The sequence below is a fragment of the Fervidobacterium sp. genome, from assembly GCA_026419195.1.
Taxonomy (GTDB): Bacteria; Thermotogota; Thermotogae; order Thermotogales; family Fervidobacteriaceae; genus Fervidobacterium.
Window position 1 is genome coordinate 57,672 of record JANZZV010000005.1, and the last position, 57,671, is coordinate 115,342.

64 protein-coding genes, 1 tRNA gene and 1 pseudogene (2 of these 66 cut by a window edge) are annotated in these 57,671 nt (G+C 36.7%); 43 read left to right on the forward strand and 23 right to left on the reverse strand.

Translation table 11 applies throughout. The annotated features are described in order from the left end of the window. The 22 genes and pseudogenes from rplF to N2Z58_05185 form a co-directional block, all read left to right on the forward strand. Positions 1 to 283: the 3' portion of a 50S ribosomal protein L6 gene (gene rplF, locus N2Z58_05080; protein MCX7654028.1), read on the forward strand. Its footprint begins 272 nt before the window's first position; 283 of the gene's 555 nt are visible here — the last part of the coding sequence; the start codon falls outside the window, past its left edge; the stop codon is at positions 281 to 283. A gap of 13 nt (positions 284 to 296) precedes the next feature. Next, the gene (rplR, locus tag N2Z58_05085) at positions 297 to 665 is read left to right on the forward strand and encodes a 50S ribosomal protein L18 (protein ID MCX7654029.1); all 369 of its coding nucleotides are present in this window, start codon (positions 297 to 299) and stop codon (positions 663 to 665) included. 23 nt (positions 666 to 688) lie between these two features. Next, the gene (gene rpsE / locus N2Z58_05090) at positions 689 to 1,219 is read left to right on the forward strand and encodes a 30S ribosomal protein S5 (protein MCX7654030.1); all 531 of its coding nucleotides are present in this window, start codon (positions 689 to 691) and stop codon (positions 1,217 to 1,219) included. A 3-nt stretch (positions 1,220 to 1,222) separates the two neighbouring features. Further along, positions 1,223 to 1,408 carry a 50S ribosomal protein L30 gene (gene rpmD, locus N2Z58_05095; protein MCX7654031.1) on the forward strand — a complete coding sequence of 62 codons (186 nt, stop codon included), beginning with the start codon at positions 1,223 to 1,225 and terminating at the stop codon, positions 1,406 to 1,408. Between the two features lie 16 nt (positions 1,409 to 1,424). Next, positions 1,425 to 1,868, forward strand: coding sequence for a 50S ribosomal protein L15 (gene rplO / locus N2Z58_05100; protein MCX7654032.1), 444 nt, complete (start codon positions 1,425 to 1,427; stop codon positions 1,866 to 1,868). A 2-nt stretch (positions 1,869 to 1,870) separates the two neighbouring features. Beyond that, positions 1,871 to 3,157 carry a preprotein translocase subunit SecY gene (gene secY, locus N2Z58_05105; GenBank protein MCX7654033.1) on the forward strand — a complete coding sequence of 429 codons (1,287 nt, stop codon included), beginning with the start codon at positions 1,871 to 1,873 and terminating at the stop codon, positions 3,155 to 3,157. Positions 3,158 to 3,174: 17 nt separating this feature from the next. Beyond that, positions 3,175 to 3,831 (forward strand): adenylate kinase, encoded by a 657-nt coding sequence (locus N2Z58_05110; protein MCX7654034.1) that lies wholly within the window; start codon positions 3,175 to 3,177, stop codon positions 3,829 to 3,831. Continuing rightward, positions 3,828 to 4,601, forward strand: a complete 774-nt coding sequence (gene map, locus N2Z58_05115; GenBank protein ID MCX7654035.1) for a type I methionyl aminopeptidase — start codon at positions 3,828 to 3,830, stop codon at positions 4,599 to 4,601. The genes N2Z58_05110 and map overlap by 4 nt, the downstream gene beginning before the upstream one ends. 17 nt (positions 4,602 to 4,618) lie before the next feature. Continuing rightward, positions 4,619 to 4,882 carry a translation initiation factor IF-1 gene (infA, locus tag N2Z58_05120; protein ID MCX7654036.1) on the forward strand — a complete coding sequence of 88 codons (264 nt, stop codon included), beginning with the start codon at positions 4,619 to 4,621 and terminating at the stop codon, positions 4,880 to 4,882. Positions 4,883 to 4,919: 37 nt separating this feature from the next. Further along, entirely contained in the window at positions 4,920 to 5,036 is a 117-nt protein-coding gene (gene rpmJ / locus N2Z58_05125) for a 50S ribosomal protein L36 (GenBank protein ID MCX7654037.1), read from the forward strand. 21 nt (positions 5,037 to 5,057) lie between these two features. Beyond that, complete coding sequence (gene rpsM / locus N2Z58_05130) at positions 5,058 to 5,429, forward strand: 30S ribosomal protein S13 (GenBank protein ID MCX7654038.1); 372 nt, start codon at positions 5,058 to 5,060, stop codon at positions 5,427 to 5,429. 63 nt (positions 5,430 to 5,492) lie between these two features. Then, positions 5,493 to 5,882 (forward strand): 30S ribosomal protein S11, encoded by a 390-nt coding sequence (gene rpsK / locus N2Z58_05135; protein MCX7654039.1) that lies wholly within the window; start codon positions 5,493 to 5,495, stop codon positions 5,880 to 5,882. A gap of 52 nt (positions 5,883 to 5,934) precedes the next feature. Further along, positions 5,935 to 6,564 (forward strand): 30S ribosomal protein S4, encoded by a 630-nt coding sequence (gene rpsD, locus N2Z58_05140; GenBank protein MCX7654040.1) that lies wholly within the window; start codon positions 5,935 to 5,937, stop codon positions 6,562 to 6,564. 5 nt (positions 6,565 to 6,569) lie between these two features. After that, the gene (locus N2Z58_05145; protein MCX7654041.1) at positions 6,570 to 7,556 is read left to right on the forward strand and encodes a DNA-directed RNA polymerase subunit alpha; all 987 of its coding nucleotides are present in this window, start codon (positions 6,570 to 6,572) and stop codon (positions 7,554 to 7,556) included. Position 7,557: 1 nt separating this feature from the next. Next, on the forward strand, positions 7,558 to 7,941 hold the full coding sequence (rplQ, locus tag N2Z58_05150; GenBank protein ID MCX7654042.1) for a 50S ribosomal protein L17: 384 nt from the start codon (positions 7,558 to 7,560) through the stop codon (positions 7,939 to 7,941). An 85-nt stretch (positions 7,942 to 8,026) separates the two neighbouring features. Next, entirely contained in the window at positions 8,027 to 9,319 is a 1,293-nt protein-coding gene (locus N2Z58_05155) for a trigger factor (GenBank protein MCX7654043.1), read from the forward strand. 48 nt (positions 9,320 to 9,367) lie between these two features. Then, positions 9,368 to 9,976 (forward strand): ATP-dependent Clp endopeptidase proteolytic subunit ClpP, encoded by a 609-nt coding sequence (gene clpP, locus N2Z58_05160; GenBank protein ID MCX7654044.1) that lies wholly within the window; start codon positions 9,368 to 9,370, stop codon positions 9,974 to 9,976. A gap of 70 nt (positions 9,977 to 10,046) precedes the next feature. Beyond that, positions 10,047 to 10,805: a YebC/PmpR family DNA-binding transcriptional regulator gene (locus N2Z58_05165; GenBank protein MCX7654045.1), complete on the forward strand. Its 759-nt coding sequence runs from the start codon at positions 10,047 to 10,049 to the stop codon at positions 10,803 to 10,805. 43 nt (positions 10,806 to 10,848) lie between these two features. Beyond that, positions 10,849 to 11,631 carry a hypothetical protein gene (locus N2Z58_05170; protein ID MCX7654046.1) on the forward strand — a complete coding sequence of 261 codons (783 nt, stop codon included), beginning with the start codon at positions 10,849 to 10,851 and terminating at the stop codon, positions 11,629 to 11,631. Beyond that, positions 11,570 to 12,421, forward strand: coding sequence for a protein-glutamate O-methyltransferase CheR (locus tag N2Z58_05175; protein MCX7654047.1), 852 nt, complete (start codon positions 11,570 to 11,572; stop codon positions 12,419 to 12,421). The genes N2Z58_05170 and N2Z58_05175 overlap by 62 nt, the downstream gene beginning before the upstream one ends. 25 nt (positions 12,422 to 12,446) lie before the next feature. After that, positions 12,447 to 12,848: pseudogene (gene lspA / locus N2Z58_05180) on the forward strand (signal peptidase II). A gap of 115 nt (positions 12,849 to 12,963) precedes the next feature. Beyond that, positions 12,964 to 13,854: an RluA family pseudouridine synthase gene (locus N2Z58_05185; protein ID MCX7654048.1), complete on the forward strand. Its 891-nt coding sequence runs from the start codon at positions 12,964 to 12,966 to the stop codon at positions 13,852 to 13,854. Here N2Z58_05185 and N2Z58_05190 read toward each other — a convergent pair. Further along, positions 13,844 to 15,214: an HD domain-containing protein gene (locus N2Z58_05190; protein MCX7654049.1), complete on the reverse strand. Its 1,371-nt coding sequence runs from the start codon at positions 15,212 to 15,214 to the stop codon at positions 13,844 to 13,846. The two genes, N2Z58_05185 and N2Z58_05190, sit on opposite strands and share 11 nt — an antisense overlap. Before the next feature lie 200 nt (positions 15,215 to 15,414). Between N2Z58_05190 and N2Z58_05195 the strand changes: the two genes are divergently transcribed. The 3 genes from N2Z58_05195 to N2Z58_05205 all read left to right on the forward strand — a co-directional run bounded on the left by N2Z58_05195 (position 15,415) and on the right by N2Z58_05205 (position 18,789). After that, positions 15,415 to 15,491: transfer RNA gene (locus N2Z58_05195), tRNA-Pro, on the forward strand. A gap of 127 nt (positions 15,492 to 15,618) precedes the next feature. Continuing rightward, a complete protein-coding gene (locus N2Z58_05200) occupies positions 15,619 to 17,010 on the forward strand; it encodes a methyl-accepting chemotaxis protein (GenBank protein ID MCX7654050.1) in 1,392 nt (463 codons plus the stop codon). Between the two features lie 75 nt (positions 17,011 to 17,085). Beyond that, complete coding sequence (locus N2Z58_05205; GenBank protein ID MCX7654051.1) at positions 17,086 to 18,789, forward strand: HD domain-containing protein; 1,704 nt, start codon at positions 17,086 to 17,088, stop codon at positions 18,787 to 18,789. A gap of 118 nt (positions 18,790 to 18,907) precedes the next feature. Here N2Z58_05205 and N2Z58_05210 read toward each other — a convergent pair whose 3' ends face one another. From N2Z58_05210 to N2Z58_05300, 19 genes are all read right to left on the reverse strand, one after another. Then, entirely contained in the window at positions 18,908 to 20,050 is a 1,143-nt protein-coding gene (locus N2Z58_05210) for a hypothetical protein (protein ID MCX7654052.1), read from the reverse strand. Positions 20,051 to 20,210: 160 nt separating this feature from the next. Further along, the gene (gene purL / locus N2Z58_05215; protein MCX7654053.1) at positions 20,211 to 22,010 is read right to left on the reverse strand and encodes a phosphoribosylformylglycinamidine synthase subunit PurL; all 1,800 of its coding nucleotides are present in this window, start codon (positions 22,008 to 22,010) and stop codon (positions 20,211 to 20,213) included. Further along, positions 22,007 to 22,705 carry a phosphoribosylformylglycinamidine synthase subunit PurQ gene (purQ, locus tag N2Z58_05220; protein MCX7654054.1) on the reverse strand — a complete coding sequence of 233 codons (699 nt, stop codon included), beginning with the start codon at positions 22,703 to 22,705 and terminating at the stop codon, positions 22,007 to 22,009. Before purQ ends, purL begins: the two co-directional genes overlap by 4 nt. Further along, positions 22,702 to 22,950: a phosphoribosylformylglycinamidine synthase subunit PurS gene (gene purS, locus N2Z58_05225; protein MCX7654055.1), complete on the reverse strand. Its 249-nt coding sequence runs from the start codon at positions 22,948 to 22,950 to the stop codon at positions 22,702 to 22,704. Before purS ends, purQ begins: the two co-directional genes overlap by 4 nt. Then, positions 22,929 to 23,624, reverse strand: coding sequence for a phosphoribosylaminoimidazolesuccinocarboxamide synthase (locus N2Z58_05230; protein MCX7654056.1), 696 nt, complete (start codon positions 23,622 to 23,624; stop codon positions 22,929 to 22,931). Before N2Z58_05230 ends, purS begins: the two co-directional genes overlap by 22 nt. A 19-nt stretch (positions 23,625 to 23,643) precedes the next feature. Continuing rightward, on the reverse strand, positions 23,644 to 24,177 hold the full coding sequence (gene purE / locus N2Z58_05235) for a 5-(carboxyamino)imidazole ribonucleotide mutase (GenBank protein ID MCX7654057.1): 534 nt from the start codon (positions 24,175 to 24,177) through the stop codon (positions 23,644 to 23,646). A gap of 12 nt (positions 24,178 to 24,189) precedes the next feature. Next, entirely contained in the window at positions 24,190 to 25,368 is a 1,179-nt protein-coding gene (locus N2Z58_05240; protein MCX7654058.1) for a 5-(carboxyamino)imidazole ribonucleotide synthase, read from the reverse strand. 43 nt (positions 25,369 to 25,411) lie between these two features. Continuing rightward, positions 25,412 to 26,659: an NCS2 family nucleobase:cation symporter gene (locus N2Z58_05245; protein MCX7654059.1), complete on the reverse strand. Its 1,248-nt coding sequence runs from the start codon at positions 26,657 to 26,659 to the stop codon at positions 25,412 to 25,414. 127 nt (positions 26,660 to 26,786) lie between these two features. Beyond that, positions 26,787 to 27,563, reverse strand: a complete 777-nt coding sequence (locus N2Z58_05250) for an ABC transporter ATP-binding protein (protein ID MCX7654060.1) — start codon at positions 27,561 to 27,563, stop codon at positions 26,787 to 26,789. A gap of 48 nt (positions 27,564 to 27,611) precedes the next feature. Continuing rightward, a complete protein-coding gene (locus tag N2Z58_05255; GenBank protein MCX7654061.1) occupies positions 27,612 to 28,238 on the reverse strand; it encodes a transglycosylase SLT domain-containing protein in 627 nt (208 codons plus the stop codon). A gap of 38 nt (positions 28,239 to 28,276) precedes the next feature. Then, on the reverse strand, positions 28,277 to 28,639 hold the full coding sequence (locus N2Z58_05260) for a divergent PAP2 family protein (protein MCX7654062.1): 363 nt from the start codon (positions 28,637 to 28,639) through the stop codon (positions 28,277 to 28,279). A 37-nt stretch (positions 28,640 to 28,676) separates the two neighbouring features. Further along, entirely contained in the window at positions 28,677 to 29,102 is a 426-nt protein-coding gene (locus tag N2Z58_05265; protein ID MCX7654063.1) for an ATP-binding protein, read from the reverse strand. Between the two features lie 46 nt (positions 29,103 to 29,148). After that, positions 29,149 to 29,916, reverse strand: a complete 768-nt coding sequence (locus tag N2Z58_05270) for a DUF4940 domain-containing protein (protein ID MCX7654064.1) — start codon at positions 29,914 to 29,916, stop codon at positions 29,149 to 29,151. Then, positions 29,917 to 30,513, reverse strand: a complete 597-nt coding sequence (locus N2Z58_05275) for an epoxyqueuosine reductase QueH (GenBank protein MCX7654065.1) — start codon at positions 30,511 to 30,513, stop codon at positions 29,917 to 29,919. 5 nt (positions 30,514 to 30,518) lie between these two features. Further along, positions 30,519 to 30,968, reverse strand: a complete 450-nt coding sequence (gene dtd / locus N2Z58_05280) for a D-aminoacyl-tRNA deacylase (GenBank protein MCX7654066.1) — start codon at positions 30,966 to 30,968, stop codon at positions 30,519 to 30,521. Next, positions 30,968 to 33,157, reverse strand: coding sequence for a bifunctional (p)ppGpp synthetase/guanosine-3',5'-bis(diphosphate) 3'-pyrophosphohydrolase (locus N2Z58_05285; protein MCX7654067.1), 2,190 nt, complete (start codon positions 33,155 to 33,157; stop codon positions 30,968 to 30,970). The genes dtd and N2Z58_05285 overlap by 1 nt, the downstream gene beginning before the upstream one ends. A 32-nt stretch (positions 33,158 to 33,189) precedes the next feature. Then, the gene (locus N2Z58_05290; GenBank protein ID MCX7654068.1) at positions 33,190 to 34,029 is read right to left on the reverse strand and encodes a tyrosine-type recombinase/integrase; all 840 of its coding nucleotides are present in this window, start codon (positions 34,027 to 34,029) and stop codon (positions 33,190 to 33,192) included. Between the two features lie 26 nt (positions 34,030 to 34,055). Continuing rightward, a complete protein-coding gene (rnc, locus tag N2Z58_05295) occupies positions 34,056 to 34,784 on the reverse strand; it encodes a ribonuclease III (protein MCX7654069.1) in 729 nt (242 codons plus the stop codon). Beyond that, complete coding sequence (locus N2Z58_05300; protein MCX7654070.1) at positions 34,667 to 35,731, reverse strand: 7-cyano-7-deazaguanine synthase; 1,065 nt, start codon at positions 35,729 to 35,731, stop codon at positions 34,667 to 34,669. The genes rnc and N2Z58_05300 overlap by 118 nt, the downstream gene beginning before the upstream one ends. Before the next feature lie 206 nt (positions 35,732 to 35,937). On the opposite strand from N2Z58_05300, the gene N2Z58_05305 reads away from it, so the two are divergent. The 7 genes from N2Z58_05305 (at position 35,938) to N2Z58_05335 (ending at position 43,430) form a co-directional block, all read left to right on the forward strand. Beyond that, entirely contained in the window at positions 35,938 to 37,596 is a 1,659-nt protein-coding gene (locus N2Z58_05305; protein MCX7654071.1) for a formate--tetrahydrofolate ligase, read from the forward strand. Positions 37,597 to 37,816: 220 nt separating this feature from the next. Continuing rightward, positions 37,817 to 39,100 carry a Glu/Leu/Phe/Val dehydrogenase gene (locus N2Z58_05310; GenBank protein ID MCX7654072.1) on the forward strand — a complete coding sequence of 428 codons (1,284 nt, stop codon included), beginning with the start codon at positions 37,817 to 37,819 and terminating at the stop codon, positions 39,098 to 39,100. Positions 39,101 to 39,275: 175 nt separating this feature from the next. Further along, entirely contained in the window at positions 39,276 to 41,003 is a 1,728-nt protein-coding gene (locus N2Z58_05315; protein MCX7654073.1) for an ABC transporter ATP-binding protein/permease, read from the forward strand. 37 nt (positions 41,004 to 41,040) lie between these two features. Continuing rightward, positions 41,041 to 42,498 carry a GGDEF domain-containing protein gene (locus tag N2Z58_05320; GenBank protein ID MCX7654074.1) on the forward strand — a complete coding sequence of 486 codons (1,458 nt, stop codon included), beginning with the start codon at positions 41,041 to 41,043 and terminating at the stop codon, positions 42,496 to 42,498. A 292-nt stretch (positions 42,499 to 42,790) separates the two neighbouring features. Continuing rightward, positions 42,791 to 42,991: a DUF1659 domain-containing protein gene (locus tag N2Z58_05325; protein ID MCX7654075.1), complete on the forward strand. Its 201-nt coding sequence runs from the start codon at positions 42,791 to 42,793 to the stop codon at positions 42,989 to 42,991. Continuing rightward, on the forward strand, positions 42,988 to 43,206 hold the full coding sequence (locus N2Z58_05330; protein ID MCX7654076.1) for a DUF2922 family protein: 219 nt from the start codon (positions 42,988 to 42,990) through the stop codon (positions 43,204 to 43,206). Before N2Z58_05325 ends, N2Z58_05330 begins: the two co-directional genes overlap by 4 nt. A 29-nt stretch (positions 43,207 to 43,235) precedes the next feature. Then, entirely contained in the window at positions 43,236 to 43,430 is a 195-nt protein-coding gene (locus tag N2Z58_05335; GenBank protein ID MCX7654077.1) for a hypothetical protein, read from the forward strand. 54 nt (positions 43,431 to 43,484) lie between these two features. Here the strand turns inward: N2Z58_05335 and N2Z58_05340 are convergent, their stop codons facing one another. The 3 genes from N2Z58_05340 to N2Z58_05350 form a co-directional block, all read right to left on the reverse strand. After that, positions 43,485 to 44,435 carry a radical SAM protein gene (locus N2Z58_05340; GenBank protein MCX7654078.1) on the reverse strand — a complete coding sequence of 317 codons (951 nt, stop codon included), beginning with the start codon at positions 44,433 to 44,435 and terminating at the stop codon, positions 43,485 to 43,487. 320 nt (positions 44,436 to 44,755) lie between these two features. Continuing rightward, positions 44,756 to 45,553: an NAD(P)/FAD-dependent oxidoreductase gene (locus tag N2Z58_05345; protein ID MCX7654079.1), complete on the reverse strand. Its 798-nt coding sequence runs from the start codon at positions 45,551 to 45,553 to the stop codon at positions 44,756 to 44,758. 50 nt (positions 45,554 to 45,603) lie between these two features. Next, positions 45,604 to 47,799, reverse strand: a complete 2,196-nt coding sequence (locus N2Z58_05350; protein ID MCX7654080.1) for a fibronectin type III domain-containing protein — start codon at positions 47,797 to 47,799, stop codon at positions 45,604 to 45,606. Between the two features lie 354 nt (positions 47,800 to 48,153). Between N2Z58_05350 and atoD the strand changes: the two genes are divergently transcribed. The 11 genes from atoD to N2Z58_05405 form a co-directional block, all read left to right on the forward strand. Continuing rightward, a complete protein-coding gene (gene atoD / locus N2Z58_05355; protein ID MCX7654081.1) occupies positions 48,154 to 48,807 on the forward strand; it encodes an acetate CoA-transferase subunit alpha in 654 nt (217 codons plus the stop codon). Position 48,808: 1 nt separating this feature from the next. Further along, complete coding sequence (locus N2Z58_05360; GenBank protein ID MCX7654082.1) at positions 48,809 to 49,459, forward strand: 3-oxoacid CoA-transferase subunit B; 651 nt, start codon at positions 48,809 to 48,811, stop codon at positions 49,457 to 49,459. 29 nt (positions 49,460 to 49,488) lie between these two features. Beyond that, positions 49,489 to 49,911, forward strand: coding sequence for a 3-aminobutyryl-CoA ammonia lyase (locus tag N2Z58_05365; GenBank protein ID MCX7654083.1), 423 nt, complete (start codon positions 49,489 to 49,491; stop codon positions 49,909 to 49,911). An 89-nt stretch (positions 49,912 to 50,000) separates the two neighbouring features. Beyond that, positions 50,001 to 50,828, forward strand: coding sequence for a 3-keto-5-aminohexanoate cleavage protein (locus N2Z58_05370; GenBank protein MCX7654084.1), 828 nt, complete (start codon positions 50,001 to 50,003; stop codon positions 50,826 to 50,828). Then, complete coding sequence (locus N2Z58_05375) at positions 50,825 to 51,862, forward strand: L-erythro-3,5-diaminohexanoate dehydrogenase (protein ID MCX7654085.1); 1,038 nt, start codon at positions 50,825 to 50,827, stop codon at positions 51,860 to 51,862. Before N2Z58_05370 ends, N2Z58_05375 begins: the two co-directional genes overlap by 4 nt. Before the next feature lie 63 nt (positions 51,863 to 51,925). Then, positions 51,926 to 53,200 carry a lysine 2,3-aminomutase gene (gene ablA, locus N2Z58_05380; protein MCX7654086.1) on the forward strand — a complete coding sequence of 425 codons (1,275 nt, stop codon included), beginning with the start codon at positions 51,926 to 51,928 and terminating at the stop codon, positions 53,198 to 53,200. Positions 53,201 to 53,203: 3 nt separating this feature from the next. Continuing rightward, positions 53,204 to 53,611 carry a MaoC family dehydratase gene (locus N2Z58_05385; GenBank protein ID MCX7654087.1) on the forward strand — a complete coding sequence of 136 codons (408 nt, stop codon included), beginning with the start codon at positions 53,204 to 53,206 and terminating at the stop codon, positions 53,609 to 53,611. Between the two features lie 5 nt (positions 53,612 to 53,616). Next, positions 53,617 to 54,588, forward strand: a complete 972-nt coding sequence (locus N2Z58_05390; GenBank protein ID MCX7654088.1) for a hypothetical protein — start codon at positions 53,617 to 53,619, stop codon at positions 54,586 to 54,588. Between the two features lie 5 nt (positions 54,589 to 54,593). Further along, positions 54,594 to 56,054 carry a DNA mismatch repair protein MutS gene (locus N2Z58_05395; GenBank protein MCX7654089.1) on the forward strand — a complete coding sequence of 487 codons (1,461 nt, stop codon included), beginning with the start codon at positions 54,594 to 54,596 and terminating at the stop codon, positions 56,052 to 56,054. Continuing rightward, positions 56,047 to 57,618, forward strand: a complete 1,572-nt coding sequence (locus N2Z58_05400; GenBank protein MCX7654090.1) for a lysine 5,6-aminomutase subunit alpha — start codon at positions 56,047 to 56,049, stop codon at positions 57,616 to 57,618. Before N2Z58_05395 ends, N2Z58_05400 begins: the two co-directional genes overlap by 8 nt. A 26-nt stretch (positions 57,619 to 57,644) precedes the next feature. Continuing rightward, positions 57,645 to 57,671, forward strand: partial view of a cobalamin-dependent protein gene (locus N2Z58_05405; protein MCX7654091.1) — the start only. It continues 765 nt past the right edge of the window; only the first 27 of its 792 coding nucleotides appear in the window; its start codon is at positions 57,645 to 57,647; its stop codon lies off the right edge, out of view.

Genomic DNA, 57,671 nt, shown 5'->3' on the forward strand with positions numbered 1-57,671 from the left:
GAAAGAGCTTGAAATTGTTGGCGTCGGTTACAGGGCACAGTTGCAGGGTAACAAACTCTTAATGAACCTTGGATATGCTCACCAAGTTGAGTTTGAAATACCCTCCGATGTAAAGGTGGAAGTACCTGCACCAAATAAGATAATAGTCAGCGGTATAGACAAGCAAAGAGTAGGACAAGTTGCTGCAGATATACGCAGATGGAGAGAACCAAATCCATACAGTGGCAAAGGTATTAAGTACGTAGACGAAGTAATCAAACTCAAAGAAGGAAAGAAAGCATAAGGGGGTATAAGACGTGATTAAGAGAGAAGATCGCAGGAAATTAAGACTTGTAAGACATAAGAGAATAAGAAAGAAACTGTCAGGTACTCCTGAAAGGCCAAGACTTTCAGTTTTTAGAAGTGAAAAACACATTTATGCGCAAATAATAGATGACACGAAAGGCGTTACTCTTGTTGCAGCTTCTACTGTAGAAAAGGCAGTACGAGAGAAACTTAAGAAAACTTGGAACGTAGTAGCTGCAAAAGAAATAGGGAAATTGATTGCAGAAAGAGCATTAGCAAAAGGTATAAAAGAAGTAGTATTCGATAGAGGTGGATTCAAATACCATGGTAGAGTTAAAGCCCTTGCAGATTCGGCAAGGGAAGCTGGATTGAAATTTTAAGATTTTGTTAGGAGGTGCTCACAGTGTCAGAAATAGCTGAAAAGATAAAACAAGCTGGTGAAACTTTTGAGGAAAGGATAATAGAAATCAGAAGAACTACAAAGGTTACAAAAGGTGGTAAAAATTTATCGTTCAGAGTACTAGCTGTTGTAGGAAATAGGAATGGAAAAGTAGGTATCGGCGTTGGGAAGGCAAGGGAAGTGCCAGATGCAATAAGAAAAGCACTTGTTAGTGCAAGAAGAAATATGATGGAAATACCTGTTGTAAAAGGTACAATACCACATGAAGTAGTTGGAAAACAGGATTCTGCAAGAATTCTTATGAAACCTGCTGCTCCTGGTACTGGTATAATTGCTAATGGTACGGTTCGTGCAATACTTGAACTCGCTGGTGTGCAAAATGTACTTACAAAAGCTATGGGTTCTACAAATCCTGTTGTTATTGCTCAAGCCACGGTTGATGGAATAAAGAACCTTTTCTCCATTGAAAAGATAGCAGCTCTCAGAGACATAACCCCCGCTCAAGTAGTTCGCGGTGTTAAAAAGGAGGGTTAATGTATGAAAAAACTTAAGATAACTCTTGTAAGAAGTCCAATAGGTTACAAATACGATCAAAAGGATACAGTAAGAAGGTTGGGATTAAGAAAAATGCACCATAGTGTCATCAAAGAAGATACCCCTCAAATAAGAGGCATGATAGAAAAAGTAAAACATCTTCTCAAAGTAGAAGAAGTGGAAGAATAAGGAGGGAAATCAAATGATTACCATAGAAGATCTTAAACCAACACCAGGTTCAAATAAGAAATACAAAAGACTTGGTAGAGGGCAAGGTTCTGGTAAGGGTAAAACAGCAGGAAGAGGTCACAAAGGTCAAAAATCAAGAGGTACTGGAAAAGTAAGAGCTTGGATGGAAGGTGGTCAAACACCACTTCACAGAAGACTTCCAAAATTCGGGTTTAAGAACTTTGCTAAGAAGGTTTACGCAATAGTTAATCTTGAAACACTCGAAGAACGCTTTGAAAGCAATGATACAGTTACTCCTGAATTGCTTCTTGAAAAAGGTATTATCAATAAAATACACGATGGTGTTAAGATATTGGCAAGGGGAGAGATTACAAAACCACTTGTGGTTAAAGCTCATAAATTCAGTGAAAAGGCAAAGGAGAAGATAGAAAAAGTCGGTGGAAAAATAGAGGTGATCTGAAAATGTGGAAAGCGCTACGAAACGCAATGAAAATTCCGGAGGTAAGGGATAGGGTTATATTTACATTTCTTATGTTACTTGTTTTTAGGCTTGGTATTTACGTTCCCGTTCCAGGTGTAAATATTAAAGCCTGGGGGGAAGCGCTTTCCAAACAGGGCACCGGCCTTGCCGGTGGTGTTCTTAGTTTCTATGACGTTTTTACCGGTGGAGCGTTTAGTAGGTTTTCAGTTTTTTCAATGAGTGTTACACCGTACATTAACGCATCGATTATCATGCAGCTTCTGGCTTCTATTATTCCTTCTTTGAAAGAGCTTCTTAAGGAAGGAGAAGAAGGTAGAAAAAAATTCCAACATTATACAAAAAATCTTACACTTGGTCTTGCAGCACTTCAATCTTTCGTAGTATCTTTTGGATTGGCAAGAAGTTATCAAGGAATAATAGCTATAAACACTTGGCTGTTTGCTTTTGTATCAACAGTTTCGCTCGTTGCTGGTACAATGTTCTTACTTTGGATTGGCGATAGAATAACAGAAAAAGGTATTGGTAACGGTGTGAGTATAATGATATTTGCTGGTATAGTTTCCAGATATCCTGCTTACTTTAGAACAGCCGTTCTCGGGAATCTCAATATATTTGGATGGATTTTCCTCGTTGCAATAGCTATATTCATGATCGTTGCAATTATATATGTACAACAAGCAGAAAGAAGAATTAAGATAGAATACGCAACAAGGATGGTAGGAAGAAGAATTTATGGTGGAACAAGCACATATCTTCCTATAAAAGTCAATCACTCAGGAGTTATTCCAATAATCTTTGCATGGGCTATAGTAAGTATTCCTGAAGCAATTGCCCAGATTACTGGCGCGCAGTGGGCAATAAAATTATTCAGCATGCAAAGTCCGTTTATGATAATACTTTACGCACTCTTGATATTTTTCTTTACGTATTTCTACAGTGTTGTTGTTATAGATCCGAAAGATATCTCTGAAAATATCAAAAGATATGGTGGGTTTATACCTGGTATAAGAGCAGGTAAGCCAACAGAAGAGTATATCACTTACGTTTTAAACAGAGTAACTTTTATAGGTGCCATATTCCTTGTAGGTATATCACTGTTGCCATATCTGGTGGAGGGTATAACCAGAGTTAACATATGGCTCGGCGGTACGAGTGCACTTATTGCTGTTGGTGTTGCTCTTGATATAGCCCAACAAATAGAAGCTCATTTGATTATGAGAAATTATGAAGGATTTGTGAAAAGAGGAAAAATTGCTGGCAGAAGGTAATCAAGAAGGTGAAAAATATGAATTTGATATTCCTTGGACCTCCCGGTGCTGGTAAAGGAACTTATGCCAAAAGAATTGTTGAAAAATATAGTATCCCACATATATCAACGGGTGATATTTTTAGAGAAGCCATAGCAAAAGGTACTGAACTTGGCAAAAAGGTACAAGACATAGTTAATTCTGGCAATCTTGTTCCTGATGAATTAACAAATGCATTAGTGGAGGAAAGATTAAAACAACCAGATTGCGAAAATGGATTCATACTTGATGGTTATCCAAGAACCATTAATCAAGCACAAGCTCTGGATATTATGCTTAAGAACATGAAAAAGGAACTTGATGGTGCGGTGTATTTCGAAGTAGATGAAGAAACAGTTGTTCAAAGGATCTCCACAAGAAGAGTTTGTGCCAAGTGTGGTAAAGTGTACAATGTGATAACCCTTCCTCCAAGAATCGAGGGTAGATGCGACGACTGTAACGGCGAGCTGATTCAAAGAGACGATGATAAAGAAGAAATTGTGAGAGGAAGATACAGAGTCTACATAGAGAAAACTTCTCCGTTAATCGAATATTATAGAAATCAAAACAAACTTTTTACTTTAGACGGTAGAAAAAGTGTAGAAGAAGTAATGAAAATGTTGTTTAATATATTGGGTGGTATAAAAAGACAATGATAAGACTTAAGACAAAAGAAGAAGTCGAGAAGATGAAAATAGCCTGCAGAGCGGTTGCTACTGTTTTAAAAGAAGCAAGAAAATTTGTAGTTGATGGTGCAACCGCTCATGATATCGAGATACTTGCTGATAAGATTTTAAGAGATTTCAAGTGCAAACCCGCTTTTAAAGGTTACAGTGGATACCCTTACATTACAACAGTATCTGTAAACGAAGAAGTTATACATGGGTTTCCGTTAAGAAAAAAAGTTTTTAGGAAGGGCGATATAGTTTCAATAGATGTTGGAGCAATTTACGACGGATTGTATGGAGACGGAGCTGTAACATACATAGTAGATAAGACGGATGAAAACGGGGAAAAACTTGTCAGAGTTACATACGAATCTCTTATGAAAGCAATTGAAATAATAAAACCTGGTATAAAACTTGGGGATGTGTCGTACCAAATTCAAAAGTATGTAGAAGGTAACGGTTTTGGTGTGGTCAGAGATTTTGTAGGTCATGGAATTGGAAAAGCGCTTCACGAGGATCCTCAAGTTCCTAATTATGGGAAGCCAGGTACCGGTGTAACACTAAAAGCAGGAATGACAATTGCAATAGAACCCATGGTTACCGAAGGCGGCTGGCACGTAGTTGTTTTAGAAGATGGTTGGACTGTAGTAACGGTAGATGGAAAAAGATCTGCTCATTTTGAGCATACGGTAGTGATCACTGAGGACGGATGTGATATATTAACCATGTCAGATTCAGGTATTTTGAAAGATCTCTGAAGCGTGAGGTGGTTTGTCTGAAAAACAAGGAAGACGTCATACGAATGGAAGGAACAATAGTTGAAGCACTACCAAATGCTATGTTCAGAGTACAACTCGACAACGGATTCAAAGTACTTGCTCATGTTTCCGGAAAAATGAGAAAAAATTTCATTAGACTTGTTCCTGGCGATAAGGTAGTAGTTGAGTTGACAATATATGACCTAACCCGTGGAAGGATAGTTTACAGGAAAAAGATAGACGCGAAAGGCGAAGAAGAGATATTAGATGACGAAGAATAAGTTTATTATAAAAACACTTCCGAAAGGAGAGATAAACATGAAAGTAAAAGCATCTATAGGAAAAAGATGCGAGTACTGTAAAGTTATTCGTAGGAAAGGAAAAGTCTTCGTAGTCTGTAAAGTTAATCCAAAGCACAATCAAAGACAAGGTTAAATAAGTTAAGGAGGGAGATTAATGGCTCGTATTGTTGGTGTCGAAATACCGAGCAACAAAAAGGTCCACATCGCATTAAGATATCTGTACGGCATAGGACCAACACGTGCAATGGAAATATGCAAAAATACAGGTGTAGATCCAGACAAGAGAGTCAAGCAGTTAACAGAAGATGAAATTAGCAAGATCTCATCATTTATTCAACAAAATTACAAGGTTGAAGGAGAACTGAGAACAGAAGTAATGAGGAATATCAAAAGACTAATGGATATTGGTTGTTACCGCGGTTTAAGACACAAACTTGGACTTCCTGTGAGAGGACAAAGAACTCGATCAAACGCAAGGACTCGAAAAGGACCAAGACCAAGTAGAATCAAGAAAAAAGGCAAATAATAGCTTAGAATCGATTAAAAAGCGCTAAAAGTCTCTAAGGGTTGCTGAAGGAGGGAAAATTAAATGGCAAAAGGTCGGCCAAAAGCAAAACAAAAAAAGAAGATAGCGGTTGATCATGGTGTGGTACATATAAAATCAACATATAATAACACAATAATCAGTTTAACTGATCCGACAGGACATGTATTAAGTTGGGCAAGTGGTGGCACCGCTGGTTTTGAAGGGACAAGAAAAGGAACACCATACGCAGCTCAGCTTGCCGCTGATAAAGTTGCAAAAGATGCGGTGAAAATGGGAATAAAAAGAGTAGACGTTGTAGTTAAAGGACCGGGTGCTGGTAGAGAAACAGCTATAAGAACCATACAAGCCGCAGGACTTGAAATCGATAATATAAGAGATGCAACACCAATTCCATTTAATGGTTGTAGACCACCGAAAAGAAGAAGAGTATGAAACTATGTGGAAGTAAACAACGTATGTTAACCGACATTAAGGAGGGAAAATAATGGCACGATATACAGGTCCTTTATGTAGGCTTTGTAGAAGAGAGGGCATGAAGCTCTATCTTAAGGGTGAGAGATGTTTCAGCGAAAAATGTCCGTTTGATAAAAGACCGTTTGCTCCAGGTCAACATGGTAAGGAAAAGAAAAAGTTAACACAATACGGTCTACAGTTAAGATCTAAACAAACAATGAAAAGAATTTATGGTGTACTCGAAAAACAATTTAGAATATACTATGAAAGAGCAGCAAAACAATCGGGAGATACTCGTGAAAACTTGGTTGTTCAAGTTGAGAGAAGACTTGATAATGTTGTCTACAGACTTGGGTTTGCGATAAATAGGAGAGCAGCAAGACAGCTTGTTTCACATGGTCACATACTTGTCAACGGAAAGAAAGTTGACATACCTTCTTATCAAGTAAGGCCGGGTGATGTGATATCCATTAAGGATGCGAGTAGAACGATTGAGCCAATTAAACAAGCAATTGAACTCAACAAAGGTAGAACAAGCGCAAGTTGGCTTGATGTCGATTACGAACAATTTAAAGGAGTTTATGTGAGACATCCAAAACTTGAAGAAGTAACTGATCTTCCAGTTAACGTACAGGCTATTGTTGAATTCTACTCGAGGTGATACTAATGATTCAAATTACGTCAAGAAAATTCAGGTTAGAAGAGCAGGTGGAATACGAAGATCGTTATTATGCAAAGTATACGCTCTCACCGCTTGAGAAAGGTTATGCCGTTACAATTGGCAATACACTTAGAAGAGTCCTGCTATCTTCTATACCGAGTTTTGCAATAACTGATGTACGGTTTATCAAGCCAGAGAAATATCACGAGTTTGACACTATAGAAGGTGTAAAGGAAGATATAATGTATCTATTACTTAATTTGAAGAAAGTTCAGTTGAGAGTAGAAGCATATGTTGAATCACCAGTGAAGTTAACGATTTCCAAAAAAGGTCCAGGTATACTTAAAGCAAGAGATATTGAATGTCCAGCAGGTGTAGTGGTTGTCAATCCTGAACACTATCTTGCAACATTAAACGAAGATGCGGATTTGGAAATAGAACTTTACGCAACATTCGGTAAAGGATTCGTACCTGCTGCCGACAGAAACGAAAGACCTGAAATCGGTTGGATCGTCCTTGATGGAGTTTACAGCCCTGTTATAAAAGTAAATTGGCTTGTTGAAAACGTGCGTGTCGACAAAAGAACAGACTTTGAAAAACTCATACTCGAGATAGAAACTAAAAAGAGTATAAAACCAGCAGAAGCTCTTAAACATTCTCTAAAGATTATTCTGGATCATTTTAACTTTATAGAGCAAAGCCTCAGTGATGTTGAAGAACTACCTATTCCCGCCGTACCAGAAGCAACAGTTTTAGCTGAAGAAAGTGGTTCTCCTGAGGATGTAATGATGAAAAGAATAGAAGAACTTGATCTTTCTGCAAGATCTCTCAATTGTCTCAAAAGGGATAAAATCGAAACCATTGGAGACTTGTTATCCAAAACAGAAGAAGACTTGATGAAAATTAAAAATTTTGGATTGAAATCTCTCGATGAAGTCAAAGAAAAACTCCGTGAGAAATTTGGTCTGTCGTTGAGAAAGGGGGACAAGTAAAATGAGACACAGGATGAAGAGAAATAAGTTAAATAGATATGGCAGTCATAGACTATCGTTGATGAGAAACCTTGCCAAGGAATTGATCCAACACGGTACAATTATGACAACAACAGTCAAGGCTAAAGTTGGAAAAGAATATATTGAAAGACTTGTCACGAAGGCTGTTAAAGCTTACAAAATAAAGAATGAAAACAAAGCGGAGAGTGTTGCCTTAAGAAGGCAGATCTTTGCAGAACTTGGTGATAGAAAGCTCGTTAATAAACTCGTCGATGAAATTGCTCCAAAATATGCCGAGAGAAACGGTGGATACACAAGGGTGATAAAAGTAGGAGCAAGAAGAGGAGACGGTGCCGAACTTTCTGTTTTACAACTCGTTGATTAATCCGCATATCGTAGAAGTGTAAGGGGCTATATGCCCCTTTTAAAAATCAAAAGCATGCTTGTAATAATTAGTTGGAGGTGCAAAGATGGAAGTAAGAGAATTAAACAAGGACAAGAACGTAATCGAAAAGGAGTACATATTCAACATAAATGATATTAAAAGGTTAGAAGATAAGGCTGTTGATTCTCTTAATAAGAGAGGATATCAAATAGAAGGCTTCAGAGTTGGAAAAGTACCAAAAGAAATATATAAGCTTAGATTAAAAGATACCTTTTACAGTATTTATGTTGCAGATGAAGCAATAAAAGAAGTTGAAAACTCCCTCGACAAGGAAGAACTCAGAATTATAATCCCTCCCGTAATAGCAGACGCAAAATTTGATGAAAATGGCGGAAAAATCTTAGTTGAACTTCATCTCGAACCTGAGGTTAAAATCGATACATCACAATTAAAACTTAGAAAGGCAAAAGAGGAAGAAGTACTTGATGGATATATAGATTTAAGAATCAAACACATTGTTGATGAACACGCGGTCCTTGAACCAAAAGAATCCGAAGCCCAAGAGGGAGATCTTGTTAAAGTAAAAGAGACCGTCTTGTTTGGCGAGAAGAAATTAAGAGACGCAGAAGAGAAAGAATACATACTTTTAAAAGATGATGAAAGAGACGTTGTAAAACAACTTTATGGAAAGAGAAAGGGAGAAATTGTAGAATTTGATAAAGTGTTTGAAAAAAGTGAAGGCGAAAAGATTGTTTACAAATATGTATTAGAAGTAGATAGTGTATTTAAAAGAATTCTTCCAGAATTTAACGATGAATTTGTAAAAACACTTGATATCGAAGAAGTCGAAACAGTAGAACAACTCAAAGACAAATTCAGAAAAGAGGGAAAAGAAATATACGAAAGGGAATTAAATGATTCGTACAAACTGCAAATAATTGACCAATTGTCAACCATAACTGAGATTGAAATCAGTGAAAAAACTATTCAAAGAGCAATCGAGAATATAATAGAAGATCTCAAAGAAAAAGGCAAGTATGAGGAGTATGTAAAGAGTTATGGAAGCGAAGAAAAGGTCATTGAAGAACTGAAAAACTATTATTTGAGCACTTTAAAGAAAGACCTTGCAGTAAAAAAACTTTCCGAGGAAAATGACGTTAAAGTTACAAGCGAAGATATAAAAGAATTTGCTACAAAAGTTTCTGTTGAATGGGGAGTCAGCCCAGATAGAGCAGAAGCAATCATCAAGCAAAGAAAAGAGCTGAGAAATGAAGTTATTATGGAAATCGTAGAATCAAAGGTTGCAAAAATTCTCCAAGAAAAAGCACAGGTAGAAGAAGTTTCAATAAAGAAAGAACAAGACATAGCAAAAGAATAAATAGCAATAATTGATAATGGATCAAAAGCATGATTTGAGGTGATAAACATGGAAATTGACAAAATATTGAATCAGTATGTACCGATAGTAATTGAAACGACAGGTAGATACGAAAGAGCGTATGACATATACTCAAGATTACTCAAGGATAGGATAATATTTCTCGGTAGTGCAATAGACGATCACGTTGCAAATCTTGTGGTTGCTCAGCTACTTTTCCTTGAAGCGGAAAACCCAGATAAAGATATTCAACTTTACATTAATTCCCCTGGTGGACTTGTAACTGCTGGATTGGCAATTTATGATACTATGCAGTACGTAAAGTGCGATGTTGCAACGATATGTGTAGGTCAGGCAGCATCAATGGGTGCTGTACTTTTAGCAGCGGGCACAAAGGGCAAAAGATTTGCACTCCCAAACAGCAGGATAATGATTCACCAACCACTCGGTGGTGCAGAAGGAAGTGCTAAGGATGTAGAAATACTCACAAAAGAGTTGTTAAGAATAAAAAGGTTAATTAACGAAATTCTGAGCAAGCACACAGGACAAGACATTGAAAGAATAGAAAAGGACACTGATAGAGACTTTTTCATGAGTGCACAAGAAGCACAAGAATATGGTATAATAGATAAGGTCATCAGACCCGGAGAACGATAATAAATCAAATTTAAAAACTGTGAAAGAATTTTTGAGTGATTTTTAATACGTTTTAAGGGAGGTATAGAGTATGTCTGGTCATAATAAGTGGGCGAATATTAAGCACAGAAAAGCTGCGCAGGATGCTAAAAGATCCAAGATATTTACAAAACTTATCAGAGAAATAATTGTTGCTGCAAGAGAGGGCGGAGGAAATCCCGACACAAATCCAAGGTTAAGGGCTGTGCTTGAAAAAGCAAGAGAGGCAAATATGCCAAAGGATACTATCGAAAGATCGATTAAAAAAGGTACAGGAGAACTAGAAGGAGAAAAATACGAAGAAATAATATACGAGGCATACGCACCAGGTGGCGTAGCACTTTACATACTTGCATTAACAGACAACAAGAATAGAACTGCTCAAGAATTAAGACATATACTGAGCAAAAATGGTGGTTCGCTTGCAGAAAGTGGTTCAGTTGCATGGATCTTCGAAAGGAAAGGAGTCATAGAAATACCAGCGGAAAAGATATCTGACATGGACGAATTCACTCTCTTAGCAATAGACGCAGGAGCAGAAGATATCGAAGAAGGAGATCCGGTACTTGTCTACACATCCCCAGAATCTTTGAGTTCACTTAAAGAAACTCTTTCAAAGAATGGTTTTGATGGTACAGCAAAGATAACATATAAGCCAAAGAACAGTGTAAAAGTTACTGGAAGCGAAGCTGAAAAGGTGCTCAAACTTATAGATGCTCTTGAAGATAACGATGATGTCCAAGAGGTCTTTGGTAATTTCGATATTGACGATGCTGAACTTGAAGCTATAATGGCTAAGCTTGAAGGTTAATCATTAAGTATAGACTTATTCGAAAACAAAAAGGTGTGGATAAATGTTTGAGAGAAAAATATTAATAAACACCTTTTTCCTTTTTATGTTCATTAATAGTGTGCTCTTATTTGGAGAGACGCTATTTTTTAGCGTCTCTCCATTTGATACTGAATACGGTTTATCTTTTAGATATAACTTCAGATTTTGGAAATTTCATGTGGATTTTTACACATCATCAAATATAGATTTTTCGAAAGGTTTTCCAAAGCTTAGCTTAAAAGAAGAAAACATAATAAAGCATTTTGCATTTGAGGAATATCCCTATAAAGTGACATACTGCAATTTTAATCAATTACCATTCAGCACATTTATAAACCCTGCACAAAAAGCGTGGTATCTCACTTGGCTCGGAACAGGTTACTACAACGATAACCTCTTATACACAGATCAACACATATCGCTAATTGGAAATTATAAAGCACTAAACATCACATTCAGCTTGTTCGGTCTTGATTTATTTGTCGAGCGCCTCGAAGATAAGTTCAATATTGGAGTAGGTAAACTAATATATGTATTTACTGGTGAGAAGACCGGCTTGGGAATAAATTACCTTAGTAAAAATATGCTCATATATGCCCTCGTTTTTTTGGATGCTACTAGTGAACTCAAAGCACAATTTGGTTTTACATTAAAAAAGGATGATCTTGAAATAAACTTCGGAAATGAATATACAAATCAAAATTCCATCTTTGGTGGTCTTCAGTGGAAGGTAGGTGATATATATGTCATTGGACGACTTCAAGGACAAAAAATTCGCTTGGCTGTCGAATTTCCAGTCTGGTGAATTTCACGAGCTACCTTGGGAAGAGTTCGAATGGTTTGTAAAAAAGATCAAAGACAGTATGAATTTAGATCTTTCTGGTTATAAACCAGAAAGAATGAAAAGAAGAATAGAAATGCTCATCAGAAAATATAGCTGTAAATCGTACAAAGAATATTATGAACTTATAATAAAAGACAGCAAGAAAAAAGACGAATTCTTAGACAAGCTCACTATAAATGTGACGGAATTTTTCAGAAATCCAGAAAAGTGGTTGGAACTTAGAGACAAATTCTTGCCTGAATTACTTAGAGAAAGTGGTGCAAGATTCAAAGCCTGGAGCGCAGGTTGCTCTTCTGGTGAAGAACCATACAGTATAGCAATCCTACTTGAAGAACTCAAAGCTCCTGCAGCAGTAAAAGTTTTAGCAACAGACATAGATGTTGGTGTGCTAACAAGAGCACAAGTAGGTGAATACGACGAAAGATCTATGGTAAGCACTCCGCCTGAATATATTCAAAAGTACTTTATAACAAGGGATGGAAGATACATAGTAAAGCCCAATGTTAAAGCACGTGTTTTATTCAAAAAGCACAATCTTTTACAAGATCCATTTGAGAAAGGCTTTGACTTGATAGTTTGCAGAAATGTTGTAATTTACTTCGAAATGGAAGCAAAGGAAGAACTGTACAAAAAATTTTCAGAGAGTTTAAGACCAGGAGGATTATTGTTTGTAGGCAATACTGAAAGGATATTTAGTTATCGAAGTATAGGTCTTGAAGTTGCTTCACCGTTTATTTATAGAAAATTATAATTGCGAGCTTAGAAAGGCTGATCAGATGTTCTGGGTTGTTTTAACTGTCACAATAGATCAAATAACCAAGCATTTAGCAAGTGCCTTCTTACAAGCTCAGTTTATACCCGTTCTGGATTTTTTCATTTTAACTTATGCAACAAATAGAGGCATAGCCTTTGGATTATTTGCAGGGGTAAAAGAGATCGTTGTTTATCTATCACTTGCAATTGTGGTTGCAATATCACTCATACCAGGATTTGTAAAATTAAGAAAAAGCACGGAAATATTTCTCTCGCTCATAGTTGGTGGGGCACTTGGAAATCTTATCGATAGAATCAGATTCGGGTATGTAATAGATTTTCTAACGATGAAACATTGGCCCACAGTCTTTAACATGGCTGATATATTTATATTCTTTGGTAGCCTTTTCTTACTGGTACAACTATTAAGTGCCGAAATTAAGTTGGCTAACAGAAAGCACAAAGCTTATCGGAGGGAAATTTCAGGTGGATATACAGGTTACCTCCAGAGAAAATGGTTGGCGACTGGACAAGTTTTTGATGGAGAAAACACCAGATTGGGTCTCAAGAACGTTCATACAGAAAGCAATAAAGAATGCGGAAGTATTGGTCAATGGAATTTCGAAGAAGCCGAGTTACAAGGTGAAGTCTGGGGATATAATTACATTGAACGTTCCGGAAAAACCACAACTCCCGGAAATTCTACCGGAGAATATACCTCTTGAAATAATATATGAAGACAAGGACATACTTGTTATAAATAAGCAACCAGGTATAATTACACACCCTATTCCTTCTCATACCTCAGGTACTATCGTAAATGCTGTACTCTACCATTGTAAAGATTTACAAGGAATAGGTGGAGTATTGCGACCGGGCATAGTACACAGATTGGACAAAGATACAAGTGGAGTAATGGTAATAGCTAAAAATGATCTCTCCCATCAATCTTTAACGAAACAGTTTAAAGACAGACTAACAGAAAAACTTTACGTGTGCTTAGTTAAAGGTGTTCCGAAGAAAAAAGAGGGTGATATACAAATAAGCATCGCAAGAAATCCCGTTTTACGGGTGAAAATGACAACAACACAATCAGAGTACGGAAAACCTGCATTGACACACTACAAAGTAATAAGAGAATTTGGCGAAATCGGTGCGGTTGTATTTGCATACCCGAAAACGGGAAGAACTCACCAAATAAGAGTACATATGAAATACATAGGTCATCCTCTGATGGGTGACGAGGTGTATGGGCGGGCTAAAGAAGATGAAATATTTGGTATCAAAAGGCAAATGCTACACGCACTAAGCCTGGCATTTTACCATCCAAGAACAGGACAAAAAATGAAATTCATAGCGAGAATACCTGAAGATTTTAAAAATGCAATAGAAAAAATTCAAAATTACCTATCACAGTCAATTAGTCTTTGAATTTTTTGAAAATATCAAGTATATCCCACAATCTCTTCTTAAAAATCTCAATAACCTTTGGATCAAATTGCTTCCCACTCATATCGTACATGTATTCGATCGCTTTATCAATAGGCCATGCAGGCCTATAGCATCTGTTGTGTGTTAAAGCCTCGAAAACGTCGGCAACTTGAACAATCCTCGCCTCTGGGGCAATTTCTTCCCCTTTCAACCCATAAGGATAGCCTGTTCCATCCCACCTCTCATGGTGCTGCAAAGCGATGAGTGCACCAAGTTCAAATAACCTTAAACGCGAGTTTTTCAAAAGCTCAAACCCTATAAGTGTATGTTCCTTCATAACAGAGAACTCTTGATCGCTTAACTTTCCTGGCTTATTTAAAATATGATCTGGTATTCCAACCTTTCCAACATCATGTAGTCCAGATGCACCTTTGATCAACGATGAGTCTTTATCGAATCCGAAATCCAAAGCTAATAAATAGCACACTTCCGAAACTCTTTTTACATGTTCTCCCGTTTCTTCAGAACGTGTTTCAACAAGATTCGCCAGTCGGTAAACAAGTTCATTTTCAATATCCATTAACTGGGTGTAAAAATATGATTGTTTAAGATTCGAAAGCAAAGCTTTTACGTAATCCTTATCGATATCACTAAGTTGCTTAGAAGATCCTATGATAATCTTCACATGCTTGCCAAGAATTTCCTCCTCAAATAAATATCCAAAAGAAATAACGGATTTTTTCTGATGAATCTTACTTGTTTGATTAACTGTCTTGGGAGGAAATATTTTATGATCATCTAAATATATCTGACCTTCTATCTCAATATTTGAACTTTTCAGTGTTAAGAATGAACGAACTTGAAAGAAGATCTCTATAAGCAGTTCTTCCAAGTTCATCTCTTTTGAGCTCTGAATAACATGTTCTATAGAATTAATCGCTTTTTCAAAAGCTATAATATCTTTGTAGGTTTTAAGCAACGAAATAACTGTCAGTTTCAATAGAAAGTCGTTCATTGACCTTTTCTCTATGTAAGAATTCACATCATAATCTCTTATCAACAATTCTTGTGGAACTTTTTCTGGATTAGCAGTCATAAGTACAATTCTTGTCTTTGTGTCATTTACTGTATGTCTTATATGATTTATCACATTTATACCGGAATCTTCTGTTTCCATAACCAAGTCAGTTATCACAAGAGCATACTTGTTAGGTTCGTAAACGCTTTTAAATTCCCGATAGCTGTAAACACTTTCAATCTCTATTGGTTTATTTTCTAAGGTTATATTTTTTATAGCCTTGGTTATTTGATTGTGTACTGTTTTTGAATCGTCAACTATTAACACAAGAAATTTGTCCATACTCTCAACGTACCTCCTCACCTTCAGCTAGAAATTTTATTAAAATTATACCACTTTTTTGAGTTAATTAATAGGAACAATTTCTTTTTCATATGATCGTGGCTGCTCATATTTTAAACATTACTTGAAAAAAACAGCACTTATGGTAAAATATTAATGGAAAGTATGGAAAAACATTGAAAAAATCCTATCATAATTATCTGGGCGTAGTTCAGATGGCTAGAACGCCAGAATCGGGATCTGGTGGTCGTGGGTTCAAGTCCCACCGCCCAGACCATTTTGTGGAAGCTTTTTAGCTTCCTTTTTTATTTTTTCTGATTAGCACTCTTGACAATAGAGTGATAATAGATTATAATGAATGTGACACGAAGCTGGTGCAATATTTTTTGGAAGGAGGGATTTTCATGAGTTTGAAGTTTAAACTTCTTCTTGTAAGTATTGTGCCAGTTTTTGTGTTATCTTTCATAGCATTTTACGGAGGAGCCTTGTTTAAGCTTTCTGTGAAGGATTTTGAAAGCGTTTTAGAAAATTATGGTAAGATCATTAGTTCCATTGACAAATCGACTCTTCCTGAAGAAAACTTTGAAAAATTTGAGAATGAGAAAGCAAACTTTAAAAAAAAGATATCGATCTTTGAAAAGAGGATTTTCATGATTTCTTACGTGGTACCAATTATAGTCTTAGCCTCCAGTATTGGTTCGTCTATCTTTTTCATTAGCTATCTGCTGAAGTACCTAAAACCTGTCATTGAAGCTTCACGCTCATTGAGAAACAACGACTTAACAATTCAAATAGAAAGTGTTGAATCAAAAGATGAAATCAGTACATTACTTAGAGAATTTAAAGAATCTATACAATACTTGAGCGATAACTTAAAGCAAGTCCAACAGGAAGCTGTTAACGTTGCAAATAGCATAAGAGAGTTGGGATCTGAAAATGAATCGATAGCAATCAATATGAAAAACATTGCCAAACAAATGAATGAAATAACAGAGAAGACAGAGAATATCCACGCTGCTATCCAACAAACAACGGCTGGCGTGGAAGAGATCAGTAGTGCAACCAGAAATATAGCACACAGTTCACAGCAAGCTTCGATGTTTGCAGATAACAGTACAAAACTTGCAAAAGATGCCGGTGAAGTATTGAAACAAGTTATATTAACCACAAGAGATATAACAAATTCCGCAAAAAAGGTGGAGAAAGTAGTTGAAAGCTTTAATAAAGGTGCGGAGGAAATATCTGGTTTTGTTGAAACTATAAATACGATAGCCGAACAAACTAATTTACTTGCCTTAAATGCAGCCATAGAAGCAGCAAGGGCGGGAGAAGCAGGAAGAGGTTTTGCAGTTGTCGCCGATGAGATAAGAAAGTTGGCAGAAGAAAGTAAAAAAGCATCTGATAATGTCAGAAAAGTAGTAGGAGAAATAAAAGAAATAGCCCAGAATGCCAATAAGGTTTCCGAAGAAATATTGTTGCGCGTAGAGGAAGGAACAAAGCTTGTGGACAAAGCCGATACCATGATAGACGATACAATTGAAGCAATCGAAAAAATTAGTCACATGATGCAAGAAATTGCTGCCGCTGTTGAAGAACAAACAGCAGCCGCAGATGAAATAGCTCAAACTATGTTTGGAAATGCTAAGAGTGTTGAAGAAATAAATAACAATGTTAAAATAGTGAATGACAGTATTGAAAAAATAACAGCTAATATCAACGAGATAGCTCTAAGTGTTAAATATATTCTCGCAAATTCGGAAAACTTGAAAGATATTGTTGCAAGATACAAAATTTAAGATCTTTTAAGAAATTTCTTAGCAAGGGACTATTAGAGCTTGTTATAATCAATTTTTCCAAAAGTAGGTGTAGATATGAAATTCAGAAACGTCCTTATGAAGAGATTTATGCTTGTAGTCATAATAACTGTTGTTGCTGTGACAATAGTTTACACTTCTACGGCGTTTCATATGTTTAGATATTATAGTCAACAAATCAAGAAAAATTACGAATATGCCGCTAGAGAAGTGGAAAAACTTTCTGCAGACTTCGTATCTAGGCTTGATGCGTCGTTAATAATAGCACTCGATGAGTTAGTTCGTGAGATTTCATTTAAACCCGATGATGCAATAAGTATGATTAGCAAATTCTGTAAAAGTCGCTCTTTTAATAATAGTAATCGTTGTAGCCTAAAAAAGACGAGCATCGATCAGATTCCGAACTGGATAAGTGGCAGATTAAACGATGTTGTGGATTATTTTGTGGCAAAAAGGTTAACAAGAAATGGATTCATACAAGATATATACATTAAAATTTTTGAAGATTGCTATGTTTTACACTTTAACGAGAGAACAGATTATCAATTATTTGAGAAAATATTGGAATTTGTCAAGGTATTCGAAGTTTCGGATCTGAGGTTATATACACTTGATCTTGTTGAAGTTTTTTCTTTGAGTAAGACGAAAGATGATATTCTAAACAAAGAAGTTTTAAGATCAATTCTTCAAAAATCAATGCGAGAAGGAAGACATCAAATTTTACATAGTGGAACAAAGGTTTATTATTCGGGCCTGTTATTTCTTGAAAATGAGAAAACTTCTATAGCACCCATTTTAATCGTTGCCAAGTTCAATATTAGTAATTTGATCTACCCAATTTTCAGCGGGTTTGTGTTTGTAATCGTCTTGACGTTATTCGTTTTGTTTATAGTTTCTCTGGTTTCAAGAAGATTCGCTTACGAGTTGTCAGCACCCTTCAGTGCACTTGCTGAAAGTATGAAACGTTCATCTCAAATGAAAGAATTTGTCGACGATACGTTGCCAAATTCCAAAATAGACGAGATAAACACCTTAGTATCGGAATACCAAACCTTAAGGTCCGAACTATCAGCCACTATGGAAGAACTAAAGGCTACGAATGAGGATTTAGAAGAGTCTTACAAAGTGCTTGAACAGCTCTCAAATGAACTTGAAGATACCTATCTTTCTTTCGCAAGGCAACTTGCCGTAATTGCCGAAAATTATGATGAAGAAACAGGAAATCACATAGAACGAGTCGGTGAGTTATCAGCTTTTTTAGCTGAAAAATTAGGATTACAAGCCGAGTTGGTCTATAAGATAAGATTATTTGCACCTTTGCATGATATCGGTAAGATACTTATCCCAAAGGAGATACTAAACAAACCGTCAAAGCTTTCAAAGGAAGAGTTTGAAACAATGAAAAATCATACTATCTATGGTGGAAAGATATTAGGCGACAAAAGGTATTTCGATGTAGCAAGGAATATAGCACTGTATCATCATGAAAAATACGACGGTTCAGGATATCCATTTGGTCTGAAAGGTGAAGAAATACCTATTGAGGCTCGAATAGTTGCTATCGTAGATGTCTACGATGCGTTGCGATCACAGCGACCTTACAAAAGGGCGTTAACACATGAAGAAGCTTTGGAAATAATAACAAAAGGGGACGGTATAACCCGTCCCGAACATTTTGATCCAAGATTGCTGAGTATTTTCATAAATAACAGTGAACACATAAAAATCCTATGGAATGAAATAAATTATGCTACCTCATAAAATGCCTCTCAAAAAGATAAATCAAAATTATCCTCAAATTTTTCAAATACCTCGATTATTACCAACAATATGAAAACATACCAAAGACACGTCCTACGCTTTTTCTTCCATGTTATGTTTATTTATTTCTTAATTCGTTGACAATAGTTTCGAGTAACGAAAGCCTGCCACCTATGCGTTTAAGTTCGTCGGCTAATTTTGCTACTGCATCGTAGAGTTTTATTATATCAATATCCTGAATTTTCGTCTTTTCTAAAACTTCTCCAAGTTTCTCCGAGATTGTGTTAACTTCGTTTTTAATCGGTACGATCATTTCTTCAACATCTTCGATAGAGACTTTTGAGTTTGCAACCTCGTATATCATGTTTGTATATTCTTCGAGAAGAGTGATCCTTGTGTCAAGGTTTTTGTCAATTTGCGAATTTAAGTTAGATCTGAGTTCTTCAAGTTTCCTCTCAATTTCTTCAACAACAGTTGAGTCTGCTTTGTAAGCAAGCACATCGTATATGTTCACTACATCTTGGTCGTGCAAATTTAATTTTAAGACAACTTCCTCCAGCTGAGTTTTCATTTCTTCTAAATCTTTGCTCTTTTCAGTAAGCAGATTTACCTGTTCTGAAAGTATTCCAAGCGTTTCGTATATTTTAAGTATGTCACTGTCGTGGATATCGAATGAGATTTTTAAATCTTGTATTTGATTTTCCACCTGTTCTTGGGATGACATGATTGGAAGTATTAGCTCTTCTTCAATCCGTTTAAGTGTTTGACGGATTTCAGGAATATCCCCAAGTGTCTCATATATTCTCAGTATGTCGCTGTCGTGAATATCTATCGTAACTTTTAACTCACCAACAATTTGCATGAGTTCATCCGAAAGATTAGAAATATCAGCCGAAAAATCGTTTTTCAGTCCTTCAATTACCAAATCTATGTACGAACTCGTTCTTTCATCAAGAAAGGTTATTTGGTCGGCAAGTGTCATGACCATGTTTCTTAACTCTTCAAATTCCTCGTACGGAACTCTGCTTTCTAAGGCATCATACACGAGATTCAAGTTCTCTTCTAATTCTTTCAGTTTTTTGTATGTTTCGATGTTTACGATTCCTAATGGCAACGTACTTGGAGAATCGATTGATAGATCTCGTGAATCTGCAATCTCACAGCCACATTCTTCGTTGTGAACATGTTCACTTTCAGCAAACAATACTGTGAACGCAAGAAAAACCAACAATAACGCTAATAATCTTTTCAAACTTTTCATACTCAGTTTCCCCCCTTCGAAGTTGTGGTAGATGTTCAAGAAATCTGCAAATTTCTATGTTGATTATACAACAAAAATTACAAAAAATTGCAACATGATTTTGAAAAAAATATCCTGACTTTGGAGTCAGGATATTTTTGCTTTAATTAAAATGTAAAAATCAATATATATGTCCTATTTTCTCTTTCGGGAGATCTGTCTGAGGTTCGCCAAAAACAAGGATCAATTGATGAACAGGTTCATGTTTTGGCGTTCTGATTCTTGGATTGAAGCCAATTTTTCTCAATATGGTTTCAAAAGTGATTCTTCTTGAATAATCATGCATACTGAGCACAAAGCATTTTTGGTTGACGATCTTTTCTATTTCACTCCAAAGTTTCTTTTCACGTTCCATTTGAAAGTCTTTAAACCCCACAGCGTACACAGGTCCTTTCTTAGGTTTGTTTATGAGTTGTGTCTCAACTTTTCCAACCATCCCAACTACCAGTGTTGGTGGTATACCTTTACCTTTGTAAGTATTGTAAAGTGAAGCGTTACCGGATGCAACTGGTACATCTGAAAATTCACACGCATCTTTTAATCCCCTCATTTGGGCAGCAAGTCCTAAGGGATCGATATCTGGATCTGCGTAGTTTATGCCATCAGTGATAGCGATAGGCTTAGCACCAACAGAAAGTGTCTTTCTAACACTTTCAAGTACCGTTATATAAGCTCCCCAATAAGGACTTTGTAAACCAATATCTGCCCTACTGTGAATAGATAAAGAATATGCAACCGAGTTTTTCACTCTCATTACGGCTGGTCCAAATCCCGGGGGTAAAATGGTATCTGTACCAACCATATAGTCGTATCTTTCAAAAACTTGGTTTGCATCAACATCTAAAAACCTTATCCATTTGAATTTTGGTATGCTGGATGGTTCGTAATCAAATGTAGGTTCTTCTGGCGATTCTTCTATTAGTTTGGCTGGGACGTTTAGTACAGCTTCATCTTTGTAAAGTGCGATGTATCTTCCATCACTTGTAACCTCAGCCACCACATCTCCATACAGCAAATGCTTCCTAACTATTCGTAAAATTTCATCGACTTTCTCAGGCGATGTAACAACTGCCATTCTTTCCTGACTTTCACTTATTAAAATTTCAACAGGATGCATATCTGGTTCCCTAAGAGGTACTTTATCAAGATGAACGATTGCTCCAAGGTTACCCCGCGCAACTAGTTCACTGGTGGCGGACAGTACACCTCCTGCCCCAAGATCCTGTGCTCCTTCGACCAAACCTTTGTCTATCATTTCAAGAAATGCTTCTATTAGGTTCTTTTCTGCAAATGGATCTCCCACTTGAATTGACAATTTTGTTGCTTTTTCACCTGTTAAATCTTCAGATGCGAAAGATGCACCGTGTATTCCATCGCGTCCTGTAGCACCACCAAATATGATAATAACTTGACCGGGTCGGGAAGCTTTTGAGGGAATTAAATTCTCATGTTTTCCTACACCCACTGCCATTACGTTAACAAGAGGATTATGCTTATAGTAATTGGATATTCTCAGCTCACCACCTACGGTGGGGACTCCAATAGAGTTACCGTAATCAGCTATACCTTCTATTATCCCATCAATAATTTTATGCATGTGTAGCGAGTCAAGAATCGCCGTAGGACGCGCTCCCATGGCAAGCACGTCTCTTATGATTCCACCGACTCCTGTAGCTGCACCATTAAATGGTTCTATAGCACTTGGATGATTGTGACTTTCTACTTTGAAGGCAAGGAAATGATAGTCATCTAAAGTTACTACTCCGGCATTACCTCCGGTACCAATTTTTGGTAACTGCCTTATGTATCCTTTGGTATGCGAATAGCCACAGTGTTCACTCCACATTACAGTAAAGGCTTCTATTTCCGCCTTCGTTGCCTTTCTTCCAAGTTTTGATTCCAATATTTGAAGGTACTTCATACTTTTGCACCTTCTTTTTCTTGAAACATCGCTAGCTTTTTAGTTTTTATATAATTAAAAACACTTAAAAAAATCCTCAGACCATCATCTGAACCAAGAATTTTTTCAATTGCCCTCTCTGGATGTGGCATTAATCCTAAAATATTCTTTGCATGGTTCGTTATTCCTGCGATAAGGTCTTCTGAACCATTAACATCTTCTGTGTATTTTAAAACTGGTATGGTACCATTGACTTTGACATACCTTCCAAAGCCATGAGCAATTGGTAATCTGATGATCTCACCTTTTTGAAAATATGTTGTAAATGGCGTTGTGTTATCGACAATTTCAAGCTCAACAATTTTACAAATAAAATGCCCACATGCGTTCTGAAGTAACGCACCGGTTAATAATCCCATTTCAACAAGGATTTGGAAGCCGTTACATATTCCGATAACAAACCCTCCAGAGTTAACAAAATCTTTTATTTTATAAGCTATTGGTTCTCTTGCTGCCACAGCCCCTACTCTCAAATAATCACCATACGAAAAACCTCCAGGTAATACTAAAAGATCAGCATTAATGTCTTGGTATATATCTATGAGTTCGGCATCAAAACCTACATATTTCAACGCCCACAGCGCATCCCTATCGCAGTTACTTCCAGGGTAGACAACTACTTGTGCTTTTGGTACGTTTGGTGTGGGAATATTCATATTTCTTTCACCTCAAATGTTTCAGTAACCGTGTTAACAAGTAACTTTTCGCAAGCTTTCTCTACTTGCCGTAGTGCTTCTTCTTTCGTTTCTGCATCTATTTCCAAGTGTATGGATTTGCCAAGACGCAGATTCTTCACTGGTATGTCGTATTCCTCGTTTAAGACCCTCTTAATAGTTTCACCTCTTGGATCACGCACATGACTCTTGTATTGGATATCAATCATAAATCGATAGATTGGCATAGTCTTAACACCACCTCGTATTTTTCTAATGGATTACCTAAATCTCTTCTGTATATATCTTTGTCAAATATCTCTCCTGATTTTCTCAATCTCATCGTATCTGGTGAGATTTCATCACCTAGGCATACTTTACCTTCAGCATCTATCCCAAATTCAAATTTCATGTCCCACAATTCAAGACCATTTTTTTCAAAAAATTCTTTCAAATATCTTCCCGCTTCCCTAGCTTGTAATATTATATTTTCTGCAATTTCCCTTGTTACTATTCCAAGAACCTCCAGATGTTCTATACACATAAGTGGATCGTGTAGTGTGTCACTTTTGTAAGTAAACTCGACAAGTGGAGATGATAACTCTTCACCTTCAACTCCACCATACCTTCGCACAAAAGAACCAGCTTTTTTAAACCTAACTATCACCTCAAGTGGAAACATTTTCAGCTTTCTTGCCCTTATTTTGTTGGGTGGTATGTACTCTATAAACATTGTATAGATGCCTTTATAGTTCAAGTATTTCATCAATCTTGCTGTAATTTGCGAACATATAAAACCTTTATTATAAAGTACATCATGTTTGGCCCCATCCCCAGCAGTTATGTCATCTTTAAAATGCAATATAACTTCTGTGCCAAGATCTTCTACTTTCTTTGTCTTCCCTTCAGAGATTATGTTCATGATTGTCACCTCGTATGTACTAAAATTGTTCTTGCTGGCAGTATTTTTCGTAACCAATCTCTTCAAGTTTCAACGCTTTATCAATCACTTCGTTTCTAAGTTTTTCTTTATACTTTCTTAGCTTATCTCTTAGTTCCTTATACTTCAAAGACAGCATCTGAACGGCTAGCAAACCCGCATTTTGCGCGTTATTTATCGCAACAGTTGCAACAGGTACACCCTTTGGCATTTGTACAATCGAAAGCAAAGAATCCAAACCATCAAGTGAAGAACCTTTCACAGGAACACCTATCACCGGGAGAACGGAAATAGAAGCAACCATACCAGGTAAATGTGCAGCACCACCAGCTCCAGCGATAATTACTTCTATTCCTCTTTGCTCTGCAGATTTTGCATATTCATACATCCTTTCTGGTGTTCTGTGCGCTGAAACAATTGTGATTTCGTAAGGTACGCCAAAGTGTTCCAAAACTTCCGCCGCTTGCTTCATAACTTTTAAATCAGAATCACTTCCCATTATTATTCCAACTAAAGGTACTGATAAGTTGCTCATAATTTCCCTCCATCATTTGGATATAACTCTTACCCTTGATTTTAAGTAAATGGCTTTTTGAATTGCCTTTTCAATGTCTTTATCCAAAATCGTTATGTGGCCCATCTTTCTTCTTGGTGAGGTATAGCTTTTTCCATAAAAGTGAAAATAGGCTCCGTCTGTGCAAAACACATCTTCCAAATTTTCAACGACTGGTCTTCCACTGTATCCTTCTTCACCAAGCAGGTTAATCATAACTGCTGGAGTGTGTTGGTATGTACTACCAAGCGGAAGGTCAGATATAGCCCTTATGTGCTGCTCAAATTGGCTCGTGTAACATGCCTCTATTGTGTGATGCCCAGAATTGTGAACACGAGGCGCAATCTCGTTGATTAATATCTCCTCATTAGATGTGATAAACATCTCCACAGCAAAAATACCAACACCATTTAAACTTCTCACAACTTCCACCGCAATTTCTTTTGCAATTCTTGCTAAATTATCACTTATCCTTGCTGGACTGATAAGCATATCTAAAATATTCCCAGATTCTGAGAATAACATCTCCACAGGCTCATAAACTTTTATGTTATCGTTCTTATCCCTTGCTAACAATATCGAGATTTCTTTTGATATTTCGACATACTGTTCGATATAAGATTCCGAACGTATGATTTTATCCAGGTCATCTTCATTTTTTAAAATAAAAACACCCCTACCATCGTACCCGCCCCTTTTAGCTTTTTGGACAAAAGGGAAGGTTATTTTATGTCTCTCAATAGCTTCTATTCTTTTTTGCTTGTTGTTATAGTGCGTCAGGTCTAATTCGTGGATTTTGGTTGTTGGAAATTTATTTGATATGAGATATTTCTTTTGGCGTAGTTTATCGTTTATTATTTCAAGTATATAAGGTGAGGGTTGGATATTGTAACCTTTATCATAAAGTTCTTTCAAAAATTCAGTGTTTGTGTGCTCAATTTCGTATGTAACAACATCAGATTTTTCGACTAGTTTGCTCAATGCTTGTTCATCGTATAAACTCCCAACTATTAGTTCATCGCACAAAGTCGAAATAGGACAATCGGGGCTTGGGTCAAGTGCTATTATCCTAAAGCCCATACGTTTAGCTTCAAGTGCCATCATTTTCCCCAATTGTCCACCACCGATAAAACCTAAGGTCTTAAACGGATACAAATGCCTTGAAATACTCATCTACAATCCCCCACGGCTTTATGCGTAAGTTTTTTCATCTGTCTCACTTTTCCAAATTCTCAGGTATAACTAAATTTGCTATAATTCCAACTATAGCAGCAAGTGCCATTCCTTTCAATTCTATACCACCTATCTTTATACTCGCGCCACCTATACCAAGTGTTAAGATAAGTGCAGCTATTATTAAGTTTCGCGATTTTGAAAAGTCAACTTTTGCTTCAACTAAAGTTCTAACACCGATAGAAGCTATCATTCCAAACAAGATCAAGCTAACTCCACCTATGACAGCTGTGGGAATTGTCTGCAATAAAGAACCGAATTTCGATAGAAAAGCAACTAATGTTGCTAAAACTGCCGCTCCTCTTAGTATTGATGGATCATATACCTTAGTTATGGCAAGTACTCCTGTGTTTTCACTGTAAGTTGTATTTGCAGGACCACCAATCATTGCGGCAACCATTGTTGCCAAACCATCACCTAACAATGTTCTATGCGCACCTGGTTTCTCGAAGAAATTTTTCCCAACAACTGCACCGTTTGTTGTTATGTCACCAATATGCTCCATTACAGTTACAAAAGCAACAGGTGCAATTAAGCTTACCGCAGTCCAATCGAACTTTGGTAATACAAACTTCGGAATGGAAATCCAGGGAGAATTCAAAATAGGTGAGTAGTCTACAATTCCAGAAAGCATGGAAGTTATATATCCAACAAAAACGCCTGTTAAAACAGGAATTAGTGAGAAAAATCCTCTAAAAATCGTAGCTGAAGCGATTACAGTTATTATGACAACCATCGCTATGGGCCAATTTGATGATGCCATATTTACCGCAACAGGCGATAACCCTAAACCTATCACCATTATCATTGGACCAGTAACCACGGGCGGGAAGAGCTTTTTTATAACACTTGCCCCCACAAGTTTGACAATGAGTGCAAATAGTAGGTAAACAGTTCCAGCTACGACTATTCCACCAAGCGAATAACGGATGTCTCCATACTTTTCATTGACTAATATTATCGGAGCTATGAATGCAAAGCTTGAACCCAAAAAAACTGGAACAATTCCACCAGTTGTAAAATGGAAAAGTAAAGTACCAATTCCTGCGGTAAAGAGTGCTACAAGCGGATCTAGACCTGTTAGAAGGGGAACTAACACAGTTGCACCAAACATTGCCACAAAATGCTGAAGCGATAAGATGAGCTTTTTAGAGGTGGGAAGTTCAGTTACGTTACTAACACCTTTTGATGAATCCAACGGAGAAACACCAATAACTTCCGATTTTTCCATAATACTTCCTCCTTTCTCGCCTCACTGGGCGAATTTAAAGGCTGTATCCAGCTATATCGTACCACAAAATTTGACAAAAAGTCAACTTTAAAATTGTGCAACTTATGTTACAAAATGATGGGTAACTTTAGATAATCACTACCGGATAATCATCATCTGGATGCCTTATTATTTTGACATTTATGTTGTAAATCTCTTTTATAACATCTTCCCTTATAATTTGTCTCGGTGTTCCTTTTTCTTGGATCTTTCCATCCTTCATTATAGCTATATAATCGCAATATTTGGCTGCAAGGGTTATGTCATGAAAAGTACCGACGACTGTCTTCCCCATTAAAGTTAGTGATTTAAGATACCCCATTACTTTTAGTGCCTGACCAATATCAAGATGGTTTGTTAGTTCATCTGCCACTATAATTGGTGTGTTTTGGTACACTGCTCTGGCTATCAATGTTCTTCTTTGCTGACCACCACTAAGAGTTGAAAAAAGCCGCTTTTTGTAATCAAGTAAATCTACTATTTTTAACGCGTTATCAACCTCACTTGGATCAATGTCGCTATCAAAGAAACTCTTTGTCCTTGCAATAGCCCCCATTTCAACAATTTCCTCAACTGTAAAATCGTACACAGGATTAAAATCTTGTGCGATGTATGCTATGTTTTTGGCAATTTTTTTATGCGACAAGTTTTGAATATTTTCACCGTTTATGAAAATAGCACCACTATGGGGTTTTAAAAATTTTAAAACGAGTGACAAAAGTGTTGTCTTTCCTGATCCATTTGGTCCGATTATGCCAAAAAATGTACCTTTCTCTATTGACAGAGTTATATTTTCAAGAGAAAAATTATTTCCGTAAGAAAACGATAGATCCTTTATACTAATTATTGGAATCAAATTTATCATCCCTTCGTCAGTGTCTTAAACTTTCTGTTTGTACCGTCTAAGAAGAATTCATTGCGATGAAGTTGAGGTATCGTTTTTCAATAAACCGAAATAACTTTGATTGTTGTTCTGATTTCCAAAGACTTCTTGTTTGTATCTCAATTCTTCCTCATTCAGACTTTTGTAATATTCGTATTGTTTCATCACCATCTGTGCATATGTTGTCTTGTTTTTGCCGTTGTTGTACAACTCAAGAGCTTTTGTTAACGAACCAGTTTTTTTATAAAGGTATGATAGATACGCTGTACCGTAAGTTATGTTAAGTTTATAATCTGTGAGTAGTAAATCCCAGTTTTCTGGCACTTTTAGATTCAAAAGTTTTGCAATATTTTTTGCAGTCGAGGGAAGAATCTGCATCATTCCAAGAACACCGCCAGGTCCCTTCACATTTGTGAAATTGCTTTCGATTGCTATAACCGTTGTTATAAAGATCGGGTCCATTTCGTATTTATTACTTATAGAATATATAGTCTCCCAGAGTTCTTCTATGAATTCTTGAGTTGTCTTTTCTTTTACCCCAGATCTTCTTTGTTTGACAACTGTGGAAAACCAATCTGGAACATCAGCAAACATGTGTGTTACATTTGTTATCAAAAAAATGAAAATTACTAATACCAATCTGTACTTTATGCTCAAACCTTATCCCCCTTTCTTATACTTTTATATCAACATAATCACTTAAAAATCCTCACTGTTAATACAGCAACGATCCAACCCAAAATAAATCCGTATATAACTTCCATCAGTGTATGCCCTTTATTTGGATCTACATTTCTCCTTAGTCCAACGGCATCAGCTGTAGTTATTGCTAAAAAAATGGCAGCAACAGCTGTGATTGGTGATTGAAACCCTGTCGTATAACCAACTGCCCAGGCTAAAGCGGAAGTAGTAGCCACGTGAGCACTTGGCATTCCACCATATCTTCCAAAAACTTTTACGTCTTTGTAAATTATAACTTTGATAAATTGGGCTCCAAGAAAACCAAAAAGCGCTGATAAAAAGCATACATTTTTCAACAACTCAACAAACCATTTCATGACAATACACTCCTAAATAAGGTAAGCAACCAAAGATTCAGTCTTCTTTTTTTGGTGGGATTAAGTACTTTTTCTTCAAGTAAAGTAAGTTACCTTCCTTAACATCTCTGAACTCCATGACGTCGAAAATACGCTGAATTATATAAACACCGAGTCCACCAGGTCTAATATCATCCAAATCTCTGGATTTAATTTTACTTGGATCAACCTTTGGACCAAAATCTTTGAGAAGTATCTCAATCGTATCCGGATTTACCCAACTAACCGTCATTACAATGTATTTAGGTTCGTTCTTGTACGTATGTTGAATGATATTAGCTATTGCTTCGTTGATAGCTAATTCGGTATCGAATATATCTTTATCGAAAACGCCTCTAAATGTCAAAAATGTATGTAAAACAGCTCTTGCTATTTTTATGTTTTCAACCAATCCAACGAATGAAAGTGTTAATGTTTGTTCCAAAAAGATCGCCTCCCAGTACTCTGTTGATATCAATTTAACTACAATTTTAGATAAACTCTTCAAATTCAAGCTGTGACAAACTCTGGTCTGATTTGGCAACGCATATACCAAGAGTTATCTTTTCTATGTTCCTAACTGGGTCAAAATAAGTTGTTCTTCTAAATTCGTTTAATTTTCTAACCACGTTTGGAAAATACTTATCATCGATTTCAGAAAACAAAAAATATTTCAGAAAATTCTCCCATTCCTTGAGTTCCAAGTCTTTTTCTAATGCCAACTTTGGCAACTGTTCGTAATCACCTGTTCCAAACCATTTAAGCACCAACAAAGCCTGCCTTAAACCCTCTTCAGGTGTCTGTACTACAGATGATAAACAATACCCATCCCTGGGTTTTATTTTGACACTACTTGGTACTATGTGTATATCCTGGTCGTGGTAGTTAACAACACCAAAAGTTATATTAGAAAGCGAATACCTTGAAAATTCTTTTTCTTCAACATTGTTATATTTTACCACAAGTATTCTGAATTTTTTCAAATCTGTTTTGAAATGCAATGAGAGCTTTTTTATTTCCTCAGGATAAACAAAATTTTCCATTAACAATTTTCGCAAATAGCTATCAAGAGTCTGATTAAAAACTTCTTCTTCATTATTTATTTCAACAAGGAGGGTTAATTCACCAAAAGAATAAGGTAAAATAAGATACTTTTCGCCATTGTAATCGTACTCAACTCTAACTTTCGACATCATCGCAATTTTTCCATAAATCTGCTTTTCTGGTTCCATATCTTCGATTTGAAAGTATACCTTCATCTACAGCACCTCAGTAGTCTTAGAATTGGAGAAGTTAAGGTTATCACGTGAGAATTTTAAAGAATAAACACATCCACAATAATTTTGTCTGTAAATTCCAAGTTGCTTTATAAGTCTTTGTGCATCGTTGTAAAGAAAGCTTTTTCTATAAACGTTTGGTAGATAAACAACACCACTGCTTTTTCCAAGCTCAAGACCTATTTTGTTTATAATTTCTACAGATTTTTTTGGAGAAGCTGTTAAACTAGTCGACAAAGATTTGTAATCAAACTTTTTTGCCACTTCAAAGCTTTTTTGTAGTCTGATTTTTACACATATTTCGCATCTTTTACCAAGTTCTGGATCGTTTTCAAAACCTCTCGTTTCTTTGAAAAAGATTTCCGGTTCATATGAAGCATCAAGTACATTCATGTTAAAAAGCTTTGCAACTTTCAAGACTTCAATATATCTTTTCTCATACTCGTCCTTAGGATGTATGTTGGGATTGTAGAAAAATACGTCGCCACGTGCCCCTGATAAGTATGATATCACAAGATCTGGTGCGCAACATACATGCAACAAATGACAGTTTTTATGTGTTTGATGAATGATATACATGATATTTAAAACACCTTCTTAGAATCGATAAGCAAGGTTACCGGTCCGTTGTTATGTATCTCAACTTCCATATGTTCTCCAAAAATCCCGGTCTGAACAAATACACCATAGCTTGCCACCAACTCAATAAATTTTTCGTACAATTGCTGTGCGATCAACGGGCTGGCACTATCCGTGTAAGATGGTCTTCTACCCTTTCTACAGTCACCGTAAAGGGTGAACTGAGAAATTATAAGCGCTTCACCATTAACATCTAGTAAAGATAGATTCATCTTTCCATTTTCATCATCAAAAATACGCAAATTAACAATCTTTTCCGCCATGTATTTTGCGTCGTCTATATCGTCATCTTTTCCAACACCAAGTAGAATAACTATACCTTTGTTTATTTTACCTACGATTACATTATCGACTGATACACTTGCCTTTGTAACACGTTGAACAACAGCTCTCACTAAGAACGCACCACCTTTCTAACACCTGGAGCCGTTTTGAAGAAGCCTATTATATTTTCTAGCTCCTCAAGTGACTTTACATTTACGTTTAGCGATATTATAACATAATCGTCTGATATGCTCTCAAATTTGAAATTTCTTATCTCTATTTTCTTATCCATCGCTCTTGAGAGTAAATCAGGTACACGTTCTTTTTTATCGAGTTCCATTTTCACAAGCACACCGAATTGTGCAGTGATATCGGGGCGCCAAATAGCTGGAAATTTTCTGTCATTTCCAAGATTTGATATATTTACACAACCGGCACGATGAATAACCAGTCCTCTTTTACTTGCTACACCAACTATTCTATCTCCAGGTATTGGATTGCAGCATTTGGCAAATACAGTTTCCAAACCATCGACTCCGTCAACAAGGACTAAAGTCCCCGTTGATTTTTTCTTTCTTGTCTCTATCTTTTTCTTTTGTTGTTCTTTGTAACCGAGAATAGCCATTAGATCTTCTTGTGTTATAGTCTTGTCTCCAAGCCGAGTTATGAATTCTTCTTCATCTATTTGATGAAGCACCTGATATTTTTTCAATTCTGGTCTTTCAAGCAGTTCTTCTATCGATACGTTAATTCTCTTGGCAACTCTGCGTAGTACATCTTTTCCACGCTCAATCAACTGCTCTCTTTCTTTTTCTTTGAAGAATCGTTTTATCTTCGCCTTTGTTCGTGGACTTTTTGCATATCTTAGCCAGTCAAGGCTTGGTCCTGGAGATGATTTGTTTACGATTATTTCAACGACATCACCATTGTTTAATTGATAATCTATAGGTACTATTCTTCCATTAACCTTAGCACCCGCGTAATGATGACCAACTTCTGTATGAACAGCGTATGCAAAATCAATAGGTGTGGCACCGTAAGGCAAGTGTATTATCTCACCTTTCGGAGTTAACACAAAAACTTCAGACATCTGGAGTTCTTTTTTCAAGTCATCTAAGCTTGCATAACCTTGCGCTAATTCCTTCCTCCATTCAGCAAGTCTAAGGATCCATTTTTGTTTTATATCTACAGTTTCTTCACCTTCTTTGTACACCCAGTGCGCTATTAAGCCGTATTCTGCTTCTTCATGCATTTGATAGTCTCTTATTTGTACTTCAAGAGGTTCACCAAACTGCGTTATCACCGTTGTATGTATGGAACGATAACCGTTGGATTTTGGAGCAGCTATGTAATCTTTAAATCGACCTGGTAATGGTACCCAAAGATTATGCACAATACCGATTGTTGTATAACAACTTGTCACGTCTTTTACAATAGCACGAAGCCCCATTAAATCAAAAAGTTCATTGAAATCTTTGCCTTTCTGCACCATCTTTTTCCAAATACTGTAATAGTGTTTATACCTCCCTTCAACTTTCGCATCTATGTTATGCTCCCTGAGGGAATTCAAAAGTTGTTCGATATAAACTTTCAACCTTTCTTCCCTTTCTACTCTTTTCTGAGCGATTAGCTGCTTTATTTTTTGATATTCTTCATAGTAAAGTACTTTGAAAGATAAGTCTTCAAGTTCTGATTTAATAACGTTAATACCAAGTTTATGTGCGATTGGAGCGTAAACTTCCAAAGTTTCCATAGCCTTGTACCTTTTCTTTTCAACATCATCAACAAAGTCTATTGTGCGCATGTTGTGTAACCTGTCTGCAAGTTTCACGAAAATGACCCTTATGTCTTCTGCCATTGCAAAAAGCATCTTTTGAATAGTCTCTAATTTTTTCCTTTGTTCTACATTTCCAACAGGTGCATTTATTTTGCTGACCTTTGTTACACCATCGACTATCAGTGCTATACTTTTTCCAAATCTCTTTTCTATCATTTCGTAAGTTACTTTACCGTTACTATCTTCTATTGCATCATGCAGTATAGCTGCAATTATGCTATCCATGTCAAGTTTCAACATTGCAACAATCTTTGCAACTTCAATAGGATGAACGATAAATGGTTCACCTGATTTTCTATACAAGCCTTCGTAGGCCATTTTAGCCATTTCTAAGGCTTGCTCGATTTTGTTCTTTTCGTCTTTGCTCACTTTTTTATCAAGTAGTCTTTCTAAATCTTTTACAAAATTTTCGCAATCTACACTAAAGTCTTCTTCTTCTGTCACTACTTTTTTATCTTCTGAATCTTTTAATCCGCCTTCCATATGGATACCTCTTTAATTTAATATTGTATTTTTTAAATAACCAATTTCTTAACGGCATCAAATTTTTCTTTATCAGCAACGTGTAAATATATGCTTGTGGTACTCAAATTTGCATGCCCTAAGAGTTCTTGAACGATTTTAACGTTTACGTTGTTCATTATCAAATGTGTTGCAAAAGAGTGTCTGAGTGTGTGAGGATGTATATGTTTTGTTATTCCAGCCCTCTTAGCAGCTCTCTTGACAATTCTAAAAACTGTTGATGGATGTACGGGTTTACCTTTGTTCTCTACAAAATAAATCTTGGGTTTATACGTATTTAAATATTTCTCAAGTAATGGAACGATTAACTCGTTGATTGGTACAAGTCTGTCTTTATTACCTTTACCCATCACAATTTTCAAATACGGTGGATAAAGTGAAATATCTTCAATTCTCAGATTACACAACTCACCAACACGTAGTCCACAAAAGTAAAGTAGTGAGATTATGGTCTTGTATTTTAGTTCTTTTACTTCATCGTAAGCATCCAACATTAACCTGACTTCCTCCATGGTAAGGAAGTTTGGAATTTTCTTTCTTAATCTCGGATGTCTTATTCTTTCCGTTGGATTTTCACCTATTAAACCGAGTAACTGTAAGTAATCATAAATAGTTTTTATCGAAGAAATATACCGAGAAATAGTGCTCTCTGTAACATTATCGCCTGTTATTTCACCTTTTGACAACGCTTTCACAAAATTCTCCACGTCGGATCTTGTGACATCCTTTGGAGCTTTTTGGACATACTCGAAGAATCGCTTTATATCTTTTAAATACGCCTTAACTGTGTTTTCGGAACTTCTTCTGACATGTACGAGGTAGTCTTCGTACATTCTAAGTAAAGTTTGTATATCGATACCTAATCACTCCCATTTGAACCTTCCGTATCTTCAACAAGCAGTTCATATGCCTTTTTAGCAGCATCTTTCTCGGCATCTTTTTTTGAATATCCACTTCCAGTTGATATCTTGCGTCCTTGTATATACAGCTCAACCGTAAACTTCCCATTCTCATCATTTTTAACGGTTCTGTATTCCGGCAGTTCTTTGTAACGCTCCTGGGTTATTTCTTGTAAAGCGGTTTTATAATCGAATATTCTCTGACCTGTCAAAAAGATCTCTATCGCCGTAGCAAAATTTCTACCAAAAACATTTATTACACTTTTAAGTCCGCCATCAAGGTAAATAGCGGCACATAAAGCCTCAAATGCATCTGCAAGAATACTGCTTCTTGATCTCCCACCCGTTTTTTCTTCACCTTTGCCAAGGAAGATGTACCTACCAAGCTGATATTCATTTGCTATTTCGGTAAGTACTTCTTCGCTGGCAACGGCTCCCTTAACTTTTGCCATATCTCCTTCCGTTGCTTCAGGATAGTTTCTGTAAAGCAAATCACAAACTACCAACTCTACAACAGCATCTCCAAGAAACTCCAGTCTTTCATTGTTTTTAATATTTCTACCAAGCTGATTCACTTCGTATGTGTAACTTGAGTGGCAGAGGGCATTGAACAAGAGCATGATATCTTTGAAACGATATCCGAGTTTTTCCTCAAATTCTCCAAGTATTCGTCTTTCTCTATCTCGTATGTCTTCCATTCACGCACCTCCACGACGTGAAATGTTCTAAGTTTATTGTTTCTTGATTCGTGCCATTCAACCTTGATCGGTACTGCGAATTCTGGTTTTAATTTTCCTTCGGTAATCCAAAATTTAGATTCTTCCACCCTATATATAGATGGATTAGCTACAATTGTCAAAAGAAGTGGCCTATCTGCAACTATGACCTCATCAATAACGCTAAGTTTTTCTATTTCTTTTGTTATTTCATACACTTCATTTCTGAATGGTCTTAAGTTAACTACCGCAATGTTCTTCGAAAGCGGACCAACTATCTTCACATTTGCAATCTCGTTATTTGATGGAAAATATCTTAGTAGAATCTCGTTTGCAAGAGCTGTTGCTTGTCCATGATACGATGGATTTGTCATTGGTTTAAGCAAATGTTTTAATTTGCATCCTTCTCTAAGTGCGTGTTCTCCTATTCTTCTTATTTTTACTCCAAATCTATCGAGTATATTTCTAATCTCATCTTTTTCCAAATCGCCGAGTGGTGCGTACATTCCATTAAATATCCTTAAGCCAGTTTTACCCCATGTGTCCGACGAATTTGAACCAGTTACGACCAAACGTCCATTTGCATATTCAAGTACGCTTTTCATCTTAATTTCCTTTGTACACATATTGCAAGAAGGACCGTACTTCCAAATTTTCTCTTGACCTAAGTTGGTAACAAATGTCAATTTAAAACCGTATTGTTCAGCAAATTCAGAAACTATCTTAATGCTGTTTTCATACGTGTACGGGCCATAGACAACATGAACCAGTTCCACATTTTCTTTACCTACTGCTTCTGCACAAAGCAAAGCTGCTGCAGTGCTATCCATACCTCCGGAAAAGGCAACAACAAAACTTTGGTTGCACTGAGAAAAAGTATCTTGAATATCTTTGATTATTGATTCAACATTCTTGTACATTTTCTCGTACCTCCAAGATCAGCTCTCTCAATGGTCTTAAAATTGCTTTTTTGCCGATTATTATACATATTTTACCATGACTTTGGCTGAAATTGAACATATATTACCTCTTGTGATATCTATCGCACTTGGAAAAAATTTCTACATTGTCGTTAGTTTTGAAAAGATCAAGTATCATGATAAACTTGTGACTGGGGGTGATAAACATGTTGTCAGATATCGAAATTGCCAAAAGTGCTAAATTGAAAGATATAACAGAAATAACACGCTATTTGGGAATTCCTGACGATATGATAAAACTGCATGGAAGATATATAGCAAAAGTAGACCACAAGTATTTAAAAACCTTGCAAGATAGACAGGATGGTAAACTTATCCTTGTAACCGCGATAACTCCAACACCTGCTGGTGAAGGAAAGACCACAACAAGTATAGGACTTTCAATGGCTTTAAACAAGATTGGCAAGCGATCTATAGTTACAATAAGGGAACCTTCACTTGGACCTGTCTTTGGGGTTAAAGGAGGAGCTGCTGGCGGAGGTTATTCACAAGTTTTACCAATGGAAGATATAAACTTGCATTTCACGGGTGATATTCATGCAGTTACAGCTGCGCACAATTTGATTTCAGCAATGATAGATGCTCATATAAATCATGGTAATGAGCTTGGAATAGACATAAGAAAGGTTTATTGGAAGCGTGCTATGGACATGAATGACAGGGCATTAAGAGAAATAGTTATAGCCCTAGGCGGTAGCGCAAATGGTTTCCCACGTGAAGATGGATTTATCATCACAGCAGCTTCTGAAATCATGGCAGCGTTATGCCTTGCAAAAGACTTACAAGATCTGAAAAGCAGAATAGGAGAGATCATAATTGCTCAATCAAATAGCGGATTAGTAAGAGTAAAAGATCTACACATTCAAGGTGCTGTTACAGCATTGTTGAAAGACGCAATAAATCCTAATTTAGTACAAACAATCGAAAACACGCCAGCATTTGTACACGGTGGTCCGTTTGCAAACATTGCTCATGGTACAAACAGTATTGTAGCAACAAAACTTGCCCTTAAACTTGCAGACTATGTGGTAACTGAAGCGGGTTTCGCAGCGGATCTTGGCGCCCAAAAATTCCTTGATTTCGTTGCACCAGTAGGCAATATCTTTGTTGATGCCGTAGTTATCGTCGCTTCAATCAGAGCTCTCAAGTATCATGGAGGTGTATCAAAAGATGATCTAACAAAAGAAAACACAGAAGCAGTACTGAGAGGAATGGATAATTTGAAAGTTCACATTGAGAATATGAAAAAATATGGTTTGCCTGTAGTTGTTGCACTTAATAAATTCTCATCGGATACGAAGTCAGAGATAGACGCTGTGTTGAGTAATTGTCCGGTGAAATGCGTAATAAACGAAGCTTACTCAAAAGGCTCAGAGGGTGCAATAGATCTCGCACAAGCTGTCGTTGAAATCGTTCAATCCACACCAAGCCAGTACAAACCACTTGTGAGCTTAGACTTACCAGTTGAACAAAAAGTAGAGATGATAGCAAAAGAAATTTACAGGGCCGGAAAAGTTATATACACAGACGTTGCAAAATCAAAGTTGTCTGTATTAAAAAAGAATGGATTTGGCAACTATCCAGTTATAATAGCCAAAACGCAAAACAGTATCTCAGATGATCCAAAGAAAATAAATGCACCATCCAATTACGAATTCACCATTCGTGATTTCCAAATTAGCGCTGGTGCTGGATTTGTTGTAGCTTTAGCTGGAGAGATAATGCTAATGCCAGGTTTGCCGAAAATACCAGCTGCTGTAAATATAGATATCGACGAAAATGGTGAAATCAAAGGATTATTCTGATGTTTAAATAAATAACGACAGATAATCGAAAATGCATACATGAAGATATCTAAACATATATGAGAAAAAAGAAGATTTTAACTATTTTCCTCAGAAAATGTGATACACTTCACAATAATTATAGTTGCTCATGGCGACTGCATAAAAGATAATAGAAATGTACTTATCCAAAAAGCTGCAGGCCGAACCTGCAACAAAAAAGTCAAGGAGGGTGCAAGAAATGAAACTAAGTACTATGGGAAACCTCAAACCGTTTGGTCCGTTGTATGAAAATGCTCAAAAACAGTTTTTGAAAGCAGCTGAATTGATGGACCTTGATCCAAACATCGGTAACTTTTTACTTTGGCCCCAGAGGATATTAGAAGTTCACTTCCCAGTCGTAATGGATGATGGTAGAGTTGAAATATTTGAAGGTTTTAGAGTACAACATAATACAGCAAGAGGACCTGCAAAAGGTGGAATCAGGTATCATCCTGACACAAATCTTGATGAAGTTGCCTCACTTGCTTTTTGGATGACTTGGAAATGTGCTGTTATGAACCTTCCATATGGTGGGGGTAAAGGTGGTGTCAAGGTCGATGTGACCAAGCTTTCAGAGAAAGAGCTTGAAAGACTCAGCAGAAGGTACTTTTCTGAAATTCAAATATTAGTTGGTCCACAGAAAGATATTCCAGCTCCAGATGTAAATACAAACGCTAAGATCATGGCATGGTATATGGACACATACAGCATGAACGTTGGTTATACCGCACTTGGTGTTGTAACTGGTAAGCCACTCGACTTAGGTGGTTCGGAAGGTAGACCAGAAGCAACAGGTAGAGGAGTGGCAATAACAGCCAATGAAGCTTGTAAAGTACTTGGAAAAGACATCTCTAAAACAACTGTAGCTATCCAAGGTTTTGGTAATGTTGGTTCTTACAGTGCGAAAATACTCAGCGAAGAATTTGGTGCGAAGATAGTCGCAGTAAGTGACGTAAGTGGTGGCATATACAACGAAAACGGTCTTGATATTAACGATCTAATTGCATACAGAGATTCAAATAAAGGTATAATTAAGGGTTATCCAAAAGGAAAACCTATTTCAAACGAAGAATTACTCGAATTAGATGTTGATATACTTGTTCCGGCAGCTTTGGAAAATGCAATAACTGAGAAGAACGCTAACAATATCAGAGCAAAGATAATAGTTGAAGGTGCAAATGGACCAACAACACCAGAAGCCGAAGAAGTACTCATTAAGAAAGGTATTCTTGTAGTGCCAGATATTCTTGCAAACGCCGGTGGTGTTACCGTGTCTTACTTTGAATGGGTACAAGACCTGCAAACGTTCTTCTGGGATATAGACGATATTAGAAAGAAATTAACAAAGATGATGGTCAATGCTTTCGGAGAAGTTTACAAGACAAAAGAAAAATACAACACGGACATGAGAACCGCCGCATACATCGTTGCAATCAACAGAGTAGCAAACGCTGTAAAAGAAAGAGGATATTATCCAATGTAATACAAAAACTTGAAGATAAAGGTTTTCATCGAATCCGGAATCCAAAATGGATTCCGGATTTTTTAACTCATGCTTAAAGATTGATCATCTTTAGATATTACATTTTCAGCACAGATGTTGTATAATTAAGATAATTAGCATAGCAAATTAATTAGATTTCGGGGTGGTGTTGATTGTGTTAAGAGCTTTCCTTAAAAAAAGATGGCACTACTACATTTTTGGAATTATTTCACTTATCGTTATCGATTTGCTACAGTTATTTGTACCAAAAGTTGTTGCAAAGGCTGTTAACTCGATACAACATATAAAAGACCTGAACGATGTTAGATTTTTCGTTTTTTCCATTCTTGGATTGGCATTTGGCATGTTATTTGGGAGATTTTGGTGGCGTTATTTCATATTGGGAAGTTCAAGGTATTTTGATTACTATGGTAAGAAAACCCTGTTCGACAAAATACTCTCGCTTGACATGCATTTTTTTGACAAGCATCGTTCAGGAGATATAATGGCCTACTTTACAAACGACTTATCCACCGTTGAGCGAATGTTAGGAATAGGTGTAGTCCAACTAACTGATGCACTTTTTATGAGCTCAATGACTGTTTTTTTCATGGCAACATCAACTAATTGGAAATTGACACTTATAGCACTTTCGCCTTTACCAGGTATAATAATAATCTCCGCGTTATTTGGAAAACTTATTTTTCGACGTTCCAGAAAAGTACAAGACGTTTACTCAGAATTAAGTGGCTACACTGAAGAAACGATAGATGGTATAAGGATAATAAAAAGCTTCTCGATAATTCCAAAAATAGAAGAACTTTTTGAAAGAAGAGCAAAAGATAACTTTGAAGCTACCATTTCACTTATTAGAGTTTGGGGAATTATGTGGCCGCTTGTTCATTTTGTTGGTACACTCGCATTTTTTTTAGCGCTCACAGTTGGTGGACCTATGGTTGTGAAAGGTACAATTACACTTGGGGACTATATAGCCTTTAATAGTTACATAGGTATGTTAATATGGCCTTTAACTGCTTATGGTATGGTTATGAATGTGATTCAACAAGGACGTGCTTCCTTGCAAAGGTTAAAAGAGCTTCAGAGTGTGGAACCTTTAGTAACTGAGCCAAAAAAACCACATATACTTAGCAAAATAGAGCAAATAGACATTAAGAACCTGAGCTTCAAATACCCGGGAACAGAAAGGTACGTACTTAAAGATGTTAATTTTTCAATAAGGAAAGGACAATTCGTAGGCATAGTTGGTACCGTAGGAAGTGGAAAATCAACACTTGTTAAGATAATAAGCAAACTTTATCCAGTCGAAAGTGGAACAGTTTATGTAAACGGAATAGACATAAACGATCTGAATTCGAAAGATATAAGAAAACTAATATCTTACGTCCCCCAAGAAACTTTTCTTTTCTCAAACTCTGTAAAAGAAAATGTTGCATTTGCATTGGAACGGTATGAATTTGAAAAAGTCAAAGAAGTAATAAAGCTTTCAGCAATAGAAGAAGACGTTGAAAAATTTCCGGAAAAATATGATACAATAGTAGGACAAAGGGGTGTTATGTTATCTGGTGGACAAAAGCAAAGACTTACTATCGCGCGTGCTCTCATGCGTCAAGCTGATGTTTACATATTTGATGATTGTCTTTCTGCGGTAGACCCTGAAACAGAGCAACAGATAATACAGATGCTCCGTACAAAAATGAAAGGTTCAACTATGATCGTTATAACGCACAGACTAAAGGTGCTTCAAGGTGCCGATATCATATATGTACTCGACCAAGGAAGGATAGTAGAAAAAGGAAATCACTACGAGTTGATCGAAAATGACGGTTTGTATGCCAGAATGTATAGGAAACAGCTGGTAGTTAATGGTTACAGTGATTATTAGTGAATATAGAAAATTTGTTGCAAAAGGGGAAAGCACAATGGCAAATAGTTTCCTTTTTTGCGTTTTTTTGTTGCTCTTAAGTAGTTTGTTCTTCGTGTTTTTAAGTTACAGTAAAAAACTGAAAAATCAAAAAAAGATAATTGAGGATAAAGAAGAACTCCTCAATTGCTTTGGAATGATTATTGACACTCAAGGATATGGAGTTGCAATTTGGCAGGCGGAAAATTTAATTTACATAAATTCAAAGATATTAGATCATGCTGCCATCTTAGATTTAAATTTGAAAAATAAAGAAGATGTGCAAAGGGTACTCTCAAATCCAGAAAAGTATTTGGCTTTGCATGACGTGATAAAAGCTTTTCAAGAAAAAGAATTTACTGAAGAAGAGTATTTTCACACCTGGGCAAAAGAGACAGGAAAAAAATATTTGCAAATAACTTACCTGAAGAAGAAGATCCACGAAAAAATGTATCGCGCAATTTTAACACGGGATATATCACTTGAATTTCCAAGTGTTGAGAAACAGATATTAAGCGAGCTCATCAATATACTTTCTGACGAATTGTCCAAAGAAGAAACCAGCATTTACGACCTTGGTGAACGAATAAAAGATCTCTTAACACATTACGGACTCGCTGATACTTTCGGAATAGCTTTCTTGCAACCAAACGGTTATTTGTATTATCCGTACATGAAATACATCGATGATGATAGAAGTGGGATGTCCCTGGAACCTGAAGTGAAGAATCTAACAAGATATGTTATAGATAAAAGGACAAAATTGCACATTAGAAATTCCTTAGAAGAAACAGATCTACCGAATGGTTACACAATCTTGAAGCTCCACGGAGGTTTGTTTACTATTTACTGTGCACCAATTGTTTACAGGTCAATTGCTCGAGGTGCTGTTCTATTTGAAAAGCAAGGTAAAGATCAGTTTTCCGATTCCACGATCATTTTATTCGACAAAATAGTCGATATCATAAATCTGTCACTATATTTTATCGACATATTAAAAGAAGTTGAGGAAGACAGAAAAAAGCTTTTTGAACTATCGATTAAGGATTATCTGACCGGGGCGTACAGTAGAAGGTTTCTTGAACAGTATCTTGAAAAAGAGATGTACAAAAGTAAGAGAATGGGCACTCCTTTGTCTGTTATATTGATAGATATCGACAGATTTAAGGAAGTTAACGATATGTATGGACATGTTTATGGGGATAACATGTTAAAAAACTTAGTGAAGATAGTTAATCAAACGATAAGAGCCATGGATGTTATAGCAAGATATGGTGGCGATGAGTTTGTAATAGTCCTTTCCGAAACAGATACGGAAAGTGCGCAAAGGGTGGTAGAGAGAATTTTGAAAAATCTTGAGAAGGAAAATATAAAAGTATCCTATGGAATAATAGATGCATCGCAATTCGAAACTATAGAGCAAATATACAGAGAAGTTGATGCACGAATGTACGAGATGAAGAAAAAGTTATTATAAATATATAAATTAATTTCAATACCTATTTCGATACCTACCTTTTTCTTTAATTACATGACCGTTACTACCACCTACATAGGCTTCTGACAACTTACATACCTTTTCCTGTCCTCAGTGGATTGTAATTCCCAACGAGCATCAGATATATGTAAACATAAATCAGTTTTTATTTACAAAATAAAAACAGAATTTTCTTTTGTGTAAATGTATGTAACAATACAACAAAACAAACTACGAAAAGTAGATACATAATAATGCCTGCGCAGGTAAAAAGATTTGGGGGTGTAAAGGCATGAAAAGATTATCTATAAGGTGGATTATAGGGGAAGATGAACAAGGAAAGCCAATTTACAGGAGGCAAACTTTGACTGTTTCAGAAGACTTCTCTGCGACTGCTGCACAGACAGTTGTGAATATTCTCGATAAGTATTCAAAGTATTTATGCGAAAGTGCACAGATAATCTCTACCGAAAGTGTAGGTGATTCGGAATGAAAAGATTAACCTTGATTTACAGAGGAGAAGAAAACGGACGTAGAAGAATTTACAGAATAAATGTTCCCGAACCAATTGAAAACATAGATATTGCAGAACTAACACAAGATATACAAGCACTAAAATTACTTGGTTTAGTACCGGATAACTTTGAACCAGATGAAGCAAGAGTAATAGAAAGTAACGTAAATGTGCTTGTCAATCTCGCTGAGTAGTATAAGAGCCTAGGTGGTTGGTGATTAAAATGAAATGGATTTGGGATATTGTTAAACTATTAATGTATCTCGTTGAAAGACCAGGTGATGGTGAAAAGAAAAAGCAAGAAGTTATGGAATTAATGGATGAACTTTATGAAGACTTAAATATACAAATCCCTGTAGAAATTTACCATTCCATTGTCTCAGTTGCGATAGATTATTTAGCATTAGTCTTATTTTGAATTTGTATAAGAACTTAAGCAACAAGCCGGTAGCGACAAAGCTACCGGCTTTCTTCATTTCTTTACAAAAACGTAAGCATTATCCAATTTCCTAAGTGCCGTCAAGTGTTTTTGTACATACTGTCCACAATTACTTCCAATCTTGTTTTCCTCAAGTTCGCCTACACTTATGATCACTTCGTATCCGTAATTTTTCAACTCTTCGACAAAAGTTCTGTGTTTCAAAACCAGTCCACTATCCGTCACGTCGGAATTTAACCTGTTTTCAATAGCTTTGTAGGTAGGATTAACAGGTGTTATTTTTATCAAAAATTTGTTTGGATCGAAATATCTCTTGATTATATTTGAATCTACTATATTCTCCTTTGCAAGTGCAAAGTTTAGGGTTATTTTTCTATCACATTTGCTGAAGAATCTTTCACCGTATTTTGCCATCTGTTCAAAACTCCACTTTTTTACGGGAATAATTTCATCTCTTTGTTTTTCATCCGTAGTGTGTATAGAAAATTGTAACTGAAATCTACCAATATAATATTTCTCTTTAACTTCCAATAACCTCTCAAACCAAACTTCTCTGCCAGCAGGTGCTACAGTACTTATCGAGGGCATCAAACCTGGTGCATTTATTAAACTTGGCAGATCTTCAAGTACACTGATAACATCATCATTCAAAGATGGTTCACCAACTCGGGCAAACTGAATTTTAAACTTCTTAACGGGTACGCTTTCCTCGTATCTTCTTCTTACTAAGAACAAAATTTGAGCTATTATTTCATCTTTACTTAACTTTCTTTTATAATATCCACCGGCATCACACATCATGCAACCTATCGGGCAACCATCCATTGTTGAGACGATTAGCACCCATTTGTCTTCTCTTGGAATAGGAGGTTGTAAGGATTCAACAAACTCAACAAAAGATCCTTGAGGCGTCTTTGCCAAATAGACCATCGCAATATCTTCTTTACCATATACTTCAAGAACATCCAAACTTGTATCTTCCATGCGAGAATACTACCTCCTGATTAATTTATTATTTTTATATTTTCAACGTTTGCTATTTCCAAAATATCTTTTCTAACAACATAGCGTAGATCCTTCTTTTAGTCAAAATCTCTATCGTCTTTTCAAACACACTTAAAGCTAAGTAAACTAAGAATTATTCTGTTGCTCGCTGGTTTCTGATCAAAGATCTTTTAATTTCTTCACAAATCCGTTGACATATTAGGCTTTTATCCTATTAAATCAATCCAAGTCAACGTTGAAATGTTTTTTTGATTTTAAATTGTGAATAAATAAATTTTTCATGGCTTGTTCTAACTCATTCACTTTTTCTGATTTTTCATAATAATATCCATTGCACATCTGATACCATCACCAACAGCAATAGAGGCTTGACGGAATTCTACATGTGCAGCATCTCCAATTATATACACATTACTTGCGTTTCTAATCTCGGGTAAATTAACTTCACGACCAACAGCAACAAGTAAGGCGTCAAAATAAAATTCACCCACACTCGTAGTAATTTCAACTCCGCACTTAGCATCTTTTACAGACTTGATCTGGCTATTAAGTCCAATTTCTATCCTAAGTTCAGATGCCTTCTCAACTAATTTTGGTACAGCTTTAATTGAATTCCCTCTTATGAATATTTTAACGTTTATACCTCTCAATTTTGCCTGAATTGCACTGTCGAAAGCAACGTCTCCACCGCCATAGATTGCAAGACTCTTAACGTCAGAAGGTAGATCCCTGTACTCGTACACAACACGATCGTTAACTTCAAATTCAATAATTCTCTTTGGAGCGGTTCCCGTAGCTAAAACAATCACATCAGTGTCGTATGAACCGTGCCTTCCAAGAAGTGTATTTCCGTTCACAGATAAAATTTCGTCGAAAACTACCTGTATATTATTTTCTTTTACTATCTTTCTCAACCTATTTGCTAATACAACCCCGCTTGACGGCTCTACCAATGGAAAATTCTCAACACACCACGCATTTTCAATTAGTCCACCAATGACTCTTTTCTCATATATAATCACATTTGCTCCGTATCTTTTCAAAAAACTTGCACAAGAAACCCCTGCCGGTCCACCACCAACAACAGCAATTTTCAACCGATCACTCCTTAAAAGAAAGACGAATGAGATTAAAATCTTGCGTGGAGTTATTTTCTGATTTCAAATGTCCAAATATCACCTTGAGTTACACCACCATGTGGATCTTTTGCAACAACATACCAATAGTACTTTGCAGGACTTTCCAAACGCAGTTTTAAGTAATTATCTGCTGTTACTCTTGGAGTTACATTCGTAAAATCGCTGGTTCGACTTATGTACACTTCGTACGTTAATCTATCATTATCAGGATCTTTTCCATCCCAACCAAGAACAACTTCAGTCGTAGTTGAACTTGACGTTATGACTGTACCATCTTCCGGACTTGGATTGCTTGGCCACAATGGGGCAGTGTTTGTTCTAGTTGTAAACTTCCACGTACTGCTGTAGGCATAATTTCCAAATGGATCTTTTACTTCAACGCGCCAAAAGTACGTTGTTACAGGTTGCAAACCACTAATTGTAATCGAAATCTCATCAGCAGTTTGACCAGATAGCATACGAGCCATATTTAATTCATCGGCTCTACCATAGTAAACATAATATTCAAGAGACGCTTTGTCATCGTCTGGATCGCTACTCGATTTCCATTTTAAAGTTACGCTGTTAAAGTTGAGCTCTTTTTGATTATCAGACGGTGAAATAAGTACGGGAGCCGTTGGCGGAATTTTCGTTTCCGTAATTCTAAAGCTCCAAACAGGTCCTTCTACTGGATCATTGTAACCATCTCTTGCAACAACTTTCCAGTAGTACCTTTTACCAAATTCAAACAGTTCCGACGTTGAATATTCATTTTTACGTAAGTCAGATGCTTTTAACTTAAGATTATCAGGACTATCACCCATATACAAATCGTATTTCAGTTCATCGCCATCTGGATCAGAACAGGTCCATGAAAACAGCGAAATTCTATTTGGTAAATTTTCCTTGTTATTACTCGGGAATGGATTTGATGGTACTGAAGGCGGATTATTTCTGTAAGTTTCAAAAGTAAAAGTAGCGCTTGTGGATTTCGCTCCATGTTTATCTTTTGCTTCTACATACCACTGATATCTTTCTCCTACTTTAAAAAATCCCGCGATTTGGCTAAAGTTAATCTGTGTATCATTCACCGGATCCATGAATCTTTCGGAAGAAGAGCCTTTTATTACGAACCTATAGCTTACATAATCTTCGTCGGGATCCACAACAGCACCCCACCTGAAATTTAAAGAAGAAACCTTTGCGAGATTCACTCTGGAATTATTAGCTGGTTCTTGTAAAACAGGTACCGGTGGGGGTGTGTTAACCTTTGTCCTAAATGAAAAACGTTGAGATGCCTTCTCATTGTGAGTATCGTAAGCCTCTATTTGAAGTATGTAATTTGTATTCGGTGCTAATCCTGTAACTTGATATTCCTCTTCTGGTGAGAGACTTATGATTGGATTACTAGGGGCAGTTCCTTCTTGGTAAAGGTAAACTGTGTACCTCAGCTCTTCAAAGTCCCTGTCTAATCCTTTCCATTTCAATAACAAATTGTTGAATTTTACGTTTGTTGATTTATCTTGCGGAGATATGAGTTCGATCTTTTCCGGTGGTTCATTAGCTTTGGTAGTAAATTCAGCAAACGGCGAATTTACAACCGCTCCCCATTTGTCTTTTACTTCAACACTCCACCGATACGTAGTAGTTTGCCTCAAATTTTTTGCTAAATAGGTGTCTGTTGCAACAGATGTTTCTATGTAAGGTTTATCTTTACCTTTTTCGTATATTCTTACAGTGAAGGTTAAATCATCATCATCTTCATCAGATGCTTTCCAAGTAAGTCCAAGCATCCCAAAGGGATGACCACTTGTACCATTCGGTAACAATCCAGATACTGTTGGCGGCGTATTTTTTTTAGTTGTAAACACCCACTGACTACTGGATACAGAGTCGTTGTTTGTTAACCTAATGTACCATTTGTACTTTTTCTCTGGTGAGAAGATCCCTTTTGGTACAATCACCTGCTCGATTTCCTTTTCGGCTTTTACAGTTTTAGTGAATACCTGCGAATTTGTTGCCGAATCTTTTACAATAATATCATAAGTTTTACCGACTGTGGCTTTAAATCTAAGTACAACGTTGTTAAATGGTACGTTTGTTGCATTATTCTCAGGACTGACAAGTTCTGGAGTTATCGAAACTTGTTTCGATGTACAACCGTAGTTAAATAAAATAGTCAAAAAAGTAATAGCAATTAAGAAGAATCCTCTGATGCGTTTCATCCTCTAACGCCCCTTTCAGTCCAACCTCAATGATATTTTGATTATATTATACCCAATAATCGAACAAAAAACAAATGTCCATTCGATCAATTACCAGGACTCTCCATCAAAAACTTCTCAATATTTTAGCCTGTCTGCTTACAATCGTAGTTCAATAACCAAATACTTTTTTATAAAAAAGTCGTATTTCATAAGCCTTTAAAAGCCTTGGTTTTTCGGTCATTGCTTTTTCAATCTCTTTCTTGCTTATTTATGCGCGCTATTTGTTAATTGTGCAAAATTAGAAAGTAATATTTTTGAATGATATACTGATCTTGAAGAATTGAAATGCCTTAAAGAAGGGGGGAACAAGTTTTGAAAGTTGTCAGTTGCGACCAAGTTGTTGAGTTAGTAAGACCTGGCATGGTTGTTATGATAGGTGGTTTCCTAGGTGTTGGAACACCTGAAAATATCATTGATAAACTCGTTGAAAAGAGAATAGGAAACCTGACAGTCATAGCTAACGATACTGCGTTTGAAGACAAGGGTGTGGGAAAGCTTGTGAAAAACAAGCTTTGTAAAAAGGTTATAGTATCTCATATTGGTACAAATCCAGAAACTCAAAGGCAAATGATATCAGGTGAGCTAGAGGTTGAATTGGTTCCACAAGGTACGCTGGCTGAAAGAGTACGTGCCGGTGGTGCTGGGCTTGGTGGTATTTTGACTCCAACAGGAGTTGGAACAATAGTAGAAAATGGAAAACAAGTTATTGAGATTAATGGAAAAAGATATTTGCTCGAGCTGCCTCTGAAAGCAGATATTGCACTGATAAAAGCAAAGAGATGTGATTATTTTGGAAATCTTGTTTACAACTTGACCGCCACTAACTTTAATCCACTGATGGCTATGGCAGCGGATACAGTTATAGTAGAAGTCGAAGAAATAGTACCTGTTGGTGTGCTTTCACCAGACGAGATAAAAACCCCAGGTGTACTTGTAGACTATGTCGTTGTTTCGGGGGTGAAGTGATATGTCAGTTGATCCAAAAGAAAAAATCGCAAGGAGAGTTGCTCAGGAATTAAAAGAAGGTGACTTAGTTAATCTTGGAATAGGTCTACCTACACTTGTTGCAAATTACATTCCAAAAGGTGTACATGTTTTTTTTCAAAGTGAAAATGGGATCATAGGGATGGGACCCGAACCTGAAAGTGGTTTTGAAAATAAAGACTTAACAAATGCTGGTGCTGGCTTTGTTACGGCACTTCCTGGTGCAATGACATTTGATAGCGCATTTTCTTTCGCGCTCATCAGAGGCGGTCATCTTGATGTTACTGTTCTTGGAGGATTACAAGTAGATGAGGAAGGGCATCTTGCCAACTGGATGATTCCCGGAAAGATGATTCCAGGTATGGGTGGAGCTATGGATTTGGTAACCGGTGCAAAACGTGTTATTGTCGCAATGACACATACGGCAAAAGGTGAACCGAAAATTTTGAGAAAATGTACATTGCCACTTACTTCAATAAGAAGAGTAGATTTGATAGTAACAGAATTAGCTGTAATAAAACCAACTGATGATGGTCTGGTTCTTGAAGAAATAGCAGAGGAAACAACTCTTGATGAAGTGCTCAAGCTTACAGAGGCACGATTGATAGTACCTGATAAATTAAGGAAATTTTAAGATTTTGCAGTCATTTTGGAGGTGTCTCAATGAATTTTCCAAAGGCAATGATAAGGGTTAGAATGAGTCAGGCTGATGCACATTACGGTGGAAATCTTGTTGATGGCGCAAGAATGTTACAACTTTTCGGGGACGTTGCTACCGAACTGTTGATTAGATACGATGGTGATGAAGGACTTTTTAGAGCTTACGATAATGTTGAATTCTTAGCACCAGTATACGCAGGTGATTACATAGAAGCTTACGGAGAAATTGTAGAAGTTGGACGTACGTCACGTAAAATGAAATTCGAGGCTTACAAAGTGATTAGATCAAGGCCAGATATAAACGACAGCGCTGCAGAAGTAATTGAAAAACCTATATTAGTTTGTAGAGCAAGTGGAACATGCGTTGTACCACTTGAGAAACAAAGGTACAAAATACAACCAACTAATAATAAGGAATCAGATTAGACCGTAAGTTCAGTTAGTCTTAACTTTGAATTTGAGATTTGGTTCTAACACGGTGAATCTGAGAAACCCATTAGTTGAGGTGATACTATATGGATAAATTAATTATTACCGTTGCTGTTACTGGTGCTGAAGTTACAAAAGCTCAACAACCCAACCTTCCCATAACTCCTGAAGAAATTGCTGAAGAAGTTTACAAATCTTGGAAAGCAGGTGCTTCTATTGCACATATACATGCCAGAATGCCAGACGGCACACCTACGCAATCCAAAGAGGTATATGCGGAAATTAAAAGGAAAATACGCGAAAAAGGTTGCGACATAATATTGCAATTTTCAACCGGTGGAGCTGTTTGGCATAAACCAGAAGAGAGAATTCAATGTCTTGATGCGGAACCGGAGATGGCAACACTATCGGCTGGTTCCTGCAACTTTGGCGAAGATGTTTTTATGAATACCCCATCTTTTATGGAACTTCTTGCGATACGTATGAAAGAGAAAGGAATAAAACCTGAGATTGAGATTTTCGAACCTGGAATGGTAGAAAATGCTCTTAGACTCGTCAAAAAAGGCTTACTTGAGCTACCACTTCATTTCGACTTTGTATTGGGCGTTCCCGGAGCTATGTCTGGCAACATAGAAGATTTGGTCTTCTTAGTTAATAAACTACCAAAAGGATGTACATGGTCTGTTGCAGGCATTGGAAAATATGAATTACCACTTGCCGTACACGCTATACTGATGGGTGGACACGTTAGAGTTGGATTTGAGGACAATATCTATTACAAAAAAGGCGAACTTGCAACGTCTAATGCACAACTTGTTGAAAGAATAGTAAGAATTGCTAAAGAAGTTGGTAGAGAGATAGCAACACCTGACGAAGCACGAGAAATGCTTGGAATTAGGAGGGAAAAAGAATGAAAAATGTAAAAGGATGTCCTTTTGGTACTCATAGAGTGATCGAACCAAAAGGTACTTTACCACAGGCGGCGCAAAAAATAGACAATAATATGGATATATACACAAATGAAATGCTGATAGATGTTAAAACACTCAACGTAGATTCAGCGAGTTTTACACAAATAAAAGAAGCATGTCATGGTAACATTGAATGCATAAAAGATACTATTCTAAAGATAGTAAGCGAACGAGGGAAGTTGCAAAATCCAGTTACCGGCTCCGGAGGAATGCTAATAGGTGTGGTAGAAGAAATTGGTCCTGATTTTCCAACTGATGTAAAGGTGGGGGATAAAATAGCAACACTTGTTAGTCTTTCTCTCACCCCTCTCAGAATTGACAAGATAATAAATGTAAACATCGAAACTGATCAAGTAGACATAGAAGGTAAGGCAATACTTTTTGAAAGTGGTATATACGCCAAACTCCCAGATGATATACCCGAAAAACTTGCACTTGCAGTTTTAGACGTAGCTGGTGCACCAGCTCAAACGAAAAAACTTGTAAAACCTGGTATGACGGTGTGTATCATAGGTGGTGGAGGAAAATCAGGAATATTATGTGCTTACGAAGCAATGAAAATCCTCAGGAATAGTGGAAAGCTTATCGTTGTAGAATATTCTTCAGAAAATGCAAAACGTATCCAAGACTTAAAATTAGCACATCATGTTATCGTTGCCGATGCAACAAAACCAGTAGAAATGTATCATAAGGTAATGGAAGTAACTGGTGGAGAGTACTGCGACGTTGTTATAAACAATGTCAATGTCCCAACCACAGAAATGTCTTCGATTTTGATAACAAAAGACGAGGGTATCGTGTATTTCTTTAGTATGGCAACTTCATTCACAAGGGCTGCTCTTGGCGCAGAGGGAGTTGGTAAGGACATCACAATGATAATTGGTAACGGATATACTAAAGGACATGCCGAAGTGGCACTAAATATCCTCAGGGAATCTAAGCAAATAAGGGATTTATTTGAAACAATCTATACATAAACTTGCATCTATTGAATTATCAAAAAATAGTTCAAATGTGCAATTATTACAGGAGGGATTTTTGTGGCAAGGCATTTTAAAGACATACCACTTTGGAAAAATGTAACAGACGAAGAGTGGAATGACTGGAAATGGCAAATAAGAAATAGAATAATGGATGTTGATACACTAAAACGAGTTATCAATCTAACACCTGAGGAAGAGGAAGGTGTTAGAAATGCTCTCAAAACTTTGAGAATGGCCATTACTCCGTACTATGCCAGTCTGATGGACCCAGACAATCCAAAGTGCCCTATTAGAAGACAAGCAGTTCCAACAGCAAAAGAGCTTGTTGTATCACCATGGGATATGACTGACCCATTGCATGAAGACGAAGATTCACCTGTTCCGGGTTTGACTCATCGATACCCGGACAGAGTGTTGATGCTCGTTACTGATATGTGTTCCATGTATTGTAGGCACTGTACACGAAGAAGATTTGCTGGTCAGCATGACAGGGCAAGAACCAAACAAGAGATAGATGCAATGATAGAGTATGTAAAAGAAACCCCACAAGTCAGAGACGTACTTATCTCAGGTGGAGATGGCTTACTTGTAGGTATTGAAATGCTTGAATACATACTTAGGGAGCTCAGGAAGATAAAGCATGTTGAGATAATAAGGATTGGCACACGCACACCTGTTGTTTTACCACAAATGATAACTCCCGAACTAACAAACATGTTAAAAAAATACCATCCAATTTGGATAAATACACATTTTAATCATCCGAAAGAAATAACCCCAGAATCAACAAGAGCATGTGAGATGCTTGCTGATGCCGGAATACCACTTGGTAATCAATCGGTCTTATTACGTGGGATAAACGATAGTCCTTACATAATGACTGAACTTGTCCATCAGCTTGTTAAGATCAGAGTCAGACCTTATTATATCTATCAATGCGACTTATCTCAAGGGCTTACACACTTTAGAACATCTGTCAAAAAAGGACTTGAGATAATGGAAGCACTTATTGGACACACTTCAGGATTTTGCGTACCATGGTTTGTTGTAGATGCACCTGCTGGTGGTGGAAAGATAAGAGTTATGCCAAACTATGTTATATCCATGTCTGACCACACAGTTATATTAAGAAATTACGAAGGAGTTATCGTAGCATACCATGAACCTGAAGACACCGAAAGCGATGTTGATGATAGTGAATACAGAGACAAATACAAATTCTCTGGTGTTGCCTCACTGTTCACCGATAAGAAGATAAGCATAGAACCTGCACATTTAGAAAGACATGAGAGAATCAAAAACTGGAAAGAAAAAATCAAAGGAGGAAATTAAAATATGGTACCAAATATAGATGACATCTTCGTTGGACAAATTTACGAAGTCAAGAAAACCGTGACAGACGAAATGGTGAAATTGTTTGCCGAGGCAACAGGTGATAAGAACCCCGTCCATTTGGATGAAGAATTTGCAAAAAATACTATATTCAAAGGTAGAATTGCTCATGGTGTCTTATCGCTTGGAATAATATCCGCTGTACTTGGTATGGAGTTTCCAGGTGCAGGTACAATATATCTCATGCAAAACGCAAAATTTAAAAAACCAGTTTATGTTGGTGAAGAAGTTACAGTCAAATTGATTGTCAAAGAAATAGATAAGGAAAAAAGGAGAGTTCTACTTGACACATTCGTAATTAAAGAAAATGGAGATAACGCAATCGAAGGGGAAGCTCTTGTGAAAATTTAACGATTATGGATGACAAATCTGTACTCATACAATCGGTTTTAAACGCCAAAATCTTAGCGATCATAGGGCTCGAGAAAAATACTGGCAAAACGGAAACTTTGAATTTCATAGTTAAATGCTTAACGGGAAAGAAAAATATAGCCTTAACATCCATAGGGACGGACGGTGAGGAAAAAGACATAGTATTTGGAAGCCCAAAACCGTCCGTTTACGTTGATGAAGGACAGATTTATACTACAACAGAATTCTTTTTCAAACGAAGAACAGTGCTGTCGGAGATTCTACATGTCTCCACTCAAACAACACCAACCGGTAGATTAATCATAGCGCGTGCGTGTGAACCAGGAAAAGTAGTATTATCAGGACCTCCTACCACAGCCTGGATGAAAGAAGTTACAACGTATTTAAGTAACATTGCAGATCTGGTTATAATCGATGGTGCACTCTCACGATTCAGTCAAGCAAAACCATCGATCGCAGACAGTGTAATACTTGCCACTGGTGCAGCTTATTCCTTAGAAAAAAGAGAAATTATCAGACATACAAAATATATACATACTCTATGTACATTACCAGTTTTTGAACAAATTCCTTTGGAAGTTGCAACCAGTAACCTTATCTGGATATTTGATGGAAGCGAATGGAAAAACTCAAACGTATCATCCGCCCTCAATCTACAAAAACTCAAAGAAATAGAAGGTGACTTTTCCTGCATATACATCCCAGGGGCACTCACCGATAGCGTGTTAAGAGCAGTCTATAACAAGCAAATAATCGTAAGAGATTTTACAAAAGTATTCATTTCTTACGAGCAATTTGTTAAATACAGACCAAATATAAAAGTACTTGAGAAGACAAATGTTATAGGAATAACAGTAAATCCTTACTCACCAAGTGGGTACTTAATTGATTCAGAATCTATTATAAATGAACTGAAAAAAGTTATAAATATCCCCATAATCGACGTGCGTAGGTGATGAAATTGTTTGTCTTTTCAACTATACCTTCAAAAACAGAGGAATTTGAAAGAATAATAGGATTTGACTACGTAAAAACACTCCTTGAACCAAAAACTCCGTTTGGTCGAAAATACTTTAAACATCTCAAACCACTTAGTTTTGAGCATATTGCTCAACACTTAAACGATATTACTTTGTTTGTGAGACTGATCAAGCAATCTGTAATTACTCAAGAAATTATTAAAGAATTTGAGAATGTGGTTGACATTTCAAAAAGTGTGGAACGACTTAAGAGTGGAGAAGTATTAGACGAAGTTGAACTATTTGAATTAAAAAATTATGCGCTTGTTGTTGAAAATGTACGCGAAAAAATCTCAGGAGAAGTTCCTGAAGATTTACTACCTCCGCAACTTGTAAATGTTATCGACATACTCGACCCAGAGAAAACAAGATTGCCAACGTTTTACGTCTATGACACTTACAGCGAAGAACTAAAGGAAATACGCAAAAAAAAGCGCGAACTAATTAAGTTAAAAACTTACGATGAATCACAACTTGCCGAATTGTCCGAACAAGAGATAAGGTTAGAAAAGCAGATACTGAAAGACATATCAGCAAAGCTTTACGATTACTCGAATATCATTACGGAATCAATAGAAAAAGTAAAATACCTTGATGTAATAATTACGAAGGCAAAATTGGCAATAAATTGTGAATTAAGCAAGCCAGAGATAGTGAACTTTGAGAAAGATTTTAAAGACTTCAACATACACATAGAGAACATGTTTAATCCAAAGCTCAAAGAAGAACTAAAAAGTAAATCGAAAAATTACCAACCAGTGAGCATAGACATACGTCCTGGTGTTACAATTATAGTAGGAGCAAATATGTCAGGAAAAAGCGTAATACTAAGAACAGTTGCACTTGTACAGTATATGGCACAACTTGGTTTTTTTGTACCCGCACAAAGATGTAAAACAATCTTTTTAGACTCGATTGCAATCATTGCAGAAGATTACCAAAAGCCCCTTAGTGGACTGTCTTCCTTCGGCTCTGAAATACTAATGATAAACGAAGCATTAAGTAGGGCAAAACTTTCTCGAAGCCTTGTACTTATAGACGAACCAGCCAGGACAACAAATCCATACGAAGCTAACGCGATTGTCAATGCAATCGTTGATGAATTTGAAAGTACCGGTTCTTATACTTTAATTGTCACACACTTAGATGATATTCGCTCTAAAAAAAGACTGAGAGTAAAAGGGTTAAGAGAAGACATAGGGTTTTCTTTTTCAGAGCAACCAGAGAAACTGATTGAAAATATTCAAAATTACATAGATTACACCTTAATTGAAAGTAATGAATCGACCGTACCAAAAGAAGCTATTAAAATTATGGAATTACTTGGAATAAACCAACAGATAATAAAGAAGGCAAGAGAAAATTTAAATAACAATAAATTGGGGAGGTACAAAGATGTCTGAAGTATTCGAGAGCAAGCTAGGTATAGATCCAAAGAAGGTTGAAAGAGCTCGTCAACTTGCCAAAGATATAGCTGTCGATGTGGTTAAGTTTGTAAAAAAATACTCAACTGTAAGCGTTGAAAGAACGATTTGTAGATTCTTTGGAATAGATGGTGTGACAAGTGACGACATACCTTTACCAAACGTAGTTGTTGATCATTTAAAAGAAAAGGGAGCACTGCAGAACGGTGTGACTCTGTATATTGGAAATGCAATGTTAGAAACCGGTATGGAACCTCAAGAAATCGCCCAAGAAGTTGCGAATGGTAAGCTGGACCTGACAAAATTACCGATGCACAGCATGAGCGAAATAAAAGATGTTATTGATGAACTTTCTCAGAAAGCTGTTAAAAAAGTCGATGAAAAAAAATCAGAAAGGAAAATGTTACTCGAAAAACTTGGTGATCCACTCCAACCTTACATATACGTTATCGTCGCAACTGGTAATATATACGAAGATGTTGTGCAAGCACAAGCTGCTGTACGACAAGGTGCCGACATAATAGCAGTTATACGTTCAACAGCCCAAAGTTTACTTGATTACGTACCTTACGGTGCAACAACAGAAGGCTTTGGAGGAACTTTTGCAACACAGGAAAATTTTAGAATAATGAGAAAAGCACTTGACGAAGTGGCCAATGAAGTTGGCAGGTATATAAGACAAACAAATTACAGTTCGGGTTTGTGTATGCCGGAAATAGCAGCATTAGGTGCACTTGAAAGACTTGATGTTATGTTAAACGATGCACTCTATGGAATATTGTTTAGGGATATAAACATGATACGCACAATGGTTGATCAATATTTTTCAAGGATCATACTTGGTTACGCCGGGATAATAATAAATACGGGTGAAGATAATTATTTAACAACAGCCGATGCCTACGAACAAGGATATACGGTAATATCTTCACAACTTATCAATGAACAACTCGCACTTTTGGCTGGAATTCCGGAAGAGCAGATGGGACTTGGACATGCTTTTGAGATGGATCCATCTTTAGAAAATGGATTTTTGTACGAACTTGCACAGGCTCAACTTTCAAGAGAGCTATTCCCAAAAGCGCCACTTAAGTACATGCCACCCACGAGATTTATGACAGGTAACATTTTCAGAGGACTTGTACAGGATGCAATGTTCAATGTCGTGGGAATCTGGACAAAACAAGGAATACAACTACTTGGAATGATGACTGAAGCAATACACACACCGTTTTTATCCGATAGATACATAGCCATTGACACAGCAAAGTACATATTTAACAACATGAAAAATATCGGTGATGAAATTGTGTTTAAACCGGGTGGAATAATCCAAAGACGTGCACAGGAAGTACTCGATCAAGCAATAGAACTGTTGGAAAAAATGAGAGAAGATGGATTGTTTAAGTCACTTGAAAAAGGAGTTTTCGCAAACACAAAACGTTCGATGAAAGGTGGAAAGGGACTTGATGGAGTATTTGAAAAAGGCAAGTACTACTACAACCCGTTTGAGGAAAAGATGAATCCAAAAGCTGAGATATAAGAAATAGAGCCGAGAGGAGGAAATTTATGTCCGGAGGATTGTATTCACTTGAC

Bases quoted from the DNA above. Each gene is read 5' to 3' on its own strand.
- rpmD (MCX7654031.1), top strand. From the start codon at position 1,223: ATGAAAAAACTTAAGATAACTCTTGTAAGAAGTCCAATAGGTTACAAA.
- secY (MCX7654033.1), top strand. From the start codon at position 1,871: ATGTGGAAAGCGCTACGAAACGCAATGAAAATTCCGGAGGTAAGGGAT.
- N2Z58_05110 (MCX7654034.1), top strand. From the start codon at position 3,175: ATGAATTTGATATTCCTTGGACCTCCCGGTGCTGGTAAAGGAACTTAT.
- map (MCX7654035.1), top strand. From the start codon at position 3,828: ATGATAAGACTTAAGACAAAAGAAGAAGTCGAGAAGATGAAAATAGCC.
- rpmJ (MCX7654037.1), top strand. From the start codon at position 4,920: ATGAAAGTAAAAGCATCTATAGGAAAAAGATGCGAGTACTGTAAAGTT.
- rpsM (MCX7654038.1), top strand. From the start codon at position 5,058: ATGGCTCGTATTGTTGGTGTCGAAATACCGAGCAACAAAAAGGTCCAC.
- rpsK (MCX7654039.1), top strand. From the start codon at position 5,493: ATGGCAAAAGGTCGGCCAAAAGCAAAACAAAAAAAGAAGATAGCGGTT.
- rpsD (MCX7654040.1), top strand. From the start codon at position 5,935: ATGGCACGATATACAGGTCCTTTATGTAGGCTTTGTAGAAGAGAGGGC.
- N2Z58_05145 (MCX7654041.1), top strand. From the start codon at position 6,570: ATGATTCAAATTACGTCAAGAAAATTCAGGTTAGAAGAGCAGGTGGAA.
- rplQ (MCX7654042.1), top strand. From the start codon at position 7,558: ATGAGACACAGGATGAAGAGAAATAAGTTAAATAGATATGGCAGTCAT.
- N2Z58_05155 (MCX7654043.1), top strand. From the start codon at position 8,027: ATGGAAGTAAGAGAATTAAACAAGGACAAGAACGTAATCGAAAAGGAG.
- clpP (MCX7654044.1), top strand. From the start codon at position 9,368: ATGGAAATTGACAAAATATTGAATCAGTATGTACCGATAGTAATTGAA.
- N2Z58_05165 (MCX7654045.1), top strand. From the start codon at position 10,047: ATGTCTGGTCATAATAAGTGGGCGAATATTAAGCACAGAAAAGCTGCG.
- N2Z58_05170 (MCX7654046.1), top strand. From the start codon at position 10,849: ATGTTTGAGAGAAAAATATTAATAAACACCTTTTTCCTTTTTATGTTC.
- N2Z58_05175 (MCX7654047.1), top strand. From the start codon at position 11,570: ATGTCATTGGACGACTTCAAGGACAAAAAATTCGCTTGGCTGTCGAAT.
- N2Z58_05185 (MCX7654048.1), top strand. From the start codon at position 12,964: ATGGAGAAAACACCAGATTGGGTCTCAAGAACGTTCATACAGAAAGCA.
- N2Z58_05190 (MCX7654049.1), bottom strand. From the start codon at position 15,214: ATGGACAAATTTCTTGTGTTAATAGTTGACGATTCAAAAACAGTACAC.
- N2Z58_05200 (MCX7654050.1), top strand. From the start codon at position 15,619: ATGAGTTTGAAGTTTAAACTTCTTCTTGTAAGTATTGTGCCAGTTTTT.
- N2Z58_05205 (MCX7654051.1), top strand. From the start codon at position 17,086: ATGAAATTCAGAAACGTCCTTATGAAGAGATTTATGCTTGTAGTCATA.
- N2Z58_05210 (MCX7654052.1), bottom strand. From the start codon at position 20,050: ATGAAAAGTTTGAAAAGATTATTAGCGTTATTGTTGGTTTTTCTTGCG.
- purL (MCX7654053.1), bottom strand. From the start codon at position 22,010: ATGAAGTACCTTCAAATATTGGAATCAAAACTTGGAAGAAAGGCAACG.
- purQ (MCX7654054.1), bottom strand. From the start codon at position 22,705: ATGAATATTCCCACACCAAACGTACCAAAAGCACAAGTAGTTGTCTAC.
- purS (MCX7654055.1), bottom strand. From the start codon at position 22,950: ATGCCAATCTATCGATTTATGATTGATATCCAATACAAGAGTCATGTG.
- N2Z58_05230 (MCX7654056.1), bottom strand. From the start codon at position 23,624: ATGAACATAATCTCTGAAGGGAAGACAAAGAAAGTAGAAGATCTTGGC.
- purE (MCX7654057.1), bottom strand. From the start codon at position 24,177: ATGAGCAACTTATCAGTACCTTTAGTTGGAATAATAATGGGAAGTGAT.
- N2Z58_05240 (MCX7654058.1), bottom strand. From the start codon at position 25,368: ATGAGTATTTCAAGGCATTTGTATCCGTTTAAGACCTTAGGTTTTATC.
- N2Z58_05245 (MCX7654059.1), bottom strand. From the start codon at position 26,659: ATGGAAAAATCGGAAGTTATTGGTGTTTCTCCGTTGGATTCATCAAAA.
- N2Z58_05250 (MCX7654060.1), bottom strand. From the start codon at position 27,563: ATGATAAATTTGATTCCAATAATTAGTATAAAGGATCTATCGTTTTCT.
- N2Z58_05260 (MCX7654062.1), bottom strand. From the start codon at position 28,639: ATGAAATGGTTTGTTGAGTTGTTGAAAAATGTATGCTTTTTATCAGCG.
- N2Z58_05270 (MCX7654064.1), bottom strand. From the start codon at position 29,916: ATGAAGGTATACTTTCAAATCGAAGATATGGAACCAGAAAAGCAGATT.
- N2Z58_05275 (MCX7654065.1), bottom strand. From the start codon at position 30,513: ATGTATATCATTCATCAAACACATAAAAACTGTCATTTGTTGCATGTA.
- N2Z58_05285 (MCX7654067.1), bottom strand. From the start codon at position 33,157: ATGGAAGGCGGATTAAAAGATTCAGAAGATAAAAAAGTAGTGACAGAA.
- N2Z58_05290 (MCX7654068.1), bottom strand. From the start codon at position 34,029: ATGTACGAAGACTACCTCGTACATGTCAGAAGAAGTTCCGAAAACACA.
- N2Z58_05300 (MCX7654070.1), bottom strand. From the start codon at position 35,731: ATGTACAAGAATGTTGAATCAATAATCAAAGATATTCAAGATACTTTT.
- N2Z58_05305 (MCX7654071.1), top strand. From the start codon at position 35,938: ATGTTGTCAGATATCGAAATTGCCAAAAGTGCTAAATTGAAAGATATA.
- N2Z58_05310 (MCX7654072.1), top strand. From the start codon at position 37,817: ATGAAACTAAGTACTATGGGAAACCTCAAACCGTTTGGTCCGTTGTAT.
- N2Z58_05320 (MCX7654074.1), top strand. From the start codon at position 41,041: ATGGCAAATAGTTTCCTTTTTTGCGTTTTTTTGTTGCTCTTAAGTAGT.
- N2Z58_05325 (MCX7654075.1), top strand. From the start codon at position 42,791: ATGAAAAGATTATCTATAAGGTGGATTATAGGGGAAGATGAACAAGGA.
- N2Z58_05330 (MCX7654076.1), top strand. From the start codon at position 42,988: ATGAAAAGATTAACCTTGATTTACAGAGGAGAAGAAAACGGACGTAGA.
- N2Z58_05335 (MCX7654077.1), top strand. From the start codon at position 43,236: ATGAAATGGATTTGGGATATTGTTAAACTATTAATGTATCTCGTTGAA.
- N2Z58_05340 (MCX7654078.1), bottom strand. From the start codon at position 44,435: ATGGAAGATACAAGTTTGGATGTTCTTGAAGTATATGGTAAAGAAGAT.
- N2Z58_05350 (MCX7654080.1), bottom strand. From the start codon at position 47,799: ATGAAACGCATCAGAGGATTCTTCTTAATTGCTATTACTTTTTTGACT.
- N2Z58_05360 (MCX7654082.1), top strand. From the start codon at position 48,809: ATGTCAGTTGATCCAAAAGAAAAAATCGCAAGGAGAGTTGCTCAGGAA.
- N2Z58_05365 (MCX7654083.1), top strand. From the start codon at position 49,489: ATGAATTTTCCAAAGGCAATGATAAGGGTTAGAATGAGTCAGGCTGAT.
- N2Z58_05370 (MCX7654084.1), top strand. From the start codon at position 50,001: ATGGATAAATTAATTATTACCGTTGCTGTTACTGGTGCTGAAGTTACA.
- N2Z58_05375 (MCX7654085.1), top strand. From the start codon at position 50,825: ATGAAAAATGTAAAAGGATGTCCTTTTGGTACTCATAGAGTGATCGAA.
- N2Z58_05385 (MCX7654087.1), top strand. From the start codon at position 53,204: ATGGTACCAAATATAGATGACATCTTCGTTGGACAAATTTACGAAGTC.
- N2Z58_05390 (MCX7654088.1), top strand. From the start codon at position 53,617: ATGGATGACAAATCTGTACTCATACAATCGGTTTTAAACGCCAAAATC.
- N2Z58_05400 (MCX7654090.1), top strand. From the start codon at position 56,047: ATGTCTGAAGTATTCGAGAGCAAGCTAGGTATAGATCCAAAGAAGGTT.